General features: G+C 50.5%; 70 protein-coding genes and 1 pseudogene (2 of these 71 running past the window's edge). 17 read left to right on the top strand and 54 right to left on the bottom strand.

What is annotated here, in order from left to right; translation table 11 throughout:
* From ACFL9S_RS03815 to ACFL9S_RS03770, 10 genes are all read right to left on the bottom strand, one after another.
* On the bottom strand, positions 1-460 hold the 5' portion of the coding sequence (locus tag ACFL9S_RS03815; protein WP_405260345.1) for a hypothetical protein. It extends 92 nt beyond the left edge of the window; 460 of the gene's 552 nt are visible here — the first part of the coding sequence; its start codon is at positions 458-460; its stop codon lies beyond the left edge, outside the window.
* 29 nt (positions 461-489) lie between these two features.
* Positions 490-738: an acyl carrier protein gene (locus ACFL9S_RS03810; protein WP_133840948.1), complete on the bottom strand. Its 249-nt coding sequence runs from the start codon at positions 736-738 to the stop codon at positions 490-492.
* 22 nt (positions 739-760) lie between these two features.
* Complete coding sequence (locus ACFL9S_RS03805; protein ID WP_405260344.1) at positions 761-1,030, bottom strand: phosphopantetheine-binding protein; 270 nt, start codon at positions 1,028-1,030, stop codon at positions 761-763.
* Between the two features lie 15 nt (positions 1,031-1,045).
* Entirely contained in the window at positions 1,046-1,843 is a 798-nt protein-coding gene (locus ACFL9S_RS03800; RefSeq protein ID WP_405260343.1) for a lysophospholipid acyltransferase family protein, read from the bottom strand.
* Positions 1,836-2,564, bottom strand: coding sequence for a beta-ketoacyl synthase chain length factor (locus ACFL9S_RS03795; RefSeq protein ID WP_405260342.1), 729 nt, complete (start codon positions 2,562-2,564; stop codon positions 1,836-1,838). Before ACFL9S_RS03795 ends, ACFL9S_RS03800 begins: the two co-directional genes overlap by 8 nt.
* A 270-nt stretch (positions 2,565-2,834) precedes the next feature.
* Positions 2,835-3,221 (bottom strand): hypothetical protein, encoded by a 387-nt coding sequence (locus ACFL9S_RS03790; protein ID WP_405260341.1) that lies wholly within the window; start codon positions 3,219-3,221, stop codon positions 2,835-2,837.
* Between the two features lie 291 nt (positions 3,222-3,512).
* Positions 3,513-4,895 (bottom strand): efflux transporter outer membrane subunit, encoded by a 1,383-nt coding sequence (locus tag ACFL9S_RS03785; RefSeq protein ID WP_405260340.1) that lies wholly within the window; start codon positions 4,893-4,895, stop codon positions 3,513-3,515.
* Positions 4,892-5,983, bottom strand: coding sequence for an HlyD family secretion protein (locus ACFL9S_RS03780; protein WP_405260339.1), 1,092 nt, complete (start codon positions 5,981-5,983; stop codon positions 4,892-4,894). Before ACFL9S_RS03780 ends, ACFL9S_RS03785 begins: the two co-directional genes overlap by 4 nt.
* A gap of 38 nt (positions 5,984-6,021) precedes the next feature.
* A complete protein-coding gene (locus tag ACFL9S_RS03775; RefSeq protein WP_405260368.1) occupies positions 6,022-7,653 on the bottom strand; it encodes an MFS transporter in 1,632 nt (543 codons plus the stop codon).
* Positions 7,654-7,714: 61 nt separating this feature from the next.
* The gene (locus ACFL9S_RS03770) at positions 7,715-8,146 is read right to left on the bottom strand and encodes a MarR family winged helix-turn-helix transcriptional regulator (protein ID WP_405260338.1); all 432 of its coding nucleotides are present in this window, start codon (positions 8,144-8,146) and stop codon (positions 7,715-7,717) included.
* Positions 8,147-8,499: 353 nt separating this feature from the next.
* On the opposite strand from ACFL9S_RS03770, the gene ACFL9S_RS03765 reads away from it, so the two are divergent.
* The 6 genes from ACFL9S_RS03765 (at position 8,500) to ACFL9S_RS03740 (ending at position 12,497) form a co-directional block, all read left to right on the top strand.
* Positions 8,500-9,048, top strand: a complete 549-nt coding sequence (locus ACFL9S_RS03765) for a PTS glucitol/sorbitol transporter subunit IIC (protein ID WP_405260337.1) — start codon at positions 8,500-8,502, stop codon at positions 9,046-9,048.
* A gap of 14 nt (positions 9,049-9,062) precedes the next feature.
* Positions 9,063-10,055: a PTS glucitol/sorbitol transporter subunit IIB gene (locus tag ACFL9S_RS03760; RefSeq protein WP_405260336.1), complete on the top strand. Its 993-nt coding sequence runs from the start codon at positions 9,063-9,065 to the stop codon at positions 10,053-10,055.
* Positions 10,056-10,069: 14 nt separating this feature from the next.
* Positions 10,070-10,438 (top strand): PTS glucitol/sorbitol transporter subunit IIA, encoded by a 369-nt coding sequence (locus ACFL9S_RS03755; protein WP_405260335.1) that lies wholly within the window; start codon positions 10,070-10,072, stop codon positions 10,436-10,438.
* A 12-nt stretch (positions 10,439-10,450) separates the two neighbouring features.
* Positions 10,451-11,230 carry a sorbitol-6-phosphate dehydrogenase gene (srlD, locus tag ACFL9S_RS03750; protein ID WP_405260334.1) on the top strand — a complete coding sequence of 260 codons (780 nt, stop codon included), beginning with the start codon at positions 10,451-10,453 and terminating at the stop codon, positions 11,228-11,230.
* Positions 11,231-11,291: 61 nt separating this feature from the next.
* A complete protein-coding gene (locus ACFL9S_RS03745) occupies positions 11,292-11,639 on the top strand; it encodes a transcriptional regulator GutM (protein WP_405260333.1) in 348 nt (115 codons plus the stop codon).
* A gap of 90 nt (positions 11,640-11,729) precedes the next feature.
* Complete coding sequence (locus ACFL9S_RS03740; RefSeq protein ID WP_405260332.1) at positions 11,730-12,497, top strand: DNA-binding transcriptional repressor; 768 nt, start codon at positions 11,730-11,732, stop codon at positions 12,495-12,497.
* Between the two features lie 553 nt (positions 12,498-13,050).
* Here the strand turns inward: ACFL9S_RS03740 and ACFL9S_RS03735 are convergent.
* Positions 13,051-13,374 carry a phage repressor protein gene (locus ACFL9S_RS03735; RefSeq protein WP_405260331.1) on the bottom strand — a complete coding sequence of 108 codons (324 nt, stop codon included), beginning with the start codon at positions 13,372-13,374 and terminating at the stop codon, positions 13,051-13,053.
* A 497-nt stretch (positions 13,375-13,871) separates the two neighbouring features.
* On the opposite strand from ACFL9S_RS03735, the gene ACFL9S_RS03730 reads away from it, so the two are divergent.
* The gene (locus ACFL9S_RS03730; protein ID WP_405260330.1) at positions 13,872-14,918 is read left to right on the top strand and encodes an acyltransferase family protein; all 1,047 of its coding nucleotides are present in this window, start codon (positions 13,872-13,874) and stop codon (positions 14,916-14,918) included.
* A 9-nt stretch (positions 14,919-14,927) separates the two neighbouring features.
* Here ACFL9S_RS03730 and ACFL9S_RS03725 read toward each other — a convergent pair whose 3' ends face one another.
* The 31 genes and pseudogenes from ACFL9S_RS03725 to ACFL9S_RS03575 all read right to left on the bottom strand — a co-directional run bounded on the left by ACFL9S_RS03725 (position 14,928) and on the right by ACFL9S_RS03575 (position 37,084).
* A complete protein-coding gene (locus ACFL9S_RS03725) occupies positions 14,928-15,509 on the bottom strand; it encodes a tail fiber assembly protein (RefSeq protein ID WP_405260329.1) in 582 nt (193 codons plus the stop codon).
* Between the two features lies 1 nt (position 15,510).
* On the bottom strand, positions 15,511-16,296 hold the full coding sequence (locus ACFL9S_RS03720; protein WP_405260328.1) for a phage tail protein: 786 nt from the start codon (positions 16,294-16,296) through the stop codon (positions 15,511-15,513).
* 2 nt (positions 16,297-16,298) lie between these two features.
* Positions 16,299-16,880, bottom strand: coding sequence for a YmfQ family protein (locus ACFL9S_RS03715; protein WP_405260327.1), 582 nt, complete (start codon positions 16,878-16,880; stop codon positions 16,299-16,301).
* Positions 16,871-17,938 (bottom strand): baseplate J/gp47 family protein, encoded by a 1,068-nt coding sequence (locus ACFL9S_RS03710; protein WP_405260326.1) that lies wholly within the window; start codon positions 17,936-17,938, stop codon positions 16,871-16,873. The genes ACFL9S_RS03715 and ACFL9S_RS03710 overlap by 10 nt, the downstream gene beginning before the upstream one ends.
* The gene (locus ACFL9S_RS03705) at positions 17,931-18,344 is read right to left on the bottom strand and encodes a phage GP46 family protein (RefSeq protein ID WP_405260325.1); all 414 of its coding nucleotides are present in this window, start codon (positions 18,342-18,344) and stop codon (positions 17,931-17,933) included. Before ACFL9S_RS03705 ends, ACFL9S_RS03710 begins: the two co-directional genes overlap by 8 nt.
* A complete protein-coding gene (locus ACFL9S_RS03700) occupies positions 18,344-18,898 on the bottom strand; it encodes a phage baseplate assembly protein V (protein WP_405260324.1) in 555 nt (184 codons plus the stop codon). Before ACFL9S_RS03700 ends, ACFL9S_RS03705 begins: the two co-directional genes overlap by 1 nt.
* Complete coding sequence (locus ACFL9S_RS03695; RefSeq protein WP_405260323.1) at positions 18,898-19,974, bottom strand: phage baseplate assembly protein; 1,077 nt, start codon at positions 19,972-19,974, stop codon at positions 18,898-18,900. Before ACFL9S_RS03695 ends, ACFL9S_RS03700 begins: the two co-directional genes overlap by 1 nt.
* On the bottom strand, positions 19,971-21,305 hold the full coding sequence (locus ACFL9S_RS03690; RefSeq protein WP_405260322.1) for a DNA circularization protein: 1,335 nt from the start codon (positions 21,303-21,305) through the stop codon (positions 19,971-19,973). The genes ACFL9S_RS03695 and ACFL9S_RS03690 overlap by 4 nt, the downstream gene beginning before the upstream one ends.
* Before the next feature lie 36 nt (positions 21,306-21,341).
* Complete coding sequence (locus tag ACFL9S_RS03685) at positions 21,342-21,773, bottom strand: hypothetical protein (protein WP_405260321.1); 432 nt, start codon at positions 21,771-21,773, stop codon at positions 21,342-21,344.
* Positions 21,774-21,814: 41 nt separating this feature from the next.
* Positions 21,815-23,689: a phage tail tape measure protein gene (locus tag ACFL9S_RS03680; RefSeq protein ID WP_405260320.1), complete on the bottom strand. Its 1,875-nt coding sequence runs from the start codon at positions 23,687-23,689 to the stop codon at positions 21,815-21,817.
* A gap of 84 nt (positions 23,690-23,773) precedes the next feature.
* Complete coding sequence (locus tag ACFL9S_RS03675; protein ID WP_405260319.1) at positions 23,774-24,097, bottom strand: phage tail assembly protein; 324 nt, start codon at positions 24,095-24,097, stop codon at positions 23,774-23,776.
* On the bottom strand, positions 24,094-24,450 hold the full coding sequence (locus ACFL9S_RS03670) for a phage tail tube protein (RefSeq protein ID WP_405260318.1): 357 nt from the start codon (positions 24,448-24,450) through the stop codon (positions 24,094-24,096). The genes ACFL9S_RS03675 and ACFL9S_RS03670 overlap by 4 nt, the downstream gene beginning before the upstream one ends.
* Positions 24,450-25,937: a phage tail sheath subtilisin-like domain-containing protein gene (locus ACFL9S_RS03665; protein WP_405260317.1), complete on the bottom strand. Its 1,488-nt coding sequence runs from the start codon at positions 25,935-25,937 to the stop codon at positions 24,450-24,452. Before ACFL9S_RS03665 ends, ACFL9S_RS03670 begins: the two co-directional genes overlap by 1 nt.
* On the bottom strand, positions 25,937-26,128 hold the full coding sequence (locus ACFL9S_RS03660) for a DUF2635 domain-containing protein (RefSeq protein ID WP_405260316.1): 192 nt from the start codon (positions 26,126-26,128) through the stop codon (positions 25,937-25,939). The genes ACFL9S_RS03665 and ACFL9S_RS03660 overlap by 1 nt, the downstream gene beginning before the upstream one ends.
* A 3-nt stretch (positions 26,129-26,131) precedes the next feature.
* Positions 26,132-26,692 (bottom strand): hypothetical protein, encoded by a 561-nt coding sequence (locus tag ACFL9S_RS03655; RefSeq protein WP_405260315.1) that lies wholly within the window; start codon positions 26,690-26,692, stop codon positions 26,132-26,134.
* Entirely contained in the window at positions 26,693-27,199 is a 507-nt protein-coding gene (locus ACFL9S_RS03650) for a hypothetical protein (RefSeq protein ID WP_405260314.1), read from the bottom strand.
* Entirely contained in the window at positions 27,192-27,581 is a 390-nt protein-coding gene (locus ACFL9S_RS03645; RefSeq protein ID WP_200640567.1) for a phage head closure protein, read from the bottom strand. Before ACFL9S_RS03645 ends, ACFL9S_RS03650 begins: the two co-directional genes overlap by 8 nt.
* Positions 27,578-27,973, bottom strand: a complete 396-nt coding sequence (locus tag ACFL9S_RS03640; RefSeq protein ID WP_405260313.1) for a head-tail connector protein — start codon at positions 27,971-27,973, stop codon at positions 27,578-27,580. The genes ACFL9S_RS03645 and ACFL9S_RS03640 overlap by 4 nt, the downstream gene beginning before the upstream one ends.
* Positions 27,936-28,205, bottom strand: coding sequence for a hypothetical protein (locus ACFL9S_RS03635; protein ID WP_405260312.1), 270 nt, complete (start codon positions 28,203-28,205; stop codon positions 27,936-27,938). The genes ACFL9S_RS03640 and ACFL9S_RS03635 overlap by 38 nt, the downstream gene beginning before the upstream one ends.
* Positions 28,206-28,241: 36 nt before the next feature.
* A complete protein-coding gene (locus ACFL9S_RS03630) occupies positions 28,242-29,450 on the bottom strand; it encodes a phage major capsid protein (RefSeq protein WP_167864531.1) in 1,209 nt (402 codons plus the stop codon).
* A gap of 14 nt (positions 29,451-29,464) precedes the next feature.
* Positions 29,465-30,115, bottom strand: a complete 651-nt coding sequence (locus ACFL9S_RS03625) for an HK97 family phage prohead protease (RefSeq protein WP_197931314.1) — start codon at positions 30,113-30,115, stop codon at positions 29,465-29,467.
* On the bottom strand, positions 30,105-31,331 hold the full coding sequence (locus ACFL9S_RS03620; RefSeq protein WP_167864529.1) for a phage portal protein: 1,227 nt from the start codon (positions 31,329-31,331) through the stop codon (positions 30,105-30,107). Before ACFL9S_RS03620 ends, ACFL9S_RS03625 begins: the two co-directional genes overlap by 11 nt.
* 193 nt (positions 31,332-31,524) lie before the next feature.
* Positions 31,525-33,255, bottom strand: a complete 1,731-nt coding sequence (locus tag ACFL9S_RS03615; protein ID WP_167864528.1) for a terminase large subunit — start codon at positions 33,253-33,255, stop codon at positions 31,525-31,527.
* 2 nt (positions 33,256-33,257) lie between these two features.
* A complete protein-coding gene (locus ACFL9S_RS03610; RefSeq protein WP_405260311.1) occupies positions 33,258-33,713 on the bottom strand; it encodes a P27 family phage terminase small subunit in 456 nt (151 codons plus the stop codon).
* 180 nt (positions 33,714-33,893) lie between these two features.
* Complete coding sequence (locus tag ACFL9S_RS03605) at positions 33,894-34,244, bottom strand: HNH endonuclease (protein ID WP_405260310.1); 351 nt, start codon at positions 34,242-34,244, stop codon at positions 33,894-33,896.
* 38 nt (positions 34,245-34,282) lie between these two features.
* Positions 34,283-34,528, bottom strand: coding sequence for a hypothetical protein (locus ACFL9S_RS03600; protein ID WP_405260309.1), 246 nt, complete (start codon positions 34,526-34,528; stop codon positions 34,283-34,285).
* A 503-nt stretch (positions 34,529-35,031) separates the two neighbouring features.
* Positions 35,032-35,150: pseudogene (locus ACFL9S_RS03595) on the bottom strand (HNH endonuclease); the annotation flags it as partial.
* 54 nt (positions 35,151-35,204) lie between these two features.
* The gene (locus ACFL9S_RS03590; protein WP_405260308.1) at positions 35,205-35,735 is read right to left on the bottom strand and encodes a hypothetical protein; all 531 of its coding nucleotides are present in this window, start codon (positions 35,733-35,735) and stop codon (positions 35,205-35,207) included.
* Positions 35,736-35,791: 56 nt separating this feature from the next.
* Positions 35,792-36,340: a hypothetical protein gene (locus ACFL9S_RS03585; RefSeq protein ID WP_405260307.1), complete on the bottom strand. Its 549-nt coding sequence runs from the start codon at positions 36,338-36,340 to the stop codon at positions 35,792-35,794.
* A complete protein-coding gene (locus ACFL9S_RS03580; protein WP_405260306.1) occupies positions 36,321-36,833 on the bottom strand; it encodes a lysozyme in 513 nt (170 codons plus the stop codon). The genes ACFL9S_RS03585 and ACFL9S_RS03580 overlap by 20 nt, the downstream gene beginning before the upstream one ends.
* A 2-nt stretch (positions 36,834-36,835) precedes the next feature.
* A complete protein-coding gene (locus ACFL9S_RS03575; protein ID WP_062748929.1) occupies positions 36,836-37,084 on the bottom strand; it encodes a phage holin in 249 nt (82 codons plus the stop codon).
* A gap of 196 nt (positions 37,085-37,280) precedes the next feature.
* On the opposite strand from ACFL9S_RS03575, the gene ACFL9S_RS03570 reads away from it, so the two are divergent.
* Both ACFL9S_RS03570 and ACFL9S_RS03565 read left to right on the top strand, forming a co-directional pair.
* The gene (locus ACFL9S_RS03570; protein WP_405260305.1) at positions 37,281-38,369 is read left to right on the top strand and encodes a nucleoid-associated protein; all 1,089 of its coding nucleotides are present in this window, start codon (positions 37,281-37,283) and stop codon (positions 38,367-38,369) included.
* Positions 38,369-39,361: a GTP pyrophosphokinase family protein gene (locus ACFL9S_RS03565; protein ID WP_405260304.1), complete on the top strand. Its 993-nt coding sequence runs from the start codon at positions 38,369-38,371 to the stop codon at positions 39,359-39,361. The genes ACFL9S_RS03570 and ACFL9S_RS03565 overlap by 1 nt, the downstream gene beginning before the upstream one ends.
* A gap of 2 nt (positions 39,362-39,363) precedes the next feature.
* Here ACFL9S_RS03565 and ACFL9S_RS03560 read toward each other — a convergent pair whose 3' ends face one another.
* The 11 genes from ACFL9S_RS03560 to ACFL9S_RS03510 form a co-directional block, all read right to left on the bottom strand.
* On the bottom strand, positions 39,364-39,732 hold the full coding sequence (locus ACFL9S_RS03560) for an antiterminator Q family protein (RefSeq protein WP_405260303.1): 369 nt from the start codon (positions 39,730-39,732) through the stop codon (positions 39,364-39,366).
* Entirely contained in the window at positions 39,725-40,750 is a 1,026-nt protein-coding gene (locus ACFL9S_RS03555) for a DUF968 domain-containing protein (protein WP_405260367.1), read from the bottom strand. Before ACFL9S_RS03555 ends, ACFL9S_RS03560 begins: the two co-directional genes overlap by 8 nt.
* 10 nt (positions 40,751-40,760) lie before the next feature.
* Positions 40,761-41,564, bottom strand: coding sequence for a KilA-N domain-containing protein (locus ACFL9S_RS03550; protein WP_405260302.1), 804 nt, complete (start codon positions 41,562-41,564; stop codon positions 40,761-40,763).
* A 108-nt stretch (positions 41,565-41,672) separates the two neighbouring features.
* Complete coding sequence (locus tag ACFL9S_RS03545) at positions 41,673-42,029, bottom strand: RusA family crossover junction endodeoxyribonuclease (protein WP_405260301.1); 357 nt, start codon at positions 42,027-42,029, stop codon at positions 41,673-41,675.
* Positions 42,026-43,786: a Dam family site-specific DNA-(adenine-N6)-methyltransferase gene (locus ACFL9S_RS03540; protein WP_405260300.1), complete on the bottom strand. Its 1,761-nt coding sequence runs from the start codon at positions 43,784-43,786 to the stop codon at positions 42,026-42,028. Before ACFL9S_RS03540 ends, ACFL9S_RS03545 begins: the two co-directional genes overlap by 4 nt.
* Complete coding sequence (locus tag ACFL9S_RS03535) at positions 43,783-45,072, bottom strand: ParB/RepB/Spo0J family partition protein (RefSeq protein ID WP_405260299.1); 1,290 nt, start codon at positions 45,070-45,072, stop codon at positions 43,783-43,785. Before ACFL9S_RS03535 ends, ACFL9S_RS03540 begins: the two co-directional genes overlap by 4 nt.
* 115 nt (positions 45,073-45,187) lie before the next feature.
* Positions 45,188-45,634, bottom strand: coding sequence for a PerC family transcriptional regulator (locus tag ACFL9S_RS03530; RefSeq protein ID WP_405260298.1), 447 nt, complete (start codon positions 45,632-45,634; stop codon positions 45,188-45,190).
* Positions 45,631-46,662, bottom strand: a complete 1,032-nt coding sequence (locus tag ACFL9S_RS03525; RefSeq protein WP_405260297.1) for a conserved phage C-terminal domain-containing protein — start codon at positions 46,660-46,662, stop codon at positions 45,631-45,633. The genes ACFL9S_RS03530 and ACFL9S_RS03525 overlap by 4 nt, the downstream gene beginning before the upstream one ends.
* A complete protein-coding gene (locus tag ACFL9S_RS03520; RefSeq protein WP_405260296.1) occupies positions 46,659-46,859 on the bottom strand; it encodes a DUF4222 domain-containing protein in 201 nt (66 codons plus the stop codon). The genes ACFL9S_RS03525 and ACFL9S_RS03520 overlap by 4 nt, the downstream gene beginning before the upstream one ends.
* 200 nt (positions 46,860-47,059) lie before the next feature.
* A complete protein-coding gene (locus ACFL9S_RS03515) occupies positions 47,060-47,584 on the bottom strand; it encodes a YmfL family putative regulatory protein (protein WP_259149083.1) in 525 nt (174 codons plus the stop codon).
* A 22-nt stretch (positions 47,585-47,606) separates the two neighbouring features.
* The gene (locus ACFL9S_RS03510; protein WP_259149082.1) at positions 47,607-47,810 is read right to left on the bottom strand and encodes a Cro/CI family transcriptional regulator; all 204 of its coding nucleotides are present in this window, start codon (positions 47,808-47,810) and stop codon (positions 47,607-47,609) included.
* A gap of 92 nt (positions 47,811-47,902) precedes the next feature.
* On the opposite strand from ACFL9S_RS03510, the gene ACFL9S_RS03505 reads away from it, so the two are divergent.
* Positions 47,903-48,562, top strand: coding sequence for a LexA family transcriptional regulator (locus ACFL9S_RS03505; RefSeq protein WP_259150531.1), 660 nt, complete (start codon positions 47,903-47,905; stop codon positions 48,560-48,562).
* 296 nt (positions 48,563-48,858) lie between these two features.
* Here ACFL9S_RS03505 and ACFL9S_RS03500 read toward each other — a convergent pair whose 3' ends face one another.
* Positions 48,859-49,179: a hypothetical protein gene (locus ACFL9S_RS03500; RefSeq protein ID WP_405260295.1), complete on the bottom strand. Its 321-nt coding sequence runs from the start codon at positions 49,177-49,179 to the stop codon at positions 48,859-48,861.
* Positions 49,180-49,384: 205 nt separating this feature from the next.
* On the opposite strand from ACFL9S_RS03500, the gene ACFL9S_RS03495 reads away from it, so the two are divergent.
* From ACFL9S_RS03495 to ACFL9S_RS03465, 7 genes are all read left to right on the top strand, one after another.
* Complete coding sequence (locus ACFL9S_RS03495; protein WP_405260294.1) at positions 49,385-49,951, top strand: 3'-5' exonuclease; 567 nt, start codon at positions 49,385-49,387, stop codon at positions 49,949-49,951.
* Entirely contained in the window at positions 49,951-50,475 is a 525-nt protein-coding gene (locus ACFL9S_RS03490; RefSeq protein ID WP_405260293.1) for an HD family hydrolase, read from the top strand. The genes ACFL9S_RS03495 and ACFL9S_RS03490 overlap by 1 nt, the downstream gene beginning before the upstream one ends.
* On the top strand, positions 50,472-50,780 hold the full coding sequence (locus ACFL9S_RS03485) for a hypothetical protein (RefSeq protein WP_405260292.1): 309 nt from the start codon (positions 50,472-50,474) through the stop codon (positions 50,778-50,780). The genes ACFL9S_RS03490 and ACFL9S_RS03485 overlap by 4 nt, the downstream gene beginning before the upstream one ends.
* Complete coding sequence (locus ACFL9S_RS03480; protein ID WP_405260291.1) at positions 50,777-51,562, top strand: hypothetical protein; 786 nt, start codon at positions 50,777-50,779, stop codon at positions 51,560-51,562. Before ACFL9S_RS03485 ends, ACFL9S_RS03480 begins: the two co-directional genes overlap by 4 nt.
* 187 nt (positions 51,563-51,749) lie before the next feature.
* Positions 51,750-52,205: an ead/Ea22-like family protein gene (locus ACFL9S_RS03475; RefSeq protein WP_405260290.1), complete on the top strand. Its 456-nt coding sequence runs from the start codon at positions 51,750-51,752 to the stop codon at positions 52,203-52,205.
* Positions 52,198-52,845, top strand: coding sequence for a hypothetical protein (locus tag ACFL9S_RS03470; protein WP_405260289.1), 648 nt, complete (start codon positions 52,198-52,200; stop codon positions 52,843-52,845). The genes ACFL9S_RS03475 and ACFL9S_RS03470 overlap by 8 nt, the downstream gene beginning before the upstream one ends.
* A gap of 160 nt (positions 52,846-53,005) precedes the next feature.
* Positions 53,006-53,052, top strand: partial view of a DUF4224 domain-containing protein gene (locus ACFL9S_RS03465; RefSeq protein WP_259149061.1) — the beginning only. 187 nt of this gene lie beyond the right edge of the window; only the first 47 of its 234 coding nucleotides appear in the window; its start codon is at positions 53,006-53,008; its stop codon lies beyond the right edge, outside the window.

Raw genomic sequence — 53,052 nt, 5'->3', positions numbered from 1 at the left:
TCCACCAGAAAAGAGAAGTTTGCAGGCAGGTGATCAGCGCCACCCCGCCATTGATCAGAAAGAACAGGCACCAGACCTGCGTGACGCGCCGGGTGTACGCCACCGCGCGCGGCGGCAAGTCGGCTTCACGCAGGCGGGCGAGGCGTTCTACCAGCGGCATAGTGCTGAATAAGGAGCTGGCAAACAGCAGCAGCAGAATGGCGTTCACCGCCACCGGATACCACAGCAGCAGATGATGGTCGCGCAGCAGCATACTGGCCGTACACAGCCCCGCCCCGGCCACTGCCAGCCATTTGCCTGTCATCGCAAAGGCCCCCACCTGTCGACGCAGCCCCAGCCAGCGCAGCACAAACAACAGCGCCATCAGCGGCAGCAGCCAGTGGTATTCAGGGTGAGTGAGGCTGAACCAGACGAGAAATGGCCACAGCACCAGCAGCAGCCCGGTGAGCATACGTAACATCGGTTCGCTTTCCCTGCCGCCGTTAACGATCAGCCTTCACGCAGCAGTTGTTCCACCGCATCCACCACATCCTGCACGGTGCGTACTGATTTGAAGATCTCAGGTTTGATTTTACGGCCGATGCGCTTTTGCAAATGCACCACCATATCGACGGCATCAATGCTGTCCAGTTCAAGGTCTTCGTACAGACGCGATTCCGGTTTGATATCGTCCGCGTCCAGCTCAAACAATTTGACCAGCAGGCCTGTGATTTCCTGATAAATTTCGTTCTTATCCATTACGGTCTTCTCCTGGATACGATCAGGCCGTCAGCGCAGAACGCTGGGCATGGATAAACGCCGCCAGGGTGGCAACGGAGTAAAAGTGCTGACGCATCTCGTCACTTTCGGCAGAGAGCACTACGCCGTAACGGCTTTTCACCGCCAGGCCCAGCTCCAGTGCGTCGATAGAATCAAGGCCCAGTCCGTCGCCAAACAGCGCCGCATCGGTATCAATATCCATCACGCTCACCTCTTCCAGATTAAGCGTGTCGATGATCATCTGTTTAATTTCGAGCGATAACTCTTCCATACTGTTTCCGAATAATTATTGATGTTCTGGTGTTAATGCATCTTGCAAATAGTGAGTGAGGCGGCGCGCAGCGCGTGACTCCGGCTCCTCCTCCCCTGCCCAAAATGTGCTGCCGTCAATGCGCTGCTGCACGCGTACGGTGAACAGCGGTTTTTCTTCCGGGACCTGATACCAGCGGCTCTGCTTATCGAGCATACGCTGGGTGCAGACAATATGTACCAGACGCAGATCGCAACGGCAGCGCACCGCGATATTGGCAGCGCCGCGCTGGAGTTTGAGCGGTTCGCCGTAGCGGGTACGGGTGCCTTCCGGGAACAGGATAATCGCATCGCCCTGATCCAGGCGGCGCTGGCTGTCCGGCAGCAGCGTATCTCCCTGGCTGTTCACCAGATAATCCGCAGCGCGCACCACCCCGGAGAGGAAAAAGTTCTTCTGTAACCCGGCTTTCACCAGGCAATCGGCTTCCGGCATCACTGACGCCAGGAACACGTAATCCACCAGCGAAGGGTGGTTCGCCACGATCAGGCAACGTCGATCCTGCTGAAGCAGTTCAGCCCCTTCGATACGGTAGTCAAACACCCCAAGGGCGCGGCAGCAGCGCAGAAACAGACGGAAACAGCGCGAGATACTGCGTCGTGCCAGGCGGCGGCGCTGCTGGGGATCGCGTAACAACAGCAGCAGCAGGTTAAACCACACCAGCGACAGCATCAGCCCACCCAGGCCAAACAGCGTAAAGCACAGGCCGGTCATCAGAATGCGCCAGTAGCGACTCAGATAACGATAGGGTCGGGCGCGCAGGGAGAGATCAGTCATAGCGACACGTCCACTGCCAGTGCAAACGATCGCCCGGCACGTTGAACTGCGCCTGGCGCGCCAGCCAGCCGTGCAGGAACAGCAGGCTTTGCGGCAGCGCAGACGCACGCGGTGTAACATGCGGCTGGCTGACACAGTGGCAGGCATCACCCGGAGCCAGCAGCAGCGCCACCGCATAGGCGGAAAACAACGTCTGGTCAGGAATATGAGGGTGATAGAGGTCAGGAATGGTGCCTTCAAAATCGACCAGCAGCACATGCGGGTAACCCGCTGCATGTAATGCGGCCACTTCCACCATGCCCTGCTGAAAAGAGTCTGCCCCCGCCGACAGCGACGTCGAGACCAGCGGGGCTTCTGCCGCAATGGTCAGGCTGCCCACCGCCGCATTGTGTACCGACATGGCAAAGTCAGTCGGCGACAGATTCTGCTGTTTTTGCAGCGCAGTAAGAATGCGTAAATTACGCTCCAGCTCACCGTGGCGGCTGGTGAATACCAGCGCATCCACGCGTTGACGACGCAATACTGACAGCCCACAATCCACCGCCGCACGGCTGCCGCTGTTCAGACGCCGCGCAGTCATCATCGGCAGCTGGCTGCATTTAGCCAGTTGCTGGGTGCTGTCGATAGCGGGCGGCTGCATGGCCCAGTTTTTCCAGTGCGCAGGCTCATTCAGCCCAGGCGCGCTCGCCTGCCAGTCGAGGAGTGTAAAGGCTAAATTCATGCTGATTCTTCTTGCAGCGCGGGGACATTCTCCGCCCTGTATTCGAGTAATGTGATCATGCCCACAGCGGGATCGTCACTGCGGTTCATCGGTCCATTCAGCCGCACTCGCGCCGTATGGCTGATTCACAGCATAGCGTTTAGCACCGGGTGATGGCACTCGGAATTAACCGCATTTGCGATATAAAACGCTGTTAACATCTCAACACGTTTAATGGGTTGTCGGCCGGGGTGGCGGGATCTTTAATGCTAGTCGACCGACGCCAGACCATTAGGGTGTTGTTGAGGATGCCAGACGGAACTGGATATCCTTATCAAGATTATTGACCCAGCGATTATAACTTTTGTGAATTTCACCCGGCCCGGCCATCAGATTATTACTGCCGACATAATGGATAGCGTAGTGATTCGCGCCGTAGGTAATACGAATTTCCGCGCTGTGGTCGCGCTGCGTGATTTTACCGGTGATCACACCCGGCTGCTGGGGCTGCATCACCCAGTGACGCGCGCGCCCGGCTTCCAGAATGGCTGTTTGCAACTGATTGTCGCTGTAATGGCTATTCAGCGTTTGATCGATATTTTTGACTGGTTCAGTGCGCGCGCATCCTGCCAGCGCAAAGGCGCACAGCAGCATGGCGAAAAGACGTGGCTTTTTCATAGCATCCCTAAAAATAATCTATATTTTCCAGCTAGTTATTTGCACAAATAGCACCCAATACGGAGATCGATTCTTCCGCATGACTCAGACTATTAATTGTAAAGATTCGCATAATAGCATTCGTTGCTAAGCAATGAGAAGCCCTAAAGAGTTCTAAAAAATAAGGTTAATCTGTATTGATGACGGGTATGCAGGGTTCTCCTGACGGTGTGCTGGCGGGCAAATTGACTGACGGGGCAAGGTAAGGAAGCAGAGAGGAAACAGGGCCTGCATGCGCAGACCCATACTGATTTATGACGCCTGCCAGCCGCCGCCCAGCGCGCGGTAGAGATCAATCTGTGCCAGCAACAGGTTATTTTTGGCCTGTACCACACTGAGCTGGATGCTGAACAGCGTGCGCTGGGCATCCAGCTCATCCAGATACGAGGCGTAGCCGTTCTGATAGCGATTGCGCGCAATGCGCAGCGCCTCCTGCACCACCTTTTCCTGTGACTGTAACTCGGTGAGTTGCTCCTGATAGCGGGTTATGGCATCCAGATCGTTATTCACTTCAGCAAACGCACTGCGCACCACTTTTTCGTAGTTGTAGAGCGCCTGGTTACGCGTGGCCATAGAAACATCGACCTGCGCGGTCAGCGCTTCGCGGTTCAGCAACGGTGCCAACACGCTGCCACCAACGCTCCACAGGCGGAACGGATTCTCTACCAGTTCATGCAGGACTGAACTTTGCAGGGTTCCGCTGGCGGTGAGATTCAGTGAAGGCAGCAGGCTGGCGCGTGAAGACTGAAGTGACGCATCCATCGCCAGTAACTGGCGCTCGGCCTGTACGATATCCGGCCTGCGCTGCAACAGCTGAGACGGCATCACGGCAGGCAGCGTCTGCGGTGCAACGTGGTCAAAGTGGTTCTGGCGTGCAATCTGACGCGGGTTCATCCCGACCAGAATACTCAGGGCATTTTCCTGCTGCGCAATCTGGTGCTGCAACAGCGGGATTTGCGCTTTCGCCGTCTGATATTCTGACTGCGACTGCACCCACTCCAGCCGTGAGGTATAACCCGTTTCAAACTGGCGCTGCGCCAGCTTCAATGAGTTGGCGCGGCTGGCCAGCGTGGCTTCCGTTACCCGCAGCTGTTCGTCAAGCGACACCAGCGTCATATAGCCTGAGGCCACTGAGCTGGCAATGGTCAGTTCGGCGGCGCTGGCCGCCGCCTGCTGGGCTGCCAGTGACGCTTTTGCTGCATCAATGCTGCTGCTGCGCTCACCCCATAAATCCACGTTGTAGTTGGCCTGCAACAATCCCTGGAATACCGATGACTGAGAAGGCTGCCCCGTTACCGCTGACAGTGTGCGCGCCCGACTGGCAGCGACCCCGGCATCCAGCGTCGGGAAGTTATCCCCCTGCGCCCCACGCAGTTGTGCTCGGTATTGATCGACGCGCGAACGGGCGGTCAAAATATCCGGGTTGTTGCGCAGCGCCTGCTCCACCAGCTGATTCAATGACGTATCGTTAAACGCCCGCCACCAGCCCGCTTCCACTGCGGCACCCGGTCCAACCTGATTGCGCCACTGCATCGGGATGGGCAGCGCCGACGGAGCCTGCTCAACTTCCGTTGCACAGCCTGCCAGCGCGGCCGTCAGCATCATCATCATCAGGGTTTTCGGCGCGGGCATCATTTTTTCTCTCCATCCTGCGCGGCCGCAGTATCGATATTCACCTCAACCGACATACCCGGGCGCAGATGGGTCGCATTGTCGCTGGTGATCTTAATCCGCACCGGAATGCGCTGGGCAATTTTCACAAAGTTACCGGTGGCGTTATCCGGTGAAATCGCACTGAATTCCGATCCCGCAGCCGGGGAGATATATTCGACTTCACCGTTAAACTGTTCGCCGTCCAGCGCGTCGACGCTGAACGTCACTGGCAGCCCCGGACGGATACGCGCCATCTGGGTTTCTTTCATATTGGCGACCACCCACATCTGCTGAGGCACCAGCGAGGTCAACCGGGTTCCCGCGGTAACGTAAGCACCCTGCCGCACGGAGATTTGCCCTAATTGCCCGTCACGCGGGGCAATGATTTTGGTGTTATCAAGATCGATCTGCGCCAGTTCCAGCGCCGCCTGCGCGCTGGTGACATCCGCCTCCAGCGAGGCACGATTAACAATCACGGTTTGCAGATCCTGACGTGAGACTTCCAGCGTGGCCTGCGCCTGCTGCACATCCGCCAGCGTCTGGCTGTTGCTGGCGCGCGACGCATCACGTTCCCGCAGGGAGAGTGAACCATCAGAGACCAGATTTTCCACACGCTTCAGATCCAACCCGCCTTTTACCGCCTGGGCTTTGGCGTTTTGCAGTGCCGCCTCATTGCGTTTGATCACCGCTTCCGCACTGCGGCGCTGCTGAATATTGTTGGCCAGCGTAGCTTTTTTCATGTCCAGCTGCGCCATCGCCTGGTGCACACGCTGGCGATAGATACGGTCGTCAATGGTCATCATCAGGTCGCCCTGGTGGACCGGCTGGAAGTCCAGCACCTTAACCTCTGTGATATAGCCACTGACCTGCGGGCTGATAAAGGTCACCTGGCCGCGCACGTAGGCGTTTTCCGTTGACTGTGTCTGGCTGGTAAAAGGCGGTAGCTGCCAGGCGTAAAGGATCACCAGTACGCCGACCAGGGCAATCCCCGATCCCAGAGCAATCGATAAAATACGCAGCTTATTATTTCTCAGACGCTCAGTGAGCTGCTGCTGTTCCTGTTGACTCATGTTTTCCCCGTGTTCCACTTCTTCGTTCACCAGCACGTTTACCTGGCAATCGTCTTGTTGAGATTTTGCATGGCACGCTGTTCCGCCTCGGCTTCGCGTTTTGCCTGCTGCCAGTTGAGATAACGCAGACGCGAAAGACGCCACAGCACCCAGAGTAAAGTGATCCCTGCCATGACAGCAGTCAGAATATACACATCGTTATAGGCCAGTACGTTCGCCTGCAAGGTGGCAACGGTTTGCAGCTGTGCAGTGCCCTGAGCACTTTGCAGGGTGCTGTCACCCACAAGGCTGGCAAACAGATTGTTGTACTGGGCCAGACGATCGGTCACGTTCGGGTCCAGCAGCGACAGTTGATCACCGAGCAGGCTGGAGTGATATTTTTCGCGCCAGGTCTGGAAGGTCCCGAGCAGCGCCGAGCCCATCAGGCCCCCGAGGTTCTGACTCATACCAAACAGCACCACAAAGCTGACCAGGTTCTTTGGTTGCGTCACCACGCTGCCTACGCCCAGCAGCATCGCTGGGGCGATAAAGAAGGAGGTGCTGAAGCCCAGCAGGAACTGACTGAAATACATATTGCTGGCGCGGGTCAGCGGGCTGGACTGGGCATCCATCAGCGAGGCCACCATCACGATAATCAGCGACAGCACAATCGGCCAGCTCAGATGTTTGGGATTGATGGTCAGCGCGCTACAGATAATTCCCGCCGCGACGCCTGCAAGGATCGCCAGCGCCAGACCCTGCATCTGGTCGTTTAGCATACCAATTTGTTGCAGATAACCTATCGCTCCGGTGTTCTGCTCGGCCAACATGATGCGCAGCAGGATCATCACGATACCGAGGCGGAAAATCGCCCCGCTGCCGAGCCAGCGAGTATTAATCAGCGGATTACTGCGATTGTGTTCCACCAGCACGGCGGCCGTGACCAGAACCAGCCCGAGGGCGAGGCAGATGCCCAGCCACGGTGTGCTGGTCCACCATTCAATGCGCCCGAGCGACAATACACCACAGAACAGCGCCATCCCTGGTGCCAGCAGGAAGAAGGTCAGGAAGTCTTTTTTCTCGAAGACTTTGGTGCGCTCTCCCGGAGGCAGTTTGAGGATCAGCACCGCGCCAAGCGCCATTAATGCCAGCCCCAGCTCAAACAGGTACAAACCGCGCCACTCATCCAGCTGCAACAGTTCCGTTGAGAATAATCGCGCGAGAGGAATGGCAAGCTGTGAGGCACCGAGGCCAATCGCCAGCGCCTTAAGGCGATGTTTCGCGGGCCATGCCTGCACCTGATAGTAGATCCCCAGTGAACTGAGTGCGGCACCGACCATACCGTGCGCAGCGCGGACGATAATCGCCGAGCTGAGGTCGTTAACCAGCAGATGAAAGAACGCCACCAGCACGTACAGCACCAGAAACGCTTCGGTGAAAACCCGCAGCCCGAACTGCTGGCGAAACTTCACCAGCAGCAGGTTAATGGAGATATTTCCCATCACGTAAACGGCGGGCAGCCAGGCAATTTCGTTGTTGTAAGCGCCAAATACGCCCTGCAAATTGGTCAGGTTGGCGGTGACCAACGCGTTACTCAGCGCCCCGGTGATGCAAATCAGCAGGCCAACGATGCCAAAGGCAATACGTTTATGGGTTGGGTGCAACGGCGTGGAAGGCGAGCCAGGCAGCATCGGCTTTTCGCCAGGCGCCCACTCACGCGGAGCATAGGGATTGGATTTGTTGCGGGACACCTTACTTCACCTCTGTCGCCGCCAGCAGTTGCTGTAGCACACGCTGGGTGACCGCCAGGTCGCCCGCATTCACCCCGGACAGAAGCTCATTGCGCATCGCATCGGCCTCCGTTTTCAAACGCTGATACAGCAACTCACCTTTCGGGGTCACATGCAGCAGTCGTTTACGGCGATCTTCAGGAGGTTGTACCCGCTCGACCAGTTGCTGCTTAACCAGGCGGTCAATCAGCGGCACGACGCTGGCATCTTCCAGGCCCAAAGACTGCGCCAGCTCTTTCTGACTCATCGGCTCGTCCTGAAGGGCGATTGTCGCTACTGCCATCCAGCTACTCATGCTGAGGCCGTTATCTTTCATGCGCCGATCTATCGCCTGACGCCAGGCGTGGGCAGTAAGATGCAGCAAACGGGAGAAGTTCAGTTCCTGGGTATTCAATAGGTAAGATGCCTGATAATTAGAGTTCTAACTAAATATTGTGGTAATTATAACCACGCCGCGATAAAAAAAGGAAGCCAACTTCATAAGAGTGTAGATAATTCTTAGTATCTCTGCCAAATGACCACCGCCAGTACCTGCCGCCCTCTCATCTCTCATTTTTTACCGCATGTTGTGTTTCCCAATCGTTAATACATCGAAATGAAAGATTTTACCTTTCATTTATACTTTTTATTTGAAAGATAATTCATTCATTTTGTGATCCACATGGTTTTTTACAATCTAATTAAGCGATAGATTAGCTTTCACAGAAAATAGCAATTAAGCCTATTTCCACGAAAAGAGGTTTCATTATGATTGAAAGCATCACGCACGGGGCCGAATGGTTTATCGGACTCTTTCAAAAGGGGGGCGAGGTCTTTGTCGGCATGGTGACAGGCATCCTGCCCCTACTGATCAGCCTGCTGGTGATTATGAATGCGCTAATTGTGTTTGTTGGTCAGAAGCGGATCGAGAAGCTGGCTCAACGCTGCGCGGGTAATCCGGTGTCACGCTATTTGTTATTGCCGGTGATTGGCACCTTTGTTTTCTGTAATCCGATGACTCTGAGTCTTGGACGGTTCATGCCCGAGAAGTACAAGCCCAGTTATTACGCCTCAGCATCTTATAGCTGCCACTCGATGAACGGCCTGTTCCCTCATATCAACCCCGGTGAACTGTTCGTTTACCTCGGCATTGCCAACGGCCTGACCACCCTCAACCTGCCCCTGGGTCCGCTGGCGGTAAGCTATCTGTTGGTGGGAATGGTGATGAACTTTTTCCGCGGCTGGGTGACCGATCTCACCACCTCCATTTTCGAAAGAAAAATGAACATCCAACTTGACCGTCACGTTCGTTTATAAGCGCGGAGAGCATCATGGCTAACATTATTGAAATTCATAAAGGTGAAAGTGGCTGGGGTGGACCTTTATTTCTGGTGCCAACACCGGGCAAAAAAATTGTTTATGTCACTGCCGGAACCCGCCCGGCCATCGTTGACCGCCTGCATGCACTGACAGGATGGGAAACCGTCGATGCCTTTAAAGAGGGTGAACCACCAGCAGAAGAGATTGGCGTGGCGGTCATTGACTGCGGCGGTACCCTGCGCTGTGGTCTCTACCCAAAACGGCGCATTCCTACGGTGAATATCCATGCCACCGGTCAATCCGGACCATTGGCGCAGTTTATCACTGAAGATATTTATGTCTCCGGTGTGCGCCCTGATGATATCCGGGCCTCTGTGGAGAACGGCGCAGCACCAACGGACTCGCCTCAGGTGGCAAAGTCTACAGGCAGCGGCCCTGCCGACTATGACACCAGCAAGAAAATCACCGAACAAAGCGATGGTCTGCTGGCGAAAGTCGGCATGGGCATGGGATCGGTCGTTGCTGTCTTTTTCCAGGCGGGACGAGAAACCATTGATACCGTACTCAAAACCATCCTGCCGTTTATGGCATTCGTCTCGGCACTCATCGGCATCATTATGGCTTCCGGCCTCGGGGATTTTATCGCCCACGGGCTGACGCCGCTGGCCAACAGCCCTGTCGGACTGGTCACGCTGGCACTGATCTGCTCCTTCCCGTTACTGTCGCCGTTCCTCGGGCCTGGTGCAGTGATTGCGCAGGTGATCGGCGTACTGGTGGGCGTGCAGATCGGTCAGGGCACAATCCCTCCGCACCTGGCGCTACCGGCGCTGTTTGCCATCAACTCACAGGCTGCCTGTGACTTTATTCCGGTCGGGCTTTCCCTCGCTGAAGCGCGCCAGGAAACGGTTCGCGTCGGCGTTCCTTCCGTTCTGGTCGGACGTTTCCTCACGGGTGCCCCGGCAGTTCTGCTGGCCTGGGCTGTATCCGGTTTTATCTATCAGTAACTGACGGAGTGATGATGAAAACTGTGTATGAATCCACCTTTGTCGCCATTGGCGGCTGTGCTGCCGAAGCGCTTGATGATCGCTTTCTCATTACCTTCGGGGAGGGGGCACCCGGTGATATTGCGGATTACTGCTTTATCCACCGTCCAGAACACCGTGGTGACGTCCCGTTTGTCGCGGGGACGGTGATCAGCATCGGCACACAGACCTGGCCGGTCACGGCAGTTGGCGATGTGGCAGAGGTCAATCTGCGTGAGCTGGGTCATATCACCGTCAAATTTGATGGGGCGACCACAGCCGAATTCCCGGGAACGGTGCATGTTGCAGGCCAGACGCCTGCCGGTATTGAGCCTGGTCAGAAGTTTCGCGTTTTAAGTCATTAACAGGAGAAGTCTATGGATCAGGTTGCTGTAGTTATCGGTGGTGGTCAGACACTGGGCGCTTACCTGTGTAAAGGTCTTGCTGAAAACGGTTACCGGGTTGCCGTGGCCGACCTGAATATGCGCAATGCTCAGGCCATCGCGGCGGAGATTAATCGTGTGCAGGGGGAGAACGTAGCGGCAGGTTTCCAGGTGGATGCCACCAATGAAGAGAGCGTGGCATGGCTGGCTCGCACGGTAGATGAGACGTTTGGGCGTGCCGATGTGCTGGTTTACAGTGCGGGTGTGGCAAAAGCGGCGCCCATCACGCAGTTTATGTTGAATGATTTTGATCTGTCTTTGCAGGTGAACCTTGTCGGCTATTTCCTGTGTGCGCGTGAGTTTGCCAAACTGATGATCCGTGATGGCGCAGGGGGGAGAATCATCCAGATCAACTCTAAATCCGGCAAAGTAGGCAGCAAGCACAATGCTGGCTACAGCGCGGCCAAGTTCGGAGGCGTGGGCTTGACGCAGTCGCTGGCCCTCGACCTGGCCGAATATGGCATTACCGTTCATTCGCTGATGCTGGGCAATTTACTGAAGTCGCCGATGTTCCAGTCGCTGCTGCCACAATATGCGGAAAAACTGGGGATTGAGCCTGAAGCAGTAGAGCAGTATTACATCGATAAAGTGCCGCTTAAACGTGGTTGTGATTATCAGGATGTGCTCAACGTGCTGTTGTTTTATAGCAGTGATAAAGCGGCCTATTGTACCGGACAGTCTATTAATGTCACTGGTGGTCAGGTGATGTTCTGATACCCACGCCGGCAGCCTCTGCTGCCGGTTTTCTCATGGAGAAAAAATGAACTCAGTCAATATGTTTATCTGCGTGGCAGGGTTTGCCTGGTTGGGGCAAATCATACTCGGCGGGTTGCAAATGAAACGATTTAACGAGGTACTGGCACAACTCCCAGCCCAGGGACGCATTGGGATTGGCCGTTCCGCAGGCCGTTTTAAACCACGAGCGGTGCTGGTGATCAGCGTGGACAGTCGTAACATCATCACGGGCAATTTTGTGATGAAAGGCATAACTGTTTTCTCACAGCCGGTGTCCGATGACAGGCTTTGCGGATTGAATATCGATAATCTTGTGCCAGCTCACATTTATCCTGACAATAAAGCGCTGCGCACCGCGCTGGAATTAGCCATTACAAACAAACGGTGATATCTTTCGTTTTGAAAGATTTCTCTTCCTAATTTGCTTTATCTGTGCGAATGCGAAAGGAATCTATCCAATCAACGAAAGGGAAAACAGATGAAGCCAGTCCAGCGTCAAGCACTGATACTCGAATACCTCCAGGGGAAAGGCCGGACGACGGTGGAAGAGCTGAGCGCGCACTTCGACACCACCGGCACGACAATTCGCAAAGATCTCTCTCTGCTCCAGCAGCAGGGCGCGGTGATCCGCACCTATGGTGGCGTGATGCTCAACCGCGATGAAGGCGACCAGCCGATTGACCGAAAAACCTTTATCAATTCGGATAAGAAAAAACAGATTGCTGCTCGTGCAGCGCAGTGGGTATTCGAAGGCGATTCGTTAATTTTTGATGCAGGCAGCACCGTACAACAAATGGTGCCCCACCTTGCAAAGTTCAATAATATCACCGTGATGACTAACAGCCTGACCATTGTTAACGAGCTGGTCGAGTTAAATAATGACCAGGTGATCCTGATGCCAGGCGGAACCTATCGCAGCACCTCGGCCTCGTTTCACGGGAGTCTGGCAGAAGCAGCGTTCAGCCATTTCAGCTTCGACAAACTGTTTATCGGCGCGGACGGCGTTGATTTAACGGCAGGCGTGACCACGTTTAACGAAGTGTTTGCCGTCAGCCAGGCCATGTGCCGTGCCGCGCAAAAAATTATCCTGCTGGTCGATTCATCCAAATTTGGCCGCAAAAGCCCGAATGTGGTGTGCAGCCTGGACTCCGTAGATGTGCTGATCACCGACAGCGGGATTGCCGATGATGTGGCAACGCAACTTCGTGAGCGCGGCATTAACGTAATTATCGCGGGAGACAAATAGCCTGATGCATGAAATGTTAATCGAAGCAGCCGAGAGACGCGGAAAACGGAGATCGACCAGATCGTCAGCCTGCCTGAGAGGCTGGACCATGCTTTCGCGGATGCCTGCGCAATGATGCTGGCATGGCGGGGGAAAGTGATCGTCAGTGGTATGGGTAAATCAGGCCATATCGGCAAAAAAATTGCCGCCACACCGGCCTTCTAAAATACGGTAACGTACTGCTAACGCAGAAGGGCATGATGAAAATCACGCAGATGGAGTATCAGAGAGGATATTTCAGGCACAAAAAAACCGCCCTTGGGCGGTTACGACATTACTGCATACTGCTTTTATTTTATTCGTTTTAATCGGTACTGATAATATGGTGCCCGGGGTGGGACTTGAACCCACACAGCCATAAGCCGAGGGATTTTAAATCGCGCTTTTATTTCATGAAATTCAATGACTTGATGTTGTTTTTCATAATATATCCGAGATTTACACCCCAGTTAAATCAATCAGTTACACGCGCAATATGTCGTTAATTATGAATGAAAATGTGCAATAAAACCACTTAGATCGTCGGTCTGCCCCAATCATAAAGAGGGGTAATTGTCAGTATGACCTTCCCCATCACAATCACATCTTCCAACGCCTCGCCCTCAATGCTCTCCCCGTCCGGCGTAATTATGCACCCGCCCATCATTTTCCCGATCGCCAGTTCCCCGAACATCTCATAACACAGCGTGTCTCCGTCGCAGGGATTAAGCGCAGCATCAACTACGTAATTGAGCCCACCTAATTCAATGAAAGATGTCGCTGCCGGGTGGTGGACGAACAGTCGGTTGAGGCATGGCCGATCTTCAATGTAGTCCATGGCTGGCGATGGAAAGCCCATCAGAAGCCCCCATTATTTGGATTGAACAGCTGGAACGTTCGGCGCTCACACTCTTCAGTCGACACATCGCGGAACGTGCTCTGATAGTGCTCTATCCACTGGTTAGCCTCCTTCAGCGTCCAATGGTGATTTACAGCAGCCAGGCCTTTCACAAAGTCAGCTGTAGCAACCGTCCGCCGCCCGCTTGCCTCGACTTTAATGCTTTCTCTGAATGCTAACGGAATGTCATCTCGTCTGCCCATAACTCACCCCTAACACTGTTTGGATATACAGTATTATTTGATCAGCTAACGAGAATGATCAACCCTGGCAGGGCTGGAAAATTGTCAGGATTATGAAATCATAAAGTATTTAGGTTGAGGTGCAATTCTTGTGGCGATTGCAAATATTTGCACTTACAATGTTTCTTTAGGTAAAATCCTAATCCAGATTATAAGTTTTACTATGTTAATCAGGCACGATCTGATTTGAAATCATACAGAAGGCTGTGCCATATAATGGACAAAAAAAATAAAATATATTCGATTCAAATCCTGCGTGGCATTGCAGCATTATTTGTTATTTTTCAACACATCTCTTTCAAGTCATCACAATACGATATATCTGATAGGTCTTATTTTAATATAGGTTTTTTTGGGGTAGACTTGTTCTTCATAATATCTGGATTCATCATGTGCCATACAACCGCTAGCGGTAGAATAAATCCATTCACATTCATAAAAAATAGAGCAATAAGGATACTTCCATTATATTGGTCGCTTACAACTCTAGCGCTTGCGGTCTTCTTGGCAAGACCAGATTTAGTTAACAGTAGTGGAGGAAGTACAGATGTTTTTTCATCTTTTACATTAATCCCAACAAGTGAAAAGCTACTTATAAATAATGGCTGGACCCTTTCATATGAGTTTTTATTTTATTTTATTTTCTTCGCTTCTCTTTTTTTAGGAAAGCATGCACAAAATTATTTTGTGTATTCCGTAATACTTACTTTAATTTCAGTCGGTTATATCTTTAACTTAAATAGCATTTACTCAAAGTTTTTTACAAGCACATTTCTTTCTGAATTTTTACTCGGAATGATAGCTTACAGGTTCTACATATCAAATAAAAAACCACATTTAATATTATATGTTTTAGTTTTTTTATCCGGTGCCTCTGCTTTGATTTTTCAGCATATCTATGGAATTTTTAGTGTAAGTCTGGATCGCTCTTTATACGCAGGAGTGCCAATGTTTATGATATTAATTTCTTTGGTAATGCTTGAAAGAAATATATATTTAGCTGATAGCACCCTACTAAAGCCTTTGATTTTTTCTGGTACTATTTCTTACTCCATGTATCTTGCTCATGTATTCATTTTAAGTCCAGCATCGTCTTTAATAGTAAAAGCAACCAAAAATCCAATCATTTTCTACGCGATTCTTTTTTCTGCAACTATTGCATCAGGTTATTTGTGCTACACGTTTGTAGAGGTTCCTTTATCAAAGTTTTTTAAAAAAAAGCCATCGCAAGCAACAGGTGGCGAAGCTCGCGATAATATTTGAATTATGTATCTAAGGCTTCTCAGGCCAAGATGGTGAAGATATATCAATATCATTAAGATTATCAATATAATCTAGCCATTCAATAAAGAGTTTTTTATCTTCGTCACTAATCCTGTTGAGGGCCAACTTGCTTGGCCACTGCTTATTGTTTATGTAATTATTGGCCTCTTCAATAAGCTTGGATTTATTATTTTCTGCATCATTTTTTTCACCTTCTTCCTTAGCTGCTTCATCAAGGACCCATTCGCTACCACTCCAAGATTCATAAATAGATGATGGTTTGATGAGCGTGTAGCCATCAGGCGCACTCCCGATGGTTTCGACTATCTTGCTTGACTGATCTTTTGTTGAGAAAATAACCTCCCCCCTATGATCTTCTTCAAAAGCCCACTCTCCGCCTTTGCGAACTATTGCCATACCCTTTTTAGCCTTCGGAGGTTTGTCAAGATAAGCTCCAGCCGGAAGACCAGTTGTAGCTGAAATATACTCATCTCGCTGGCCGATGTACTCACCATCATAGTTAACTACATGGCAATTAATCCAACCACTAACATCTGCAAAGCCCTGTTCGTTAAGTGTTATGTATTCCATGTTATGCAGCTCTCACGATGAAATTGTATGCAATGTTACTCGGGCGGTTTTCATTTGCCGTATTTCCAAGCCTGGAAGAGTCAATGCTTAAAGTTGAAAGTCGGTCAGCGGGGGTGCCCGCTGTCAATGTTGTTGCAGCATAAGAGCCTGAAGTGCCACTTGTGACAAAAGCACCAGTTGGGCTGTTGCTAAAGATTCGACCTGTTGTATCTGAGTTTCGCCCCTCCACCGAGCCAGTAATAGGCCTCGCCGCATCGCCTTGCTCACTAAGTAATACCCTTCCTATATCAACCCCACGCTCATTATCCCAGCCCCTGATGAACCTACCGCGCTGATCAGGAAACACTCCTGCTGGATATGCCATTGCGAGTTGTGGGTTTGCAATGGTGTTGAATGCCTGTCCATTTAAAGCAAGGAAGCCTGCTGGGGGTATTGCGAGTGGCCATGGGATAGGTGCCCCTACCGGATAAAGGCTCCCCCTTCCTATGCCGAGATTAGTCTGTGCTGTCTGTTGTGCAGCACTGCCAGCAGTAGCAATTTCAGAGAGGTTATTTCCTGATTGGAAAAATAACTTCTTGAGCGCAGTAAGAAGCTGATTTTTTGACTCCTTATCAAGACTATTTCCTGCACCTTCAATTACCGCTGAAATCTCTTCTTGAACAGCGTCAAAAAAAGTCTCATCCAGCGCTGTCGGTAGCTGTCCTGTCTGTGGGTTTCCAGCTGTAAAGCCATTTTTACCCACGCCAAATTTATCAACCTGAGCAGTTGGTGTGTCAATGCGATGCATAATTACTCCGTGTAGCGGAAAATAACAACAGTATGAGAGGGGGCCATTTTACCTATGACGCATTCAGCAACAGTGTCGCCCCACGCCCTGAGCGATGCAGTGCAGCTGCTGATTGCCGTCATTGGCAGAATCTGTGCAGACTCATTGATATTGACTTGCCAGTAGTAGCGCCATTCATTTGAATAGAGTGATTCAGTGCAGTTAGAAAGACACTTGAACTGCGATTTTTGATACCGGGTGATCGTTGCTGATTGATAGCCGAGTGAGACGAGAAGAGATAAGTAAAATTGTTCGTTCACACCTCCCATGAGATTTAGCTTCGCATCAAGACGCTGGCGGCGCTGTTGCAGCGTTTGCACCCCAGAAGGTGCGCAACTATCAGGAAGTCCGGTAATGGTTTCATATCTGTTGATGAGCTCGGTCACTGAGCGGGGGTCAATTTCCGCCATCAACGCATCGCCACGTTCTTGCACCCTGGACAATGAAGGAGCCAGCCCCATTAAAAGAGAGTCCCTGGCATCCCACGCTGGTCCTCGGGGTAGAAGAACGCCGAGCATCTGCTCGTACTGTTCTGTCAGGTCCATAAGAACTCCCCTGCTATCGCCAGCTCTCCCTTAGCAATAGTCACATCATCAATCGGGCTAAGGAGAGTATGACTGTACTCACCAGTAGCAATACTGATTGCTTCGCTTACACGCGATGGTTTAATGACCCCTTCAGGGATTCCGTCCCGCAAAAGCATTGACCGTAATTCAGCAATGACTGCATAGCGAACAGCTTCAGTATCGGGCGAAAGTCGGACTCGGAAATCAACCGCACGAGGCGCTGGAGCGAAAACATAAACATCGGAACCAGCAACAGGTGCAAGGGGTTCGATATGTGACTGAGCCGCCTCGACTGTTGCGGCGTCAGGAATGGGGTTAATAAGGTCACTGTTGGCAACCATGACACCCACGGTTCCCAGTCCTGACCAGTGCCGGTATACCCACGCACGTGTAATTCCGGCTACTTCTTTTGCCCAGACCTTATAATCATCATCAGCCCCGCCCTGCGGCGTCCACTGCCAGCGCTCAATAATACGGGAGCGCCATAGTTCGATATCCTCAATATCCGCCCCCCCCTGAATCGTGTCCGCCTGGGCCGTCGAGGAGATACCTTCGATGGGGCTTACAAGTCTCATCGTTGTCCCGTCATCAGCATTGCCTGCTGACCCGGTGGCGTCGCAGTTAACAGGTACGCGCAGAACACCACCAGCAGACGAAACATCAGCGATTGAGGTATAGGAAACAAGGTCATCACGTTGGATTAATACGCCAGCTGCAACATGTATGCCATCTTTAACCCCTTCCCAGCGTACATAACCTGTAGCGGCTACTGCGGCTTTTCGTGGCGCTGTCTTCATATTTCCGTGCCGTGTCAGCCAATCCTCATCAGCCAGGTCAGGTAACAGATTTCGCGCCAGATAATCGATATATCCGTAGACGGTATGAACCGCAGCAGCCTGAACACGGGCGTAAACTTCCGCATCAGAACGCCTAAGTTCGGCCAGTGTCGTGTCTGCTGCCATTCTTGTGAAAATGTCGCTACGGATTGTCGTGATCAGTTGCGGGAGTGTGGGACGGGAATAACCGCTTTCAGCCATTAAGTTCACTCCAGAGGTCATCAAAAGATATTGTTTGTTGAGTGCCGTCCATACGACTGATAGTCACGGAGGCGATGAGCGTATCAATACCTGTGCGCTCAGCTGTTACATCCACACGTGAGGCCACGCGGTCATCAACAAGCCACTGTAGGCACTGCTGGAGATACTCACGCACCTTAAGCTGAGTTTTATTTGTGAGCTTTTGCCGTTTGAGCAAATACAGGCGCGTACCTATCCTGTCGTTCTGCACGGTGGGAAAGCTGTCCCCCCACCAGCCGTTCGCCTCTTCTGGTGAATCATCAGGTTCTGCTCGTCGCCATGTGCCAATCGAAATAAGCACGGCGCGGGTCAGTGGGTCGAAAGGATAAGAGGCGCTGTACTGCTTCCCGTTCACAGTAATAATCATCAGACCTCCATTTTCTGGGTCGTGGCGTCGGTGGTCCCACCGCCGTCACCGTTCTCTTTGTGCGTATGGCCGTTGTATTTAACGCGCATACCCGCCATAGAGACGCCAGGGCCATCGCAGTTATCTTTAATATCCCCGGTTGCCTCAATTGGCATTTCAAAACGCGCTTTAGGAGCGTTCTTAAATGTGATTGGCTGGCCTCCACCATCCACAACAATCCCGCTTCGCTTTAACGTCACCGATTGACCGAGATCGTCATAGAATGCCACCTCTCCTTGCTCCAGGCCCTTTATGCGATAGCGACGGTCTGAGACAACAAGCACAACGCCATGAGAACGATCACCATCAAAATATGCGGCGACGGCATCAGCGCCTGGATGAGGTGAAGACGTGAATCCATACGGTTCTAAATGCTCTATGTCACTCTTTGATTCATTACCGGCCATGCTGATCTGTAGCGACTGGCACTTTGATATGGAACTTACGGTACGAACCACTGCACGTGAGAGTAGATTTGAAATGCCACGTGCAGCAGCATGAATCGGGTTTGCCATCAGAAATCGTCCTCATCATTTTTAGCTTTACGCTTCCGCCTGCCGGGCTTCTCCGGCTCTGGTAAATAGGCATCAGCCGGACCCACTTTAAGCTCAGTGATTGTGCCGTTATCATCCAGCTGATAGGTCACCTCTGCGATCACCATTTCCCTGTTATTAAAATTGAGAACCGGGTCAAAAACGATAACCTGCATATTTGGCCGCCACAGCGTACCGTTGCCCTGCCGCCAGCCCTGTACCGTATATGTCACTTCGTCAGTGCGTGCTGCACGCTGCCGCATTTCAAACTGGCTGCGGTCACTGCATGTGGCTGATGTGGCATTACCCGTCTGCCTGATCAACATCGGCCTGTACCGTGCAATGCCGCCATCGATTGTATGGCCGCGAATAGCTGTCGTCGTCGCCTCGCCGAAATCATCATCATTGCCGCTTCGCTGTCCTGCGACTTCGTACGAACTGAAGCGATCACGAATGCTTTTCTCAGAGTCACAACTCAGAATGTTTTCACCGAGCACAAGCGCCGTTGTCGCTTTATTCGCGCCGATCCCCCCGATGACCAGTTGCCCTTTCTCATTGTCGTAAGCCAGCGCCTGCTGTATCCCCAGCATCTTATTCAGCACGTCCATCACGGTTTCGCCCTGATCAGCCTGAACTCCCTGTAAAGCACCGGACGCACCTCCATCGTCAACAACGGTAATGCTGAATGGTTTTGCCAGTTCTGCGGCAACCTGAGCCAGTGATCTACCGCTGTACTGTGCCGGGGCAGCAGAGCAGTCAATCAGGTCAGCGGTAATGCTGCGGCCAACGATACCCATGCTGAGGCTTGTTGAGTCATAACGAACAGGGGTCGCTTCTACCCAGCCGGTGATCACCAGGTCATCACCGATAAGCACCTCCACTTTGTCGCCGTTTTTAATTCGAGATTTCCTGCTCGCATCGTCTTTATCGCCGGGCCATGAGCGCGTAATTTCCACGTTAAAATCACGGGCGATGCGCTCAATCCCGGCAGAGATGCGAACAGAGGTCCAGCCTCCCCACTCACGGCCATTAACGCGAAGAAATACGGTGTTATTCATCTCACTGGCACCCTCAGCTCTTTAACAGGCACGAACCCGGGATGCCGGATGCCGTTACGCGCAGTGATATCAGATTCACGCGCAGCGGAGTCATACCAGTCTGCCGCCAACACCAGCGCAGGAACGACCATCACAGGTGTGCGAACCGTTACGCGGGACACTTGCTCTAAACGAGCACTTATGTCGTTATTGAGATCGGTGCGCACCTGCCTCAATGCCAGAAATAATGTGTCATCAGTGACTCGCAACATCTCCTGGTCGATTGCTGTATTTAAACTATCGCGGACATCGGCCAGATCATCCCAGGACAGGACTTCGCTGGTTTTAGTTGAAGTGGTGACACCAGGTGATCCATCTGCTGAATCGTCGATAATGTCGCTTACTGCCGGGTGTGCCACTGTCACCTGTTGGGTTAGATTTTGTTCCGTGACTGTCACGAGCGATGACTGCGGCAGGCTGGTGACAGTGTTAGCAGCCTCGCTTAACGCAGTTGTTCTGATGGCCTGTGCAACATAATTGCGCTGTACGGTCTGTGACTGCGTTGTTTTGCTGTCCGTTTTCCACACGCCACGCGGGGCCAGACCACTGTCCAGAGTGATACCACTCAAACCTTTCACCATCGACATCAGATCAGATGCGTTGCCACTGAGTTTCGAGCCCGCACGCCACATCGTTTGCAGCTTGTTGACGAAATTCATTCCGCTGGAAGGGGGAGAAAGCAGCACTGAAAGATCGCCCTGCATTAACCTCGATGCAGCGCTGATGCCGGAATCTACATACTGAAAAACGTCGGTGACGGTGTTAAACATCTCTGTCGCCTGATCAATCACTCCGCTTTGCATAAAATCCGTCATACCGTCCAGGCCGAATGACTCAAATGCAGAGGAAATCCAGTCGTCGAGAACGCCAACAGCACCAGTAAGTTTTGAGCCGGTGGCAATACCAGCATTTGGAAATGACAACTCTCCTGCTTCGACAAAGCTGAATGTGATGCGGCACATGCGCCCCTCATCAACTGAGTGACTGGCTCGAACGGTGTCATCCAGGACAACCGTCATTTCACCGTAATAGGGGTGAACCAGTGTGCATGACCCCGGCTTCTCAATCGCCTCAATCAGCTTATTGCGTTGCTGGAAAAAGTCGTCACCGATCACATACGCCTGAACGCTGAACTTCCTTGTAGCCCGGCCCATGTCTTCGGCAAATGGCTTATCGCGTTTTGGGTATTCATGTATCTGGACGCGCCGCCCGAACGTAGCTTCATCTTCGCTGACTTTGAACGGTATGCCGCGTAACGAAGCGTCCTGAAGGTTGTCTTTCCAGCTTGCCATGCTTTTCTCCGGGCGAAAAAAAACCGCCGAAGCGGTTTATTTTTTATTTGTGACAAACTCATTTATGAACGTTTGTATTACCTTTTCATAATCCGTGTTCATATTATTTTGGACATCAATTTTAAACATCTGTAAGGATGGGGTTTCTGCCAATTGCTTTGCTTTGCCGTTTACTGCGAAAAGCTTGTAATCGAATGGTGGGTTTTCGTTATTCTGCACAACTGCAAACAACAAGAAAGGCCCCGGTTTTTCCTCATGAATGAAGCATCCCATAGACCACATTCCATCATTTGCAGGGATGCTTTCACATTTAAAGTCAGGGTTTTTATAAACGTTCGCGACTAGCGCTGCCCCAACGTCGCTTTTTGCATTTTTGACATATTCAGGGGTATTGTCTTTTTCCTCTGTGGGTACGTCACATCCTGATAGCAAAATTAATGATACTGCGATGTATAAAATCCTATTCAAAATAAATCTCCATTTAATGAATCCTGCTTCATTGTATAGAATTATTTTTGAGGTGAAAATCTATTGTATCCAACATCGTATTGATACCAAGGTAACGTATTCCCAGCTGGAGCAACCCGCATACCGGGAGGTGCGTTTTCAAAAGAAACTTTCAGCTCGCCCTGCTGCGGCTTTTGCGATTGTACCAGCCCTACGGCTTTATCACCGGGCTGATCCATCCCCAGCAGTTCTTTCAGCCGCGGAATGAATCCTTGATAGCCGCGATCAGCTTCCTTTTGGTTCATTTTATTCACCATCAGTTGCCCCGTACTGATGTTTTGTTTACCGGCTTCTTCGTGAAGTTTTCCGATCCGGTTGAACATATCTATCGCAACACCGATGGTGACACTTATCAACCCCATCTTTGCGATATCACGAAGATTGCCTGAGAGCTTCCCAGCCTCCTTGTTTGCCCCGCCAAGTCCCTTACTCATTGAAACCAGCCACGCACCAGCAGTGAAAGCTGCAACGCCTCTTAGCACATTCTCCCAGCCGCCCAGCGCTTCAGCTATCCCGTCAATATCTTTCCAGACAGATTTCACTACTGGGCCAATCTGGTCCCAGTTACTGACGATCAACCCACCAGCAATAACAAGCAACGATACCACTTTACCCATCGTACTCATCTTCATGATGGAATCGAAGGTTTTAAATGCCTTACCAACCACACCCATTGCTGCACCGATTCCTAGAAGCGTTGCACCAAACTTGAAGGTTGAACGAATCATTTCTGGATTTGCTTTAGTGAGCTGCCGGAAGCGCTCAATCATCGGCTGTATCTTCTGTGTTATTTTCACGATATCCGGTAGAAACATATCGCCAATGCTGATACTCGCGGCGGAGAACTGGTTTTTAAGTAGTTGGACAGAGTTGGCCGTAGTCGCTGCACGTGATTCATACTCTTTTTGCATTGAACCAGCGTACTGCTGGGCTTCCGAAACTTTTTTAAAGTTGGCGCGCAACAGGTCCAAGTTGGTCAGCAGCGGGGCAATAGCTCCAGCTGATTCGCTCCCGAACAGGCTATTCATCGCTGCAGACTGTTCCGCTTTGGGGAGCTTTGACAAGGACTCTAGAACATTTATCATCGCTCCCTTGGCATCTTTTTGCATTTGATAGGCAAGCTTTTTCGGGTTTATTTTTAGTGATTTTAACATCATCTTTTGAGACTTCGTTGCAGATGCGCCAGAGGTTAAAGCTTTCATAAAGTTCTTTAATCCCGTTGCAGTTACCTCTGACTCAACCCCCATACCTGCAATTGTAGCGCCCATTGCAGCTATCTCACCTGAAGCAACACCTGCTATTTCCCCTAAAGGCCCGATACGGGTAACTACGTCGGAAATCTTCGCGGCATTTGCCGGTCCGGTATTGCCGAGGTAGTTGATCTTATCCGCAAGGCCTACAACATCGCTCTGGGTCATTTTGAACGCGGTGCGCCACTGCGCCATCATCTGCCCGGACTCTTCAGCCGTCTGGTCAAATGCCACGCCCATTTTTACGGCATCTGTAGCGAACTGCTTAAGCTCGTTACGCGCTATACCAGCCTGCCCACCAGCTGCGACGATCTGACCGATACCGTCAGCGGTCATTGGTAGCTGAGTGGAAAGCTTAAGGATGTCCTCACTCATCTGCTTGAATTGCTGCGGTGTATCGAAATCCACGACTTTACGCACGTCAGCCATCGTAGATTCAAACTGCATTGCCTGATTAATCGGAATAACAAAGGCAGAGGTAATAGCGGCCCCCATTGCAGCCGCGTTCATCATGATGCCTGATGCTTCCTTCTGGAAGCCTTTCAGGCTCTTACCCATCCCCTTCAGTGGGCCGGAAAGCTGGTCCACTGCGGTGATGATCGCTTTAAGCTGAAAACTATCGGCCACGGTTCATCTCCTCATTAATACGCACGGCTTCCGCTTCCATTTCCAGGAAGCGGGAGAGGCCGATAGTCTTTAATTCCAGTGGATTTATTCGCCAGAAGTGGGCGGTGTTGTAGAGGCGCTTTCTGAGGTTTTCGAAGGCTCCGACCCCGTAAAAAAACCGACGATAGCCATTGAGGCCATAAACACGTCCTTCAGCGATAACTGGCTGGCTGATGAACGCGGAATGCCTGCGAGGATCGGTAAGTATTTCAGTGAACTCCCGGTATCCAGTTTCATTTCCCCACTGGCGTTATATGAAAATGGGATGCCAATAGCCTCCACTTCGTCATAAGTGGGTTCACGAAGTTCAAGCACGTTAACTTTCTCGCCGTGCGCCATGATCGGTTTTGAAAGAACTAATTCTGTCATTGGTAGAATCCTTCTTGACCGTGGAACTCAACATCCACCGTGCCCTCTTCAGCGTTGTGGTTCATCTCACCGTGTACCCAGGCATTTGAAAGCACGAATACCTGCCCGTTTGCAAGCTCGGATGTGATGGTCATCGCATCTGAAGATGTCAGTTTGTCGTACGGGAAACCCTTTGGCACTTTGAACGTGCCTTTGGTATACGGTGCGCGGTGAGTCTCTTTGTAGTCTGCGGAGCCATCAAGCCCCATCACATCATCCTTAAGGTTTGTGTTCATCGGCACTTCAATGCCACCAGTGAGCGACAGCTGCTGGCCGTCAACTTTTACGTAACATGTACCACCAATACGGGCCATTATGCTTCCTCGCTGTATTGCAGACGGAACTGATTGATCAACGCGAACACCCGCAGCTGATTGACGTAATCAGGCGGGAACAGAACATCCAGGCGGTTTGGGTTGCTCGCGTTGCGTTCGACGATCAGGTGCTCTTTGAAAAGCTCGAAATTTTCCACGATCCCCGCACGCTCCATGCGGCGGTAGATGGCGCACATCTCACCTTTAATAACTGCCGGGGTCACAATAGCTTGCCCTTCACCGAAGCGAGTGCCATCGTTCGCCAGCTTGTGGCGCGGGTATTTGCTGGTGATGACGCTTTTTAACTGCCGAATGACATATGCGCTGGTATGCAGCGTCTCACTATCCAGATAGCTGTTATCAGCCACGCCGTACTGGTTCTTCTGATACGTGGTGATATCGCGCTGAATGCGCAGCACACCGCTTTCTGCATATGCTGTAGCGATACCGTGCGACAACAGTGACTGCTGCTCTGTGAGCGTGAAGCGGGAACCCGCCAGGGCCGGAAGTGCGCCCGTCAGTTCCCCGGTCTGAGTTGGCCGCGCCGGGTCGTTGCGGATAAACACCGCATTACGTGCGGTTCGCAGTGCAGCCAGTTCGTCACCCGCCGTCTGGTTATCCACTTCATAACCTGCAACGGTAATATGCTGGTTGTTCTGCGTATCCCCGAAAGCTACCAGATCAGAAAGAGAGCCTTTTTTCGCCGTATAGACGTGGCCGTAAAGCTGACGCGCATAGCTCCAGCGGCCGGAGCCGTCATTCATTTCCAACTTAAGCGACTCAAGTGATGCAGCATCGCTGAACGGCGAGCCGATGAAATCAAAGGGTTCATCTCCCATTGCTGCAATCGACATGTCTAAAGCCGGTGCGCCCGTACCGCCAGTCATCGCAGTGATCGCAACGTTGATACCATCAGGCGTATCTTCACCGCCCACTGTGCCGTAATAGTTCAGCATTAGTGGGATGTCGTTCCCTGGCAAACCTTTGTGCCGTGCTGTCAGGGTGATAACACCCGCTTCCGTAGTGGCTGTTACTGGAAGATCAGGGTTAGCTGTGATTGCGGTAGCCAACGTTGTTGCAACAACAGCTGCGGTATCGCTTGTCGATACCTGCGCCTGAACTCTGGTAATACCGATGTAAAGACTGAGGGTGCCTGCTGCCTGCGCGGTGCCGCTGAGGGTCAGCGTCCCGGTAGCAGCCGTGCCTGTGGGCTCGGTGACAGCAATAACCCAGAGCTCACCGAAAGGATCAACTTTACGATACTGTGCAACCATTCGCGCCAGCTGACTTCCGCGCCCTGCCAGTTTTCCGGCTAGGGCTGCCGACGGCATGATGGTGAGCTTGTTTTTTACGATCTCACTGCCGGTATTCGCGCAACCAATCAGCAAGGCGGGGCCGCTATCCTGCGTGGTATTGGCCTCGCTGTTATCCATCTCTGCCCAGAATAACGGCACACGGATATCAGAAGGGATGGAGTTAAAATTCATTACTCACCGCCTTTTTTATTTGCAGCGACAACCGCCTTTTCAGCAGAAGATGCGCTTACTTGAGTAACATCCCCTGCCGCCAGGCGACGGAGCCAGTAACTGTTTTTGTCGACATTTCGCCCTTCTTTAGGCAAAAGGTCGCCACGAGCGGGATCGGGAACCGACCGCCCTTCTACGGGTTTAATTTGCATGGTTTACTCGCTGGGGTTGATTTCTGTGTGGTGTTCTATGATGCCGTCTGGCCCGTCCCCGGGGTCGATATAGTCGATGTTGATACCTATCTCACGGAAGTCATCAAGACTATCTAACTCTTCCTGTTGCCGTGTATCTTCGACATTAATTTCCCTGTCGCAGGTGAAGTCAAACTGGTAATAAAGGCGACCGCGATCCATGTCCAGCAACTGCCCACCGGCATAAACGATGATGTCGCTATCTTCGTCTGGCCGCATACCAAGCAGGCCTTTCCATAATTCGGCGCGGACTGTATCAACCACGTCATAACTGGCGGCCTGGCCGCGTTCATCGCGGGTGTTATCAAGCACGACGACTACGGAAAAACCCTCTTTAATAACCTGCCAGTAATCGGTCTGGGTTTTTTGCTCTCCTGCGATATCTTCAACAGGAATAACGTAAGCAGCGGGTAACAACATTTTCCCAGTTTCAGGCAGATTTTTGAATTCTGCCGCTCCACTGACGTTGTTGGCAAAAAAGGGGCAGCGCCCGCGAATTGCGCCGATAATCGGTGACAGTTTCATTTACTTTTTCTTCCTCTGGGGCCGAAGGGACTTCCTCAACTCACGACTAAGGATGTAACGCGTCCACGACTTCCTGTTCTCCAGCACCTGCGTCATGAAGTTATTACGCGGAGCAACTTTCCAGCCAGAGCCGCCAGACTTACCTTTATGATGGCTTTTTTTCCTTTTCGCTCCCCGGCGAACACCGTAGAAGAGGAAAGCCGGATAGAAGTCACCTTCAATAAGTCGGTTACCCTCACCGCGCTTCTGGTTTGGCGAAATCCTGACCATCAAGCCAGGGCGGCGACTGGATGCACGCGGAACGTAATAACCAATCGATCGGGCCAACTTCCCGGTCCGGTATCCGGGATTATCACCAGGGTTTGACCGCGCGCGGTTCATCACGAGCCGCCTGGCGTCTCGCATGTGTACCTGGCCGATTTTAATGAACGCTTTACGCATCCGGGAACGGTTGAAAACGAGCTCGTCAGGTTGCTTGAATTCGACGTGAAGCAGTGGTTTAGCCATATGAAGCACCTCCCCGCTGCACCGCCCCCAGCTCTTCGCACTCCATCAACAAATAGCGCCGTGCAGAGTTGAGATCGCGGGAACGCTTAATCCTGTAAACCTGTCCACTCATAACAATCTCAAAATCAGATGTTATGCCTGGGCGATAGCGGATCGTGATGTAGTGAGTAATGATGTCATCTGACTGTACTGATGACTGATACGTCCCCGCTCCAACCTGCCGGACTTTCGCCCACACTTTTCTTACGTTGTGGTATTCAGGTTCAACACCAAAATCCGAGGCTGGCACATCGATGCGTTGACGTAATTCCACTCGCTTATCCAGTTCACCAGGATCAGGGAAACTGAATGTCGCGCTGGTCTGGGATAGTCGTTCTCTCATAGCGGGATAAACCTGTAAGGCCTGACAATCCACTCATAGGCCATCGGTGTTGCTGTCTGTTCAAAATCAGAAACAGATGACCGGTGCTCATAAAAGTGAGAAACCAGCATCAGCATGGCGAGACGAAGATCAGCAGTTGCAACCATACCCACATCATCCCCATCTGGCCTTTCGGACTCACTGGCGTAAATTGGCCTATTCAGCAAAGTTGCCGTTCTTGATTCCGCAGCCATGCCGATAGCCTCCAGAAGTAGGTCCTCATCGGTGTCATCTTCTTCCAGCCTGAGTTGCTGCTTTATTGCAGCCATTGTCAGAATCATGATTTCAACCCAATTAAAAACCCGCCGCAGCGGGTTATTTTTTGACTTTTTTAACTTCAGGTTCAGTGACAACAACGGGGTCTGTAACAACTGGAGAATCAGTAACAACTGGAGAATCAGTACCAACAATTGTTCCCAGTGGTGGTTGAATGTCGCTGGATTCTGACCTTTCCAAAAAAACCAGCTCCAGGGCAATGGCTACGGCCCGAGGCGGCAGGATTCCTACCTGATACTCACCTGGCGAAATGGTTTCTACAGCGCAGCCATCTGGTGACCACTTAAGTTCTTTAAGTAATTTGATCATGAGTGACCTCAAAGAATGGGGCAGAAGCCCCGGATGTTAAGCAGCCGTGCCGATTTGAAGCAATTTAATTGCCTGGGAATCAGCCAGCATGCCGCCAGTGCGTTTGGTGGTGTAGAAGCCAACGTATGGCTTATTGGTATACGGGTCACGCAGGATGCGAGTACCGATGCGATCAACGATGGTGTAGCCGCGTTTGAAGTTACCGAATGCAATAGCTTTTGCATCTGCCACAATGTCAGGCATCTGCTCATTCTCTGCTACACCATAACCGGCCAGAGTTGAAGGCTGACCCAGTTCAAGACCAGGACGCCACAGGTAATTACCCTCCCCATCTTTAAGGATGCGTACCTGGAACAGGCTGTTGTTGTTCATCATGAACTTAGCGCCACTGCGGTGAACTTTACGCAACGTGTAAACGAGCTTAATGATGGCATCAGCCGTCACGCCACCAGCGGCACCTGAAAGGAGGTGCTGCAACGTGCCAAATGCGCGGGTTTTGTCATCAGCCAGGCTGGAGGCATAAGCCAGAAACCCTTTTGGCTTTTTGGTGCCATTACCGCTGGTGAAGGCAACTTCTTCCTTTTCAGCAAACTCAATTGCCAGTTCGCTATTGATCCAGTCTTCAACATTGAAGAATACATCATCTAACATGGTCTGCGTGGCCTGCGGATTGCCGTAGATTTCCCCCATAAAAGGTTCAATCTGACCGAGCTTTGAGGCGTCTGTTGCAGGACGGGCATCAGTTTCACCAACCCACCCAGAATTAGTGCCGCCGAGGTTTACCAATTTCTTATAATTCGCCCCGCCCACGGTAATGGTGGTCGCCTCTTGGCGCATCACGACTTCATCGTTCAGAAGTTCAATAATGGCGCGATCCAATTCTTCCGGAACTGCATAACCACCGTCTTCATCCACGCCCACTTGCAACGCTTTGCGTTCCAGGTCGCGTAGGCCGTCATCTTTGCCCTTGCGCATGAAATCCATGAAAGCAGCTTTATGCTCACCTGCCTCTTTGCTGACTGTGCCACCACCTGGGCGTTTAATGGATTTAAGTTCAGCTTCAAGATCGGACTTAAGTTGGTCCAGCTCAGTTAGCTTGCCGTTAAGGGTTTCAACTTCCCCGGCGAGTTTGCCTTTTTCCTGCTCTACAGCTTCAAGGCGTTTGTCGTTTTTTTCGCGGAACTCATCAAAGCTTTTCTGCAAATTTTTCGCGACGTCTTCAACATCTTTAATGTCTACAGCCATTTTCGTACTCCAGATTAAAATTTAAGGGACTTAAGTGCATGTAAGGCAACGCCCAGATCGGCAGCATCACGCTGAGAAAGGGCGCTATATCCCGAGGCCATAAACGCTTTAGCCTGGGTGCGGGAAAGTCCAACGTCGCGCAGGACTCGTTCAATATTCTTTGGAGCGGGTGTATCTCCACGGGCGAAAGCGGATTTAACATCGCTGACGCGGGCTTCATCGTTGGACGGGAACGTAACCGGGCTAACCTCCCATAGCTCTATGGTCTTGAGGATAAAAGCATCTTTATCCCGGTCGTATTCCCAGTCTTTTAATACGTAGCCAATAGAAAGGCCGGTTAAAGAACCGGCCTTCATATGTGCATGTGCGCGCTTTGCTAACGGGTCGTCATCTATCAACAATCGCCCTTTTACGAAAAGGCCCACCTCGTCCTCTTTCATTTCGGTATAAACACCTATGGGCTCGGCCATTTGGTGCTGCCAGAGCATCGCAGGCATTCCGCCTTTTGATTTCCATGCAGCCAACGATGTTGCGAAGGCACCCGGCAAAATAATGTCGTCATGACTATCCTTCACGCCAAATACCGAGCCATAGCCTTCAAACTCACCGGAGTCACTGACTGACTTCAGTTTCAGCGGTACATCCAGGCGTTGTTTAGTCAGTATGCTCATCGATATTTTCCTGTTTATGTTTGCTGCCGTCTGAAGGCTTGGTTGTCATATTTAACGGAGTGAGGTAAATATCTCCTCCAGGTCTAGGGTTTCGGTCCTCAAGCTCAAGGCAGTCATTCGGAGAAAACATTCCCCAGTTAATTCCTGTGGCATACGATTCAAAGCGGGACTTCATATCTCCACGCAGTAATGCACCGGCATTAAATTTTGCGTAATAGGTCCCCTGCTTATTTTCCCTCACAAGCCCGATATTAATTCGCTGTTCTATCCTGGTCAGATAAGGAACCAGTGAATAATTTATGAAACCAATACCCAGACTTTCGATGTTACTGAATGTCGCGCGGTCAGTGTTCTGCACAAGGTGCATTGGCACGCGAAACAGTCGGCAAATCTCCTCAAGCTGGAATTTTCTTGTTTCAAGAAACTGGCTATCTTCAGCGCTCAACGCCATAGACTTCCAGTCGAGCCCCATCTCAAGGATCATCGGTTTGTGCGCGTTACCCAGCCCAGTGTGCCTTTCTTCAAAATCGGCTTTGAGGCGATTGAATGCCGTGTCGCTGAGTGTCTGATCTGTCCGAAGAACGCCGGAAGTTACAGCACCATTACCGAAAAGGCGTGCGCCGTGCTCTTCTGTTGCAAGACCAAGAGAAATCGCCTCTCTCGCATAGGCTATTGGATTAAGCCCTACCAGTCCGTCAAGAGTCAGAATGCGGACATGCCAGATATCGTCTTGCCCCAGAACATCCGTTGAGCCATCTGGAAACGTCACCCGGTATACGGGCTTCCACTGGCTGTTTAGGGATGGCGACACGCATCCGGGATCAAGCGGTAACAGCTCAACAACTTCTCCCAGTGCCTTGACTTTATAAGCGTAAAAATTGCCACGCAGACAAAGGCAAACAGTAACCAGCTCCCAAAACTCCTGAGGAGTCATATAGTCATTAGGCTTCAGGGATAGGAGTTTATACAGACGCTCTCCTGTCGCTTTTTCTTTGCCTTTTCCTGTTGATTTATAGAGGCTGCACGGAAGCATTCCTATGGATTCCGACAATACCCGGATACAACCGAATACAGCAGTAAGGCGCATTGCTCTCTGGCTATTCACACGCTTGCCAGTGTAGGTGTCATAGGTGAGACCTATTTCATGGGCCAGTTCGGCAGCCGTTGTTACTGGTGTATCGTTTTTTCTGAACATTCCGGGGAAAAACATCAGTTACCCCCTGCGACGTTTTTTTTCTGCGTAGATAAAAATCGTGCTGCGAGCCATGACCACAATAGGCACAGCAGGCCTCCCGCGATATATCCGGCAGGGTGATAGATCATCCACACACCGGAAGAGAGCAAAATAGCCCCCAGCACCCCGATCAGTGGGGTGATTATCATCATGAGCATAATTGCCTCAGTTAAAGTGAACGGATGCCGTGGGATTCGATATGGTTGGATAAGGTTCTGTCTGAGTCGTTAAGCATTGCCCGTCCGATTGCCATGATCAGTGCGACTGCACCATCAATTTTATTTTCATCACCCTGCTTTGTTGGCCTCACCACATCATCACTACCCGGGATATATTTCCCGATCACGTTCGTCATACACCACTGCATGACCGGGTTTCCATCGTGATGAAAACGACCAGCGGCAAGCGCCGCCTCAATTTCACGCATAGGATCGCTCATATTTGTGTAGTTCTGGATGATGGTGACCGGGCTCAAGCCTTCATCATTGAGCTGATGGGACAGGCTTGTGGCGCCATGTGGATCGATTGGAGAAGAAACCACCTTAACTTTCTCATTCAAAGACACTATCGATTCAAAAATAAGGCGGTTATCAACCTCAGCACCTTCAGTCGGTACTAAACGATTCTGATTAACAAAGTTCTGATAGCGTTCAGCTGTACGTTTTAACTGGGTATCTGTCGAATAAATGGTTTCTTCGGGGGCCCAGAACTTTGCACCTACGCAGTAATAATGTTTTTTCCCATCGATCTCACGCATGAAAACAGGGCAGGCACAGTTAAGGTCAAGCTTCGACGCAAGGTCGATACCCAGATAACACTCTTCACCATAGAACTGCTCCAGGGTGAGAGAGGGATCGGCCGCAGCTTTCCATTTCTCCATGTTGTAGTAAGCGGATTTAGCCGTTACCCAAATATTGAAATGTTTCGTCTTAATCTTGTTCGTCTGACTAGGTGTGGATATAGCCAGCTGCTGCTTTGCCCTTAAAAAATCTGGGTCGATGGAAATACCGATATTTGGATTAGCCTTTGCCAGTGCTTCAGGCTTTGTCCAGTCGTCGTCTTTATCAAGCGTATAAATAACACCGAAGATGTGATCGCTTTCGCCACCACTGCGAACACCATCAAGTATTTCCACTATCTGCGTGCGCTTCTCGTAACACGGAGACTGCATATCAAAACCGGCTGTAGTGATAATCAGCGTCATCGGCTGAGTGCGCGACCCCATCCCTGTCGTCATCGTGGTATAGAGCGCGTCTGTTGCGTGCTCATGATACTCATCAATGATTGCGCAGGATGGTGAGTCACCATCACCCGGGTCCCCAATTACCGGCTCAAAAACAGAGCCATCCGGCCGGGTCATTTTTTTTGCCCAGGGCTTTATTGAAAAGTGTTTCCGCAGAGAAGGAAGCTTCTGAACCATCAGCAAAGCGGGTTCAAACACCTTCCATGCCTGTTTTTCTGTTACTGCGCCACAGTAGACTTCTGCACCAAACTCACCATCGGCACAGAACATGTAGTTGCCCACGCCAGCGGCAATGAGTGACTTCCCGTTCTTACGGGGAACCTCAACATAAATCTCATTAAAACGGCGAAGCTTGTTTTTCTTCTTCAGCCAGCCGAAGCCCACAGCAAAAATGAACTGCTGCCAGGGCTCTAATTTAATTTTCTGTTTTCGTCGGGCCCACTCACCTTTCGTGTGAGGCATCAGCCCAATGAACTTGCAGGTTCTCTCCGCTTTATCTTTATCAAAACGATATGGCCAGGATTTATCTTTCGCTAATTCCAGATCGTTTAAATGCCGCTGGCACGCTGCGATAACATACTGCCCCGCGATTACCTTTCCGCTGACCACATCCCGTGCATACTGATTTGCTGCATTGACGTTCGGGTATGTCGCCATATCTAAAACTCATTAAATTCGTTCTCTTCTTCCTCCTGACCTCCTCCCCCTGTCATTCTTATTCGGCTGAGAGGATCAAGGCCGAGCAGTGAGCCCAGCCGCGCCAGTTGAGAAACGCAGTCGTTACGAACGGATACCGCTGGATGTTTTTTTAGCCCACCAGTCCCACCGATGTCAGCCAGACCGAAGTTTTTCAAATCCGTTTCAGCCTGCTTTGTTATCACTTTTTCTGCGGTAATCATCAGATGAAAGGTGTTGCAGTACGCCAGGAGGAGCGGAGCGTCTTCAAGTTCAAATGTGCCACGCGCAATTAATATTTTGCTCTGCGTTTTCCATAAGCGGATCGCTGTATCACTCAGTAATTCTTCAGGAGGGGCGATCCGGGTCAGGCTGCTTTTATTTTTGGCAGGCAGATTCTGTTTTCGGCCCCCACCAGCAGCTCTCATTGCCGTCGCCATTGGTCGCCTCAAATGTTAAAAAACGTCGAAAAAAGATTTCTTATTTCTCACGCGTAAAAATTCGACGGGGCGGGCAGTACGGAGGGCAAGGCGCTCCAGAAATTTGACCCGCCCCTCCCCTATGAATCGTTAAATTTTTGCACCAAAATGATGCTGATTCCCCATTAATGATAACAATTCTCATTTACATCTCTCTTTCGCGGTCTTCGCATGGTGATGCGGCCAGCAGAGGGACTGGAGATTTCTCGGGTCATCACCGCCGCCGCGTGCCTTGGGGATGATGTGATCGACTGTCTTAGCCTGACGTGCAACACCTTCTTTCAGGCACTCCTGGCAGAGATGATTGTCGCGCTTAAGGACGACGACTCGTAGTGCCTCCCAGTCAGTACCATAGCCTCGCTGGTGCCTGTCCTGGCCGGGTTTGTATGCTGCCCATCCTTCGCCCTTGTGTTCGTCACAATAGCCGCCAGCATTGATAGTGGTCGCACGACAACCGCGCTTACGGCAGGCTCTTGGGGTTCTGGGTGGCATGTTTGCTCCAATAAAAAACCGCCCGTAGGCGGTTATGTTTACTCTTCTTCAGGAGAGTCTGGTTTATCAAATAACCAAATTGGTAGTTCAATACGATCTCCTATGCGCCAACCTTTCTCTTCGAGTATTTCTTTGTCCATATCTTCAGGAACATTGAAATAGTAGGAATAAACCATATCGCCAGAGTTGCCCGAATCTTCATGAATTGAATCTTCATCAATACCAAATTCTTCAAGCTGTTCGTCCGTAAGATCAAGGAACTTTGCTAACTTTGACTGTGACATGGATGCTCTCCCGGTAGGTTGAAACATTATATAAGCACATCGCAATTTCATTGTAAACCATTGTTTTAATTGACGATATCGTCAATTCTGTTTCGCATAGCTTCACAGCATAGCAAAGCGTTATTGCTTGTCGTAATATTATCGCTTTCAACTTAATGACACTTATCATGAAGAACAGAATCAGCAATGGTTTTCACAGGGCTGGGCTATTGGCAGCACTTGTGGTTTTTGTGCTTTTCGCTGGAGCACTAATACACCAAGCAGTTAGTAGCACGTACGGCGGCATTTCTATAACTCACATCTTGGTAGTAGCTTTTGCGTGTTCCGTTGTCTACACAGTTATCCGCTTGATCGGTTGGGTAATAAACGGGTTCATCAATAAATAGATCATCATCAGGCCCACTCGCACATGGGCCTTGTGATGCTGACAGCTAACGGTTCTTCTTCGCACTGTCAGCAGAACTGCCCTAGTTGATTAGCGCCTAAAGTATCATGGCCTTCAACCTACTGGGTTCGTATGCTTCCCATCCTTCGCCTTTGTGTTCGTCACAATAGCCGCTGGCATTGATAGTGGTCGTACGGCAACCGCGCTTACGGCAGGCTCTGGGGTTCTGGGTGGCATCCTGACTCCATAAAAAAAACCGCCCGTAGGCGGTTAAATTGTTAATATATTAAATCACTTTAGGAAATTTGAGGCGGTTCCTATAAAACCTAAAAATAAACCTATATATGTTGCAAGTTTTATCAAGAAATCACTTCTTTTTTGTCTTTTAAGATGGATCAATATTTTTTCTGATAAATCGTCTATAACTTTTGGCTCAGATGAATTTGACTTAGCGTTAGTCAATGGCTCAACCAATCCACTAGGAAGCTCACTGAATGGTTTATTATCATTAAATTCCTTTATCAACACATCTAACTTAGGCTTCAATACACTTCGCCTTTCATCCTCACTAAAATCTAATTCTGACTTCATATTAATTAAGGCTGAATGGACATTTCTATCACTCAAGTTGAGATTTAATTGTAGATTTTTAAAATCTGAAAGATTTAAATCATCGTGAACCAGTCCTTTGTATAGTTTCTTTTTTAATGTTCCTTTCAATGTTCCATTGATAATTTCAATTATAACATACATCATGAAACTCAAAATTCCTACGGACAACAAAATCATGATAGTAATCACAATCCATTCAGGAATGGCCATATTCACCTCTAGCATACTTTAAAGGTGGCTATACTATTTAATAATGATTAAAAATACTACTCTAACTTATTGTTTATTTCTGATTCAATAGCTCGTATGGAATCTAACTGATTGTTAGCTTGCTCAATAGCCGTCAGCAGCTGGTCAATCCACAGCACTGCCTGACAGTAAGTCAGGGTGCTGGCGGCAGCGGTACCAGAACTGGCGCGGTCAGTGATGCCGGGATCGGCGTGCATTGCGCTGGCACGTAAACGGTTCGCGTAGTCGAGCAGCCTGCCAGCGATAGCAGCAGGCACAGGCAGAGCACAGGTCGGCTCAAACCTGAGGATCGTCCGGTATTCAATTTCTTTCTCCTGGGCTTTGCCTGTGAGCGTCACAGCGTATTGCTGCTGCTGGGCGGCTATCTCGTTAAAGCGGTTAAACTGGAGAGCCTGGGTGGCGATAACAGCTCCCTGCGTATCGTTGTCGTGCTTGAGCTGCTGATTTGCACTTACCTGCCCGGCATACTCATCGTGGTAGTAGCTGGCTAACTTAGCCATGCCAACGCACAATAAAATCAGCCCAGCTACGAGTACAAAACGCCAGTTACTTACCAGCCAGGTCATCAGCACTCTCCGCAAGGCAAAGTGAACGTTCCATATCCCGGCGGTTCAGCAACCCTTTCCACTTCATTCCACCGGCATAAACCCAACGGCGCATTTCATCACAGGCACCAACGTGATCCCCTGCGTTAAGCTTTCTAAGCAAAGTGGACTTTGAGAAAGCATCCGTTCCAACGTTAAACGTGAAACTGTAAAGCGCAGCACGTTTGAACTCGCTGAGTGGGACTTTAACTTTTCCATCGACCACTTTTTTTACTGGCTGGAGGTCCTTCCAAAGCAGCTGGTCACATTCCCGGTTGGTGTAGGTCTTACCCTTCACGATATCTAATCCGGTGTGACCGTCGCAGACAGTCCAGACGCCAACAACGTCCTTGTAAGGGGTGTATACCCTTCCCTCTACACCGTCTCTGCCGCCAAGGAATACAGTTGCAATCATCATCGCTCCACCGCCTGCGGCAGCAATGAGCTTGTTACGCAGCGCAGTTGAGATAGCCATGATTACTCCTTATTGAAGTTAAGTGCTGCTGCATACCCTTTCGTTTCGAGCGCCCGCTTTAAAGCTTTGTGGTCTCGCCATTTGAAAAAAGCTGTCACCACTAAACCCAGAGCAGCGATAACCAGACCGCCTATGATGCCAATGGCGCTCCATTCGTCAGGGCTGTAACGAGTAAGGATGCTGTTGGCAACCGTCCCCGCTGATGCGCCATATACGACGCCACTGGCTACTTTGCTCATATCGATACTCATGCTCACCTCCGGCTGCGCCGTGGTGCTGTGTGTGAAGAATAAAGGGATAAAAAAAGCCCCGGCGGGTGCCGAGGCTGGAATCTTATGATGTAAGCGTTGTGTCGAAGTGACCACTCTTACCACGTTACAATATCGATTGCGTACGCATAACCATTTACGTATTCTCTAGAAATAAAAAAACTCATAAGGGAATTTAATGATGTCGGGAATCAATTTTTCTTTTGAAGGCTTGACTATACAAAGAATCATTGCGCATAGGATTTTTCCTCGTGCTAATGATAAAACTATGACTCCTGCCAAACTCAGTCAGCAGCTGCTGGCATTCGATCAAGATGCGCTTGATGTATTGCAAATGAGGATTACTGAAGCCTTAGCTGCAAAATCTCATGGGATTGAGATGTCAATCAATGCAGCAGTGGCTGATAGTTTTTTGAATCTTTCCGCTTCTACGATGCATTCAGACGATGCTACGTTTATCCAAGTAAGTAAACGATTTGCCAATAAACTTACCGAAGCTCAGCAAGGAAGCGGTGCGCCTGGTGGTATTCTAACGGTAATGTCTGGGTCAGTAGGTGAAGACCAGCTCCCATTCGTATGTGTTATAAAAGCAGAAACTCAATCAGGATTTAGAACTACAGAGAATGCTATACAGCTTTCCATGGAATACATTTCAGAGTTACTACTTACTCCAACTCAAAAATTTTATAAGGTTGGCTTCGTTATTGAAAAATCCCCCGCACAAGCAGATGGCGTAGGGAATTACAACCCTGAGCTATTCCGAGCATTCCTGTTTGACCATTTGATGTCTTCAACTGATACAAAGAAAGCAGCAGCATATTTCTACAATAGATTCCTGGGTATGGATATAAATAAGTCATCAAAAAAACTCACTCAGGATTTTTATGAGAATACGTGTTTCTTCATAAATCATTCAGATATCACTGAGGAGAAAAAACTAGATTTACATGAAGCTTTGAGATCAGAACTTAGGTCTAATAAAGCAACAATCAACATAACGACTTTTGCCAGCGAAAGCATACCCGAAGACATTCGGGAAAATTATACAAGAATGATGGCATCCAAGCAACTCCCAACCATATCCTTCAACAAAGACATTGAGTTTATTTCCAATAAACTAAGAAGAAGAAATAAATTGGTATTCACAAATGACATATGGATATCAGTTCCTCCGGATGAACTAAAAACATTGGTTGAAATACTTCCCAATACTGAAAATGATAGTACAATATTAAAGATAAATGGTAAACTTTCGAGGCAAGAGTAATGGAACTTAATGAATTTCACAGGTATTTAATAGATAACCACCCCATGCATGCAGCTTGGGGAGATGTTGTTTCCTCTGAAATTCAAAAGGCTATTATGGCAGCAACCGATAGCAAACATCTTAAGGGTTTTCTGAAAATTCCTGTTGAACCAAGAGTTAAAGATATTAAGTCAGCGATTGGAAAAGTTGCCAGGAAAGGTTACGAAAACCCTGTAATACAGATGACAGATTTAGTAGGGACACGCTTCGTTGTACTTCTATCTTCTGATATTGATATTGTTTGTAGTGCGTTAGAGTCAATATCAGAATTTTCTTCTGTTGTTTCAAAAGACTATCTATCTGACATCGAAACAAATCCTAAAATATTTGATTATCAATCTAAGCATTACGAAGTAAGACCTAAAGAAGAATTTACAGTTAACAACATTACCATAACAACAGAAGCCTGCTGTGAGGTACAGATAAGAACATTGTTGCAGCATGCTTATGCAGAGCTAGTTCATGATAACATTTACAAGCCTGTTGGTGTGGTTCCTAAAGCAGCTGAACGCCATATCGCCCGCAGCATGGCGCTCATGGAAACCACAGATGACCTTTTTTGCTCAACAATGGAATTACTTTATATAACGAATAAAGGAAGAAATGAGTTCTTATGTTCATTAGTGGAATTGTACAAAGCTTATATTGGTGAAGAACATGTTCATTCGGATGATGCAACAAATTTTCACATCCTAGATGAATATAAGAACTTCATTAATGAAGACACTTTCAATAAAGTGGAAGAGCTAATTCATAAAAAGAAATTTTTAAAATCAAGAATTCGCAATCGCTCTTCAGAAAATTCACTATTCGGACAACCATCAGTGTTGTTTTTATACCACTTAGCAAGCACCTTAGACAGCGACCAACTTACTAAATCTTGGCCGCTCCCTGGATACTTAAAAGACCTTAACTTAGTATTCAGTGACCTAGGTATAAATACCAGCCTATAATATTATCGGCAATCTATTTCTAATTTAACTTCCAACATGCAAAGCACACCTCCAATGAAACCTTCAGCCGTCTGCATCTCTTTTCTGATGGTGCCATCTGAACAATGCCGACGGCGCGCGATAGTTCTCAGCGAGATGTTGTAGCGATAGTGGGCTACTACCAGATCGTACTCTTCCGGTTTGAACTTCTTTAGCTTCGCTATGCAACTGTCGATGATGATGCCATCGTGATCCGTGAGTGATGGCCGCTGATTTGAATCGGCTGGCAACAAGCCTTTAAACCCGGCTGCTATTGATGAATAGTCAACGCCAGCACCTTCTGACGCGGCCCAACCTCCCCAGCACTCCAGGATGTATTTCATATTACGCATTCTTGTCTCCGCTATTTTTCTTTCCCGTGGCAATAACGCCAAGTGCCAGGGCTCTGTCGAGCGTGCGAATGATCAGTTCCGGCTGAGTGCCATACTTCGCCTCAAACGCACGTGCATCCGCATGAAGTTCATCGTGATGCGCTCTGCATAGCGGCAACACGAATAAGTCATGCGCTTTGGTTCCCATTCCACCCTGGCCGTATCCGATCAGGTGATGTGGGTCGTCGGCCTGCTTACCGCAACACAGGCACGGCTGAGCCTTTACCCACTGCGTGTACTTCTCATTGCTCCAGCGGCGGCGCTTTGGGCGCAGCATGTAGGTTTCCGGCGTCTCAGGGTCGATAGCCATTTCCAGCACCTGCTTTGCCTGCTCTTCAAGAATGCGGACTACTGACGGCTCTGGCCTGATTCGCGACTCCTTAAGCGTACCGGCTAATGGCTTTTCATCGGGGAGTTTCAGCACCTGCCGCGCCGCGTTCTCTGGCATCAGGTCTGTTACGCTCTTTGTTGCAGCCCACCAGCACAGCTCAGGTAACGTTATTTGATGCGCTTCCGGCAGCATGAACGCAGAACGCGCCTTTTCGATCACCCACAGTGCTGTATTACGCGCCGCTATATCCAGCATCACAGGAGAGGGTTCAACTTCCCTCAACTGGTTGTCGCAGTGATAGCAAAGCCGTACAGCACCGTTCCCGGTGCGCAGAGTTGTGTGATCCGATGAATGCCAGTCTCCTTTCCACTGGCAGCCTTTACCCCGCATCAGGTGTTCTTCCAGTACGTTAATGCCACCAGCCGCACTGATAACGCGTTCATGAGTAAAGAACGCCAACATGCCTGGGTGATCCAGTAACGGTTGTTCTGCTTCAGCAAGTTTCCCCGATGGCAGGTTGTGCATGTGATGTGGCTCAGTACTGATAAGCACCCGGCGCGAACGGAACAGCGACATCAACTCACTGCCTGGGCGTAACAGCACAATCCCCAGATCGGGCTGAATGCAGGGTTTTAGTAATGCTCTCATCATTACCCCGCTATGCTGCGCTGGATGAAACAATAATGCGGATCAGTTCCTGCACTTTCGTTTCGAAGAAATGAGGCTGTGTCTCTCTCGGATTGCCGGGGCTTGTGATGTTCTTTCCAAACAGCATCCCACGTGAAGTGACCGACCAGAACTGTTTCTGACCATTACGAGCTTTTGGTGATGTGCTGGGGCGGGAACGGCGCTCAACGATGCCAGCATGCTTAAGGCGATTGAATGCCTCGTTAGTACTCAGGCCGAGATTATGACGCTGTAACAGGGTGGTGAGTGCCATCGTCGGACGGCTGGAACCATCAACGGAGTCTGACGGTGCGTCAATCGCGTATGACGGCATCATATTGGGCAGACCCGCGAACTCCTGGAGCTTTTGATAAGCACCCAGCTTTGATGAATTTGAAAAGTTAAGCGTTCGGGCTGCTGACTCAAGCAGTATCACCCCCGCCTGCACCTGGTCAGAACGCTGGATGTTATGTTGCCCGGTCATCACCGCGTCAAAGGTTCGGATGACCTTCAGATTGAAGATGGCGCTGATCCACATTGCATATGCGTACACCAGCTCTTTACTGACGTATGTTCCCTGATTGGGACCACCGCGAATTGACTCCACACAACCGATGCTCAAATCTGAGCAACGGTCAATTTCCGCACAGAGCGTTTTGATGTTGTCTTGCCGGAAAAAGTTAGCTGGCTTATGCCGCTCTTCTCCACCAGCTGCGCGGTGTAAATCATTCAGGCAGTAACGCCCTGAGTTATCCTGGCGTACAGAAACGCCATCAATTACGAGTAACTGATTCATACTTGTCTCCGCTTGTTGTGGTTACGGTCGCCTGCAATGCGGACCGTAACTAAGTGACTGTATAAATATACAATCCCGACACCGACATGGCAACGTAAGTACGTTGTTTTATCGATGAAATTCATTGATCGTTACTTCCACCTTGCCGTGACATGTCACGCTGCCCCACTCCACTACCATCCGCTTTATCTGGCTGTCGTCTGCCCACACACCAGCGTGTGTCAGGCCATCGAATAATGCTTTCTGGAAGTTGTCCAAATCCCGCTTTGCGCGGGTCGGTGGATAGAGGATGACGTGGATATCAATTTCGTGGGTGATCGGCTGAGGGCGGCGTTTAAGCTGCTCCCATACTGACGCTATAGCGTTGGTGCGGTAGGTTCGGCCTCTGGCACTGATCAGCATTCCCTTCGGAGTGGAACGCCAATAGCCGTTAACGCTGGGTGGGAATGGCAGTGTCAGCTTCATAGTGTTGCCACCAGGTCTTTTGCATCCTCTCGCCCTCTACCGTTACTGCTGATTGAGCGCCGTCCATTTACTCCATGCAACCGGAAGCCATGCTGTGTATACAGCTCGACAATGAGCGGCGCTGTAGAGTTTGAAATGATAATACGCGCACCCCGCTGGTGAGCCGCTACGCAATGTTCAGCCAGTGCTACCTGATCCTCCCATGTAAACCCACCAGCTGAATATGATGTGAATCCCGATGTTCCGGGCATAGGTTCATAAGGTGGGTCGCAATAAACCACATCCCCCGCCCCGGCAAATGACAGCGTTCGCCGGAAGCCTGCATTAATGAACACACAGTTGTGGGCCATTTCCACAAATCGCTGGATTTCCTTTTCAGGGAAATACGGAGCGCGGTACGCCCCCCATCCGACATTAAATTTATTATCCAGGTTGTACCGGCACAGGCCGTTAAAGCAGTGCCGGTTCAGATAGAGGAAAGAGGCAGCTCGTTCCGGCCCAGCCATGCGCTGAGAATTAAACTCCCTGCGAATCGCCCCATAACTCTCTGCATCGTTCATATGCTCAAACATAAGGCGTGCGTGCCGGATTACTTCCCGTGATGCCACTGCAAGCATCTGATACAGGTTAATCAGGTCGCTATTCGCGTCACCAAGCAGGAATTCACTGTGTTTGCTGGAATTCATGAACACTGAGCCGCCGCCGACAAATGGCTCTATCAGCCTGAGCCCGGCAGGAATATGGCTATCGAGCGTTGTGAGTAGTGAGAATTTGCCGCCAGCCCACTTCAGGAATGGGCGCTGCCAGTTAGTGGCAGGCGCTTCATTTTTTGCGAGTTCTGCTGCAATTCCTTCACCTAGCCACCGCATAACATCAACAGGCATGCTGTTACCGATTGCCTTGTAGCGAGGTCCGTCAGGGCACTCTGCCACTAACTTACCTCTCCATTCGATTCTGGTGTGATCGTCAGGGAAGCCCATCTGCCGCTCATTCTCCAGCGGGGTCAGGTGCCTGATTCTGCTACCATCTTCAACAATGTAAGTTTCTCGATCATCGAGAGAGCCCGCACCTCTGGCAGTGAGACAAACAGGCACGGGCGTCTCTCTTGTCGGCCTATCAATCCTGCGCAGGCGACCGCACTCAAATAATACTTTGGTAGGATCGAAGTCTGTTCTACCACTTGCGACAACGAACACTCTCGGGCGTCGTTGGGCCAGTCCGAAATATTGAGCGTCGAAAACTCTCCAGGCGATAACTCTTTCGGGGCCATACACACAACCAGCGTTCGTCCATCTTCCCCCTGCCGGCTGCAATTCACAGCTTTCACCTGCAAGCCCTCCCAGGAAGCACCCGAACGCGTTATCTCGGCTGTTGAGTACGCCAGTGACGTTCTCCCACACGAAGATTGCTGGTTTCTTTCCGATTTGGCGGCGCTTGTTATCGATAGCATTGGCTAATTCCATATAAGACAGGGTTAACTTGCCTCGCTCATCTGCGAGGCCTTTACGATGACCAGCGATTGAATATGCCTGGCATGGCGTCCCGCCTACCATCACATCAGGTGCAGCTACTGAACCTGCTGAAACCAGTGCTGCAATCCTGGTCATATCTCCGAGGTTGGTTACTTCCGGCCAGCGCTGTGCCAGTACAGCAGATGGAAATTTCTCAATCTCGCTGAACCAGGCTGGTTTCCATCCCAGCCCTGCCCATGCCACGCTTGCCGCTTCTATCCCGCTGCAAACAGAGCCGTAATTCATTGAGGCACTCCTGCTGCATTAAACTCGTTGATCGCTGACTTAACCGCCGCCCTCAATGTTCTGATGTTCTGCCAGGTAGCGCTGAGGGTGTATTCCAGTAGTTTCAGGAACTCAGGAACTGTCGAGACGTCTTTGCGGTTCTCTTGGAACACCTGACTGAAACGTTCGAACATCTCCTCACGTGTTAACTTATCGGAATAGCGCTCGTTTACCCATGTGCGCAGTCCGTCAGTGGATGTGTTAGCGGCCACCAGCTCAACGGCTTTGTGGATAGTCTCTGCTTGGATAACGACGACTTGAGGATTTTCCAAAGAGTCGCTGGCCCATGTGTGCGCGTACTTCGATTCGCTGAATGTGAACTCTGCCTTGTCGCCGAACGCGGCCGCAGCACATGCCCAGGTCGTTACACCGCTCTGGCTGATGATGTCTTCTTTCAACAGAGGCAGTTTGGTTTCCAGCGTTTCACCTTCTGTGATGGTTGGCGCTGGCACACCATGCTTCTCGCGGTACTCGGCCAGAATTCCCATTGCCTCAAGATAAATTTCATCAGGTGCCTTGTAGCCATCATCACTGAATTCGAATGCTGCCATCAGCTCCACCAGGCGGCGCGCTTTGCCAGCGTTAAACTGCGGGATAGCAGCAGCTTTGGTCAGTTTCTTTTTGCCAGCGGCTTTAGCCTCAGCCATCTTCTCTTCTGCTACTGCGCCAGCTTTAGTACCGTGTTCACGTGACAATGATACTGCCGTTGTTGCTGCCACTTCCCCGGAACGAACCATGCCGATAAGCGTGTCGCCTACTTCAAGTAACTGGAGGTGATGCTCAATATCAGCCACCGAACGTTTTACTTTTTTCGCAATTTCAGCTTCGGTCCAGCCCTGATTCATCAAACGCTGATAAGCCCCGGCTCGCTCCAGCGGGAGTAACGCACGCCCCTGCGAGCTGGTGACCATCAATGCAATGCGATCAGCTTCTGAGCCTTTCGCGTCTTTGCATTCCAGACGAGCTACTTCATGGCCAGCTTCAATTGCCAGCAATGCACCGTAGTAACGATGGTGGCCGTCGATGATTTTTAAGCCCTGCTCTGTGACCTGAACCACCAGCGCCGGGACTTCTTCACCGAGAATAAAAGCATCACGGAACTCTTCAACATGCGCCTGATCGATGTCGCGAACGTTATAGCCGGGCTCAACATAGAACTCTTTCAGCCCTGCAAAATAGGTTTTGCGTGGGACGATATCTGTTGCAGATTCGTCGCGGTTTTTATGTACTACTGAAAGTGAAGTCATTTGCTTACCATCTCCATAACCAGAGCCAGAAAGAGAAGAAAAATCATTACGCTAGCGAGTTGAATGCTGTGATAGAAAATTTCGTGCCGGGTGAAGTGCTCACGCAATTTCTTCATCACCAGTCCCTCCAGTGATCGATTTCAGGGACCGATACAACGCCGATGCCAGGCGTGTCGTATGAAATGCCAAGCTGACCGTGACTGATGCAGTGCTCCCGTCGTGCTGCTGCTTTATCGCGGGCTTCGTCGTTCTTGGTGGCATCCATCGCCAGCAACCATTCGCGTGCAGCACGCCGCCAAAGGCCTCTGCCCTCAAGCTCAATGGCTCTGCCACGATGCATGTCGTATTTCACACCCAGGCTGACGCGCTCGGATTCCAGCGGCATGCGGTAGTAAAACGGGTGCGCTTTCAGTGCATAGCGTGTAACGATTTCTTCCACGTACAGTTCCGACATCAGCGGCTGGATCATGCGTTTCGGTATCCCAGCGCCGTTAGCAATCTGCGTTGACGTGCAACCAGGGTTGTTGCGAACAAACTCGATAGCCATCTCACGAATATTCATGCTGACTCCTGCTGGTTTTCTTCTGCCGCGTTCCTGACCGCTTCTGTCCAGATGCTTTTCCACGAGTTACGAGCGATCGATTCGTTCATCCGGCCAAGGCCAGCCTTGCCAGCTGCGCGTTTAGCCAGTTCCTCAGTTCGGTTGCGGGGCTTCCCGGGGTTTGCCACCAGGCGCTTGAATGCTTCGTCGCGTTCGGCGGTGTTCACTGGCTCGGATTTCTGCGCAGTTTTGCGACCTGCCAGTTCCCATGCCTGCGCTCCAAGGAGGTTCGCCGGGAATTTAGCCGGATGAAATATCGTCGGCGGGGTCAGGTATTTGGCCCAATCGGTTCCCAGCCAGCGGTCGGACATGTACTCAACAACGGTTTTCAGCTCGTCGACGGTGTGACCATCGACCAGACGCGCCCTGATGTTCTCCAGAGTGGCTTTGGCCGTTGTGTATTTTGCACCGGTCATCAGGTTCAGATGCTTCAGCACCAGAATCGCCTGGTCTGTTACGTGGATTTCTTCAGAAATTTTGTCATCCCGTCCTGCCGCTGAAGGCGGTTGGACAGAAGTGTTTTTATCTGATGGTTCTTGTTTTGAATTTACTAACGGATCGCCCCCAGATGCTGACGGGTGAAAACCTGTTTCGCGGCAGTTATTCGACGGGTCAGAATTTGAGGCCTCAGATTTCGACGTGTCAGATTTTGATGCATCAGATTTTGAAGTGTCAGATTCTGACGCATGAACTTTGTTGGCCGCTTCACGCAGTTTTGCCACGTTCAGATGATAAACATTGGATGCGTTACGGTTCCCCTGACGGCGCTGACGGCGGCTTAACCAGCCCTCTTTCTGAAGCTTGCCAATAGCTGTACGGACAGTGCTTTCACCCGCGCCAATCTGACGGGCAATAGTCCCTACGCTCGGCCAGCAAACACCCTCATCGTTACACCAGTCAGCAAGACGGGCCATGATGACCACCTCTGTCAGCTTCATGCCAGACAGTGCGCAGCCATCCCAGACGTATGCGGATAACTTAACGCTCATAGAACCCTCGTGAATTTCTTAACGAAGCGCTCAAGCGGCTGCATGCACTCGTGCGGGTACCCTTCGCGCAGGAAGATGACCTGCTGATTAACTTTGTCCCACCGAATAACTTTGACGATAACGCCACGTGGGTCGCGATATTTGCGATTGAGGTTTTTGCTGTCTTCATGCACGCGCACCCCCGGCAGCAAGATCATTAACGCGCTTCCAAAACGCCGCCACGTCTACCCGTGGCAAAACGTATTGGTAGTTGTTGAAATCCATCTGGCCCGGTAATCTTGCTTCATACGAGAATGAGGCCGGGGACTTACCGCCTGGCATTGCTCTACAACGCATTTGCGGTATACCCGCTTTTTTTAGTAAAGTGTTCATGTGCTTATTGTCTCCGCGAAGTGACTTAAGTGCGCCGATGCCCAGGGGCTGCAATCTCCTGGGCATCAACTTTTCTGCCCACCAGTAAATCTGCTGCTTCGGCCTGCATGCCGTGCAACGCTGCCCACATCAGTACACCCTGCTTCATATAACGAATGGACTTCATGAAGCTCTGTGTTACTGATTTCAGTTCGTGGTACTCAACTACTCCATCCTCCTCAGCATCCAGCTTGCCTTGAGCTGCCAGGCCTCTCGCTGCATCAGCGCGCATCTGAAGAGTTAATAAATCCACATTGTCCACCAGCTCTGGAGTCGGGTTATCAACCACCAACATTCCAAACTGTGATGCAAAGTAATCAGCCAGGAACGGATAACCCACCACGTGCTGCATGTACGCAAGCTGGTCCATGTCGAAGAAGCGTGTGCCGTTCTTCATGTGCAAACGGTTGTTAAACTCGCTGTATTTCAACCCCATCAGTTCAGCTATCTGAGCGTTCGTACCTTCGTAGCTCCTGCATGCCTGAATCACGATCTGCTGTAATTCCACCATTTCCCTGTCCTTTTGGTAGTTATCAGGCCGAGGCCTTTTTGTTAACGTCAGAGATGTAGAGCTTTGGCTCGTAACGCAGAGCTCCTTTGGTAATGCGCTCCAGGCGCATCGCCTGTTTTTCTGGGATGACGTTGCCCCAGCGGGAAACTGCTGGGTGTTTGAGGCCCAACGCCTCGGCAACTTTAACGACACCCCCGAAATACTGGACTACAAGGTTCTTGTACATTTATGGCTCCTCATTTGAATTCAGATGAAGGTAACAAAAGTTACCTAATTACGCAAACACCTTTTACATCGGATTCTAGTAACATTGGTTACATGAAAACCGAGATGAATGATCGAATAAGACAAAGGCGTTTACAGTTGGAGCTTGCGCAGCACCAGCTGGCAAAAATGCTGGGTGTTAGCCGGGTATCCGTTACCAAATGGGAAAGCGGAGCCGTTAAGCCGGCCGGTGAAAATCTTCATCAACTGGCAAATGCGTTGTCTTGTACTCCTGAATGGATTCTTTACGGCACGGGTAGTAACCCGCAAGACGATACAAAGCTAAAACCAGTCACTCCGTCTATGGTAAGTGTCCCTGTGATTTCATCAGTTCAAGCTGGATCATGGACCGACTCTTATGCTTCAGCGCGCCTGAGTGATGTAATTAGATGGTGCTCTACGACTGTGAAGGTATCGGAAGACGCGTTCGCTCTTGATGTGCGTGGTGAGTCTATGACTAACCCTGCTGGTTACCCCAGCATCCCTGAGGGGTCGACAGTTATCGTTGAACCTCACTACGGGTCGACAGAAGAGTTGAATGGGAAGATTGTTGTAGCCATTGTTGATGGAAGCTCAGAGGCAACGGTGAAAAAGATGGTGGTTGATGGCCCATACTGCTATTTGATGCCGCTTAACCCAAATTTCAAACCAATTCAATGTGATGACAACTGCCGGATACTCGGAAGAGTCGTACAGATAAGCCAAGACGTATAAATAAGCCCACTCCGGTGGGTTTTATTTTGCCCCTGTAGGTAACTTTTGTTACCTCAACTGTTGACATCAAAAGTAACTTTGATTACCTTTTACGTATTGAGGTAGGGTAATAAATGTTACCTCCACATATAAACGCTGTGTGTAGTCTTGACGGTCAGCAGGGTTTTACCATCCAGGGTAAGTAGGTCCAGCTCTGTTTGACCGTCCTTTTTAATGCATACATGGTCAGCCACTTAGCGGAGTAGAGACGATGAAAAAAGGTATCCAGCCAGTTAAACACTTTGGGGCATACCAGGTTATCCGTAATAGCAATGAAGTGATTTGTACCCGCCGAGTTGCGGCGCTGGGTTCCATCGACGCTGCCAGCGAATCAGCCATGTATTTGCGTGACGCTTGCGCAGACGATGCACCAGAAGAGATTTTTCATGTTCGATATGTTCCATTTTACCTTTACGCTGGCGCACCATTTCGCCCTGAAATTCTGTAAACACCCGCGCTGCTGCGGTGGCGCTGGTCACATCAGGCAAGGGCTTTTGTAACACGGGTGTTTTCGAACGCTTTAGAGACGTGAAGCGAATGCCCTTGCCGATGTGGTGAATGCGCAGGCTGATGCGCAATCGATGTGTAATGCATGAGCCTAATGCTACGGCGCAGGTAACACAATTCATGCAATGCCGGAATCAGTACCGGTCACCACGCACTCAGCGGAGACGGCTGTGGATTAATGCAGTGATCCACCAGCCATTTAATAAAAATCATCAGGTTCACGAAATATAACCGCCTTCGGTTAGGGATTCGTGCAACCTGAAATCAGGATAAGCCATGAACCATTTAATGATCGACCTGGAGACTATGGGTAATAAACCTAACGCCCCTATCGTAGCGATCGGTGCAGTGTTCTTCGAACCATCGACCGGAGAGCTCGGTGCTCAGTATTCAAAAACGGTATTGCTGGCAAGCGAGATGAACCTTGGCGCGACACCAGACCCGGACACAATCGTTTGGTGGCTCCAGCAGTCCAGCGAGGCGCGTTCTGAGGTAGCGACAGCTGTGACCAGCATCTTTGTTGCTCTTCATGAGTTGAGCATTTTCGTTAGTGAGAACAAGTCGGAAGGTAACGTTCAGGTATGGGGTAACGGACCATCACTGGATAACGTTGTGCTTCGCGCTGCATATGAGCGTATTGGCTTCCCTGCTTTCTGGCCATTCTACAAAGACCGATGCGTCAGAACGATGGTAGAGCTAGGCCGCCAGATGGGTATTAATCCAAAAATTGATATGCCATTCACCGGTGATCGTCATAACGCCCTGGCTGATGCAGTTCATCAGGCTCAGTACGTGTCAGTTATCTGGCAGCGACTGATCACGTCTGCTGTGGGAGATAAATAATGTCCTGGATAACGACTCTCACCGGAAAGCACTTCGATTTCATCAATCCGCAGGCAGATACGGTCTGCATTGAAGATATTGCCGGGGCGCTTTCAAATATCTGCCGGTTCACTGGTCATGTGTCGTACTTCTACAGCGTTGCACAGCACTCCGTTCGCGTCAGCTATCTGGTTCCTGCTGAATTCGCCCTGGAAGGTCTGTTACACGATGCCACTGAAGCGTATTGCAGTGATATCAATTCTCCGCTGAAAGCCCTGCTGCCCGACTATCAGGCAATCGAAGAACGCGTCGATGCAGTCATCAGGGCTAAGTTCGGACTTCCACCAGCTATGTCACCAGAAGTTAAACACGCTGATTTAGTGATGCTCGGTACAGAACGCCGGGATTTAGGGTTGGATGATGGCATTCGCTGGCCCTGCCTTGATGGCATTGAACTCGATCCCTTCCTGATAACGCCTCTTCCTCCAAAAACCGCACAGGCGATGTTCATTAACCGCTGGAACCAGTTAAAGGTGAAATCATGATTAAACCAATCGAAGTGCAACGCGATCAGTGTGGATACTGGACTCACCCCGATTATCTGGCGTTCTGTGATGGCCGCGAGTTTATCGCTTATGCTGAATTAAATCAGTGGATGGAGTCGCCGTGCTTGCAGTGGTACGTGACTTATCGTGACGAGGAAGAAGTCGATCCTGATATCGATGGGTTTGACCTCTCATCATGGGAGCCAGAACCACCAGCTGGCGAAGGATGGTTCGTAGGCTCAATTCACGACACTGAAGATGGCTCGGTTTGCATCTGGCTTCGTTCTGTAGAGGCGCAGCCATGAGCTACTACGTATCAGGCTGCAAAGACAACGGCAGCGAGACAGTGACATGTGATGACAGCGAAGCTCAGTTCTGGACGCTGTATGTGCGTGACGATGCAGGGTTGAGTCAGGGCATCATTGACCTGGCGTTTCGCGAAGATGCTGAAGCAGCAATGGCTGTTTATGTTGAGCGCGATGCGCTGAATGAAACGCTATCCCGCTACTCAATGTCACCTGCTTGGGCTGACCAGAGGCAGAATGAATCAAAGTATGTTCGTGAGGTGCTGGGATTTGGTGCTGATGCTGATGACGTATCACCTAAAGATTTGGTCGATGCGATTGCCGCGCTTCAGGAGCAGGTGCGGGCGCTGGCTGCTGAGAATGTGGCGCTGAAGTCTGTATTCAATACTGAGGAAATTTCTGAAGAGGCGGTAGAGGCCTTCACTGAAACTGCCATCATGGATCACGACTGGGATGACACTGGCTCATGGTCATGGGTTGATAACGATAGTGATGTTATCCGCGCCGTACTGGCTGCCATTAAACCAGAAACCCCAGCCACAGACGCCGCTATCCGCGAGATTGTCGAAACATCACGCGCTGAGGGCATTCACTTCGCAGCAAACAGAATACTGGCGGCATGGGAGTCTGGTTTCATCAATGACACTCCAGCAATGGCTTATGACATCTCCGGTGCGGTTCTTTCTGCGATTGAGTTCCTGCCGAATGCTGATGAGGCTGAATTCAAGCGCGACTATGCAGATGAAGTTCGGGCCAGAATTCGCGCTGGGGAGGTTTTATGAGCACAGGCAGAGAGCCGATGCGTCGTACTGATCGCGATGATGGAATGAACCTTCCCGAAGGGAAAACATGTGGCGACTGCGTACACGCTCGTCGCTGCACAATGATGTTCGGTCATATCCCCGACGATGAAGTCTGCGATTGGAGTCCATCACGATTTCGTGAGAAATCGCAGGCAGGAGAGCAGCAATGAACACACAACAGTTAAAAGAGCTGGCTCAGCGGGCTACCGGTGGGGTGTGGCGAGCTTTTATCAATGAAAAAGCAAACGTATTCTCCATCCATACACCAGAAGATCAACGCTGTGGAGACATCATCGATTGGATGGGTTTCGACGGTGTCGATTGTAGTAAGAAGCAGAAAGCACGTAACGCACGATTCATAGCTGCATCCAACCCCGATACTGTGATAGCTCTGATTGAGCGCCTGGAAGCGGCAGAGGCCGAACTTGCACGGCGAGATGCTGCATTGGGCCCACAGCCAGCGGCCAGCACGCCGGATGGGTGGAAGCTGGTTCCGCTTGAGCCACATTGGTCAATGATCGATGCAGCTATCAAACACCATGAAGGCGAGGCTTTTCTGCCAGTAAGTTTGTACAAGGCCATGCTGGCAGCAACGCCAGCGCCGGGAGGTGTTGATGCGTGATCGTTTTTATTTAGCCTGTTTGCGTGAAACTGTCGGCAGCAATATGTCGTTCCACTGCAAGAATGGAAACGGCTACAGCTCCAATTTAGACCGTGCTGAGGTTTACAGCCTAGCTCAAGCTCAACATGCCTGGGATTCTGGTAGAGAAATTGAATTGCCTATCGCGGCTGATGATATCGACGATGCTGCAAAATGGCATGTAGATCATCAGTACATTCCCTGCGAAAACACCGTAAAGCCTGGGTGCAGTTCGTACGTGGCATTCGTCAAAGGTCGCTGGAATGGTAATGACGTCTTCTGGCTGAGTGACCTAATTCCTACAGACGATTTCAGCAAGGCCAGAGTATTCAGCCAGCCTGACGTCTCAGAAAATGGCTTGGTATGGTTACCACTGGCGCTGGCTGATGTGCATAAACGGCGTACGTTTGATATCGGCCTGCTTAACCGGCGATCAATGGTCCAGGGTGCGGGGCTCCGTATGCCTGACTGGCTTAAGCGCCAGCAACGCCGTAAAGGCTCGTCTGGGAAAACGCGTTGGAACTGTCCCGGCTGTGGGAAAATTAGCTGGCAGGAAAATCCGTATGACTTCGAAGGCTGCCGGGATTTGTCATGCGATGAATGGAGGCCACGTTATGGCTAAGTCAGCAGCAGAGCGTAAAGCCGCGCAGCGTGCCAGGCAGGCTCTGTCCATTACAGAAGGAAGTGGCGTGCTGGGTGCGTAATGGATGGTATGACGTGAAATTAACGCCGTGACATGTCACGGCCTTTAACTACCCGATGCAGCGGGTTGCGGAGACAAAATGGCACAGGCAAATCAGGAAGGAATTATTTCAGACGCTGACATTCA

The sequence above is a fragment of the Erwinia sp. AnSW2-5 genome (genome assembly GCF_045107195.1).
Classification (GTDB): domain Bacteria; phylum Pseudomonadota; class Gammaproteobacteria; order Enterobacterales; family Enterobacteriaceae; genus Erwinia.
This window is presented reverse-complemented; position numbering and strand designations above follow the sequence as displayed.

Excerpts from the sequence above, each read along its gene's own strand:
- ACFL9S_RS03810 (WP_133840948.1), bottom strand. The coding sequence starts at position 738 with ATGGATAAGAACGAAATTTATCAGGAAATCACAGGCCTGCTGGTCAAA.
- ACFL9S_RS03805 (WP_405260344.1), bottom strand. The coding sequence starts at position 1,030 with ATGGAAGAGTTATCGCTCGAAATTAAACAGATGATCATCGACACGCTT.
- ACFL9S_RS03800 (WP_405260343.1), bottom strand. The coding sequence starts at position 1,843 with ATGACTGATCTCTCCCTGCGCGCCCGACCCTATCGTTATCTGAGTCGC.
- ACFL9S_RS03795 (WP_405260342.1), bottom strand. The coding sequence starts at position 2,564 with ATGAATTTAGCCTTTACACTCCTCGACTGGCAGGCGAGCGCGCCTGGG.
- ACFL9S_RS03790 (WP_405260341.1), bottom strand. The coding sequence starts at position 3,221 with ATGAAAAAGCCACGTCTTTTCGCCATGCTGCTGTGCGCCTTTGCGCTG.
- ACFL9S_RS03785 (WP_405260340.1), bottom strand. The coding sequence starts at position 4,895 with ATGATGCCCGCGCCGAAAACCCTGATGATGATGATGCTGACGGCCGCG.
- ACFL9S_RS03780 (WP_405260339.1), bottom strand. The coding sequence starts at position 5,983 with ATGAGTCAACAGGAACAGCAGCAGCTCACTGAGCGTCTGAGAAATAAT.
- ACFL9S_RS03775 (WP_405260368.1), bottom strand. The coding sequence starts at position 7,653 with ATGCTGCCTGGCTCGCCTTCCACGCCGTTGCACCCAACCCATAAACGT.
- ACFL9S_RS03765 (WP_405260337.1), top strand. The coding sequence starts at position 8,500 with ATGATTGAAAGCATCACGCACGGGGCCGAATGGTTTATCGGACTCTTT.
- ACFL9S_RS03760 (WP_405260336.1), top strand. The coding sequence starts at position 9,063 with ATGGCTAACATTATTGAAATTCATAAAGGTGAAAGTGGCTGGGGTGGA.
- ACFL9S_RS03755 (WP_405260335.1), top strand. The coding sequence starts at position 10,070 with ATGAAAACTGTGTATGAATCCACCTTTGTCGCCATTGGCGGCTGTGCT.
- srlD (WP_405260334.1), top strand. The coding sequence starts at position 10,451 with ATGGATCAGGTTGCTGTAGTTATCGGTGGTGGTCAGACACTGGGCGCT.
- ACFL9S_RS03745 (WP_405260333.1), top strand. The coding sequence starts at position 11,292 with ATGTTTATCTGCGTGGCAGGGTTTGCCTGGTTGGGGCAAATCATACTC.
- ACFL9S_RS03740 (WP_405260332.1), top strand. The coding sequence starts at position 11,730 with ATGAAGCCAGTCCAGCGTCAAGCACTGATACTCGAATACCTCCAGGGG.
- ACFL9S_RS03735 (WP_405260331.1), bottom strand. The coding sequence starts at position 13,374 with ATGGGCTTTCCATCGCCAGCCATGGACTACATTGAAGATCGGCCATGC.
- ACFL9S_RS03730 (WP_405260330.1), top strand. The coding sequence starts at position 13,872 with ATGGACAAAAAAAATAAAATATATTCGATTCAAATCCTGCGTGGCATT.
- ACFL9S_RS03725 (WP_405260329.1), bottom strand. The coding sequence starts at position 15,509 with ATGGAATACATAACACTTAACGAACAGGGCTTTGCAGATGTTAGTGGT.
- ACFL9S_RS03720 (WP_405260328.1), bottom strand. The coding sequence starts at position 16,296 with ATGCATCGCATTGACACACCAACTGCTCAGGTTGATAAATTTGGCGTG.
- ACFL9S_RS03715 (WP_405260327.1), bottom strand. The coding sequence starts at position 16,880 with ATGGACCTGACAGAACAGTACGAGCAGATGCTCGGCGTTCTTCTACCC.
- ACFL9S_RS03710 (WP_405260326.1), bottom strand. The coding sequence starts at position 17,938 with ATGGCTGAAAGCGGTTATTCCCGTCCCACACTCCCGCAACTGATCACG.
- ACFL9S_RS03705 (WP_405260325.1), bottom strand. The coding sequence starts at position 18,344 with ATGATTATTACTGTGAACGGGAAGCAGTACAGCGCCTCTTATCCTTTC.
- ACFL9S_RS03700 (WP_405260324.1), bottom strand. The coding sequence starts at position 18,898 with ATGGCAAACCCGATTCATGCTGCTGCACGTGGCATTTCAAATCTACTC.
- ACFL9S_RS03695 (WP_405260323.1), bottom strand. The coding sequence starts at position 19,974 with ATGAATAACACCGTATTTCTTCGCGTTAATGGCCGTGAGTGGGGAGGC.
- ACFL9S_RS03690 (WP_405260322.1), bottom strand. The coding sequence starts at position 21,305 with ATGGCAAGCTGGAAAGACAACCTTCAGGACGCTTCGTTACGCGGCATA.
- ACFL9S_RS03675 (WP_405260319.1), bottom strand. The coding sequence starts at position 24,097 with ATGACAGAATTAGTTCTTTCAAAACCGATCATGGCGCACGGCGAGAAA.
- ACFL9S_RS03670 (WP_405260318.1), bottom strand. The coding sequence starts at position 24,450 with ATGGCCCGTATTGGTGGTACATGTTACGTAAAAGTTGACGGCCAGCAG.
- ACFL9S_RS03665 (WP_405260317.1), bottom strand. The coding sequence starts at position 25,937 with ATGAATTTTAACTCCATCCCTTCTGATATCCGTGTGCCGTTATTCTGG.
- ACFL9S_RS03660 (WP_405260316.1), bottom strand. The coding sequence starts at position 26,128 with ATGCAAATTAAACCCGTAGAAGGGCGGTCGGTTCCCGATCCCGCTCGT.
- ACFL9S_RS03655 (WP_405260315.1), bottom strand. The coding sequence starts at position 26,692 with ATGAAACTGTCACCGATTATCGGCGCAATTCGCGGGCGCTGCCCCTTT.
- ACFL9S_RS03650 (WP_405260314.1), bottom strand. The coding sequence starts at position 27,199 with ATGGCTAAACCACTGCTTCACGTCGAATTCAAGCAACCTGACGAGCTC.
- ACFL9S_RS03645 (WP_200640567.1), bottom strand. The coding sequence starts at position 27,581 with ATGAGAGAACGACTATCCCAGACCAGCGCGACATTCAGTTTCCCTGAT.
- ACFL9S_RS03635 (WP_405260312.1), bottom strand. The coding sequence starts at position 28,205 with ATGATCAAATTACTTAAAGAACTTAAGTGGTCACCAGATGGCTGCGCT.
- ACFL9S_RS03630 (WP_167864531.1), bottom strand. The coding sequence starts at position 29,450 with ATGGCTGTAGACATTAAAGATGTTGAAGACGTCGCGAAAAATTTGCAG.
- ACFL9S_RS03620 (WP_167864529.1), bottom strand. The coding sequence starts at position 31,331 with ATGTTTTTCCCCGGAATGTTCAGAAAAAACGATACACCAGTAACAACG.
- ACFL9S_RS03615 (WP_167864528.1), bottom strand. The coding sequence starts at position 33,255 with ATGGCGACATACCCGAACGTCAATGCAGCAAATCAGTATGCACGGGAT.
- ACFL9S_RS03610 (WP_405260311.1), bottom strand. The coding sequence starts at position 33,713 with ATGGCGACGGCAATGAGAGCTGCTGGTGGGGGCCGAAAACAGAATCTG.
- ACFL9S_RS03605 (WP_405260310.1), bottom strand. The coding sequence starts at position 34,244 with ATGCCACCCAGAACCCCAAGAGCCTGCCGTAAGCGCGGTTGTCGTGCG.
- ACFL9S_RS03600 (WP_405260309.1), bottom strand. The coding sequence starts at position 34,528 with ATGTCACAGTCAAAGTTAGCAAAGTTCCTTGATCTTACGGACGAACAG.
- ACFL9S_RS03590 (WP_405260308.1), bottom strand. The coding sequence starts at position 35,735 with ATGGCCATTCCTGAATGGATTGTGATTACTATCATGATTTTGTTGTCC.
- ACFL9S_RS03585 (WP_405260307.1), bottom strand. The coding sequence starts at position 36,340 with ATGACCTGGCTGGTAAGTAACTGGCGTTTTGTACTCGTAGCTGGGCTG.
- ACFL9S_RS03580 (WP_405260306.1), bottom strand. The coding sequence starts at position 36,833 with ATGGCTATCTCAACTGCGCTGCGTAACAAGCTCATTGCTGCCGCAGGC.
- ACFL9S_RS03575 (WP_062748929.1), bottom strand. The coding sequence starts at position 37,084 with ATGAGTATCGATATGAGCAAAGTAGCCAGTGGCGTCGTATATGGCGCA.
- ACFL9S_RS03570 (WP_405260305.1), top strand. The coding sequence starts at position 37,281 with ATGATGTCGGGAATCAATTTTTCTTTTGAAGGCTTGACTATACAAAGA.
- ACFL9S_RS03565 (WP_405260304.1), top strand. The coding sequence starts at position 38,369 with ATGGAACTTAATGAATTTCACAGGTATTTAATAGATAACCACCCCATG.
- ACFL9S_RS03560 (WP_405260303.1), bottom strand. The coding sequence starts at position 39,732 with ATGCGTAATATGAAATACATCCTGGAGTGCTGGGGAGGTTGGGCCGCG.
- ACFL9S_RS03555 (WP_405260367.1), bottom strand. The coding sequence starts at position 40,750 with ATGAGAGCATTACTAAAACCCTGCATTCAGCCCGATCTGGGGATTGTG.
- ACFL9S_RS03550 (WP_405260302.1), bottom strand. The coding sequence starts at position 41,564 with ATGAATCAGTTACTCGTAATTGATGGCGTTTCTGTACGCCAGGATAAC.
- ACFL9S_RS03545 (WP_405260301.1), bottom strand. The coding sequence starts at position 42,029 with ATGAAGCTGACACTGCCATTCCCACCCAGCGTTAACGGCTATTGGCGT.
- ACFL9S_RS03540 (WP_405260300.1), bottom strand. The coding sequence starts at position 43,786 with ATGAATTACGGCTCTGTTTGCAGCGGGATAGAAGCGGCAAGCGTGGCA.
- ACFL9S_RS03535 (WP_405260299.1), bottom strand. The coding sequence starts at position 45,072 with ATGACTTCACTTTCAGTAGTACATAAAAACCGCGACGAATCTGCAACA.
- ACFL9S_RS03530 (WP_405260298.1), bottom strand. The coding sequence starts at position 45,634 with ATGAATATTCGTGAGATGGCTATCGAGTTTGTTCGCAACAACCCTGGT.
- ACFL9S_RS03525 (WP_405260297.1), bottom strand. The coding sequence starts at position 46,662 with ATGAGCGTTAAGTTATCCGCATACGTCTGGGATGGCTGCGCACTGTCT.
- ACFL9S_RS03520 (WP_405260296.1), bottom strand. The coding sequence starts at position 46,859 with ATGATCTTGCTGCCGGGGGTGCGCGTGCATGAAGACAGCAAAAACCTC.
- ACFL9S_RS03515 (WP_259149083.1), bottom strand. The coding sequence starts at position 47,584 with ATGGTGGAATTACAGCAGATCGTGATTCAGGCATGCAGGAGCTACGAA.
- ACFL9S_RS03510 (WP_259149082.1), bottom strand. The coding sequence starts at position 47,810 with ATGTACAAGAACCTTGTAGTCCAGTATTTCGGGGGTGTCGTTAAAGTT.
- ACFL9S_RS03505 (WP_259150531.1), top strand. The coding sequence starts at position 47,903 with ATGAAAACCGAGATGAATGATCGAATAAGACAAAGGCGTTTACAGTTG.
- ACFL9S_RS03495 (WP_405260294.1), top strand. The coding sequence starts at position 49,385 with ATGAACCATTTAATGATCGACCTGGAGACTATGGGTAATAAACCTAAC.
- ACFL9S_RS03490 (WP_405260293.1), top strand. The coding sequence starts at position 49,951 with ATGTCCTGGATAACGACTCTCACCGGAAAGCACTTCGATTTCATCAAT.
- ACFL9S_RS03485 (WP_405260292.1), top strand. The coding sequence starts at position 50,472 with ATGATTAAACCAATCGAAGTGCAACGCGATCAGTGTGGATACTGGACT.
- ACFL9S_RS03480 (WP_405260291.1), top strand. The coding sequence starts at position 50,777 with ATGAGCTACTACGTATCAGGCTGCAAAGACAACGGCAGCGAGACAGTG.
- ACFL9S_RS03475 (WP_405260290.1), top strand. The coding sequence starts at position 51,750 with ATGAACACACAACAGTTAAAAGAGCTGGCTCAGCGGGCTACCGGTGGG.
- ACFL9S_RS03470 (WP_405260289.1), top strand. The coding sequence starts at position 52,198 with ATGCGTGATCGTTTTTATTTAGCCTGTTTGCGTGAAACTGTCGGCAGC.